The organism is Saccharothrix mutabilis subsp. mutabilis (genome assembly GCF_039521145.1).
In the GTDB taxonomy this organism is placed as follows: Bacteria; Actinomycetota; Actinomycetes; order Mycobacteriales; family Pseudonocardiaceae; genus Actinosynnema; species Actinosynnema mutabilis.
Genome location: NZ_BAAABU010000010.1, coordinates 1 through 57,671, shown reverse-complemented (window position 1 = coordinate 57,671; position 57,671 = coordinate 1). Strand labels below are relative to the sequence as shown.

Sequence of the window (57,671 nt, the reverse complement as noted above, 5' to 3'; positions counted from 1 at the left end):
GTCGGACGCCGCCCGCACCGCCTGGAGGTTGCGCGCCTCCACGCGGAAGTCCAGTTCCTCCAGCAGGGCGGCGGAGAACCCGGCGGCCAGGTCGCGCACGCCGATCGCGCGCCCCCACCGCGTCCGGTCGTGCAACGTGCCCGCGAGCCGGTTCACGATGTCCAGGTCGCCCTCGGCGATCCGCCGCACCCCGGGCCGCTGCACCTTGACCACGACCTCCTCGCCCGACTTCAGCCGCGCCCGGTGCACCTGCGCCACGGACGCCGCCGCGACGGGCGTCGGGTCGAACTCGGCGAACACCTCCTCGGGCGGCCCGACCTCGGCGACCAGAACCTGCCGCACGGCGGCCCACGGCGCGGCGGGTACCTTGTCCTGCAACAGGGTCAGCTCGTCGACGACGTCCGCCGGCAGCAGGTCGGGCCGGGTGGACAGCACCTGGCCGAGCTTCACGAACGTCACGCCGGCCTCCTCCAGCGCGAGCCGCAGCGACCGCGCGACCCGCGTGTCGGTCCGCTCCCGCCCGCGCAGGTAGGGGCCCAGGCCGTGGCGGAACGCGATGGCCGTGATGCGCGAGTACCGGCGCGCCCGGACCACGCGGGCGCGGGCGGCGCGCCACCACTCGGTGGGCGGCGGGATGGACCCGGTGGGCACGATGACCTCGGCGAAGGTGAGCAGCGCGATCATCAGCAGCAGCGCGATGCCGAACTGGACGGTGCCCAGCGCGCCGGTCGTCTCCGGACCGGGCATCCCGCTCAGGACGCTCGCGGTGATCGACAGGCCCATCACGCACGCGAACGTGGTGCGCACCAGCCCGACCCGCAGCCCGAGGATGCGGCGCGCGGCCAGCGCGATGCCGAGCACCATCGCGAGGAAGGTCAGCGGCACGCCGACGGTGTAGAGCAGGAAGTCGTCCATGAGTCCCCCAGAACCGGTTCGGCCGGAGGATAGATCGGTCCGCCTGAGAATCGACGCCGGTCACCGAAACCTCGGATGAATATGCGTCCCCAGGCGGGCACCGTCTTTGCTGAAGCCGTTAAGGTGCAGCAATTCAAGAATGTGAAGATTGTTGACGAATGTGATCCGGGTCTCTAATGTCTGGTGACAGATCGGATGAATCGATCGCCCAGACCCCGCTGGGGGCCCACGACTTCGGCGGCGGTGTCGTGGACCCCCAGCGGGTCCCAGCTCAGCGGCGTCGCGCCACCCAGTCGAGCGCGTCGGGCGGGAACAACGCGGGCACGTCCAGCGGGCCCGGGTCGAAACCCCACGGGCTCACGTACGCCAGGTCGTCGTCCACCGGCCCGCCGGGTCCGCTGGCCGGCGCCGGCCCGGCCACCCGCTCGAACCAGGACCACGGGCCGTCCAGCGCCGCCAGGTCGGCGTCGGTGAACTCGGGGTCGTACTCCACCCCGGCCGCCTCGTAGGCCTCCTTCTCGGCCCGCCCGGCGGAGACCACCGCGGCGGTCACGCGCGAGGGCGGCAGCGCGGCGCAGGTCGGCGCGTGCGGCGCGCCGCCGGAGTGGCCGACCACGGCGAAGCGGTCCAGGTCCAGGGCGTCGGCGACGGCCGCGACGTCCCGGGCGGCGGACGCGACGTCGCGGCCGGGGGTGCGGGTGGACCCGCCGTGACCGGGGCGGTCGTAGGACACCCAGCGCAGGCCCAGGCGGTCCGCGTCGGCGAACAGGGGCTCGGGCGGCGCGCCGGTGTTGGGAGTGCCGTGCAGCCAGAACGCCGGGAAACCGCCGGTTCCCGTGTCGTGCGCGTGGATCGTCCGACCGTCGATGCTTGCGGTTTGACCCGGCCACGCGGCCGAGCCCGGCCTCAGACGTCGAACAGCGGTCCCGTATGCGCCCGCATGACGCACGAGTTCTCGTAGGTGGCCGTGAACTGCCGCGACTCGCCGCGCCACATGCCGGTGAGGCGGACCGTGATCGGGTCGTACTGCATGGTGCAGGCGATGCCCGGCTCGGGCCGCAGGCCGTTGAGGTCACCGTCCACATCGGACAGCAACTGGCAGGCGGCCTCGGCGTCCGGGTGGCTGCCGCCGGCCGGTTCGCAGGTCAGGTTGGCCATCCGCACCTGGGCCACCGATCGGGTGGTGGTGACGTTGAGCGTGGTCTCCGGGGCCGCGGTGACCATCGGAGCGAAGGCGGCCATGGCCGCCAGGAGGGGAAGTGGTGCCATGTCACCACAGTGGCGCGCGGGGTACCACGTCCTCCAGCCATCTCACTACATCGTGTGACGAACCGGTTTCAAACCGTTGATCGCCGAGCGGTCACACCAGCCCCCGCCGGGCGGCGTTCAGGCCGGCCTGGAACCTGGTCGTGGCGTCCAGTTCCGCCGGCAGGGCCGCCATCCGCCGGGTCATCGTCCGCTGCGTCATGCCCAACGACCGCATGATGGCCGCGTCCTTCAGGCCCGCGGCGAGCAGGGCGCGGGCGTCCTCGCCGGCCGCCGCGTAGTCCGCGATCTGGGCCGGCCGGGCCGGGTCGTCCACGGACGGCAGGTGGTAGATCGTCCGGTAGACCACCCCGCGCCGCAGGGCCTGGAACTCCGCCGCGTTGTGCTCCGGCGCGCCGCCCAGGTAGGGCGGGCAGTCGATGAGCAGCACCTCCTCCCGCGCGGCGGACTGGAGCTGGGCGATGTGGTGGCGCACGGCCGGCCCGCCCTCGATCAGCTCGACCAGGTCGCCGGGCTCGCCGCCCGGGGCCCGCTCGTACTCGGTCGCCAGCCGCCGGGTCACCGCGCGCAGCCGGTCCAGCTCCCCGGCGCGGCGCAGCGCCAGGGCGTCCAGCGCGACCTGCGGAGGCGCGGCGACGTACCGGGCCGGGCGGCCGGCGAGCTTGGTGACCAGGCCGGCGGCGGCCAGGGACGCAGACCAGCGTCAAGTGCAAGCCGGTGAGCCTCCAGCCGACCGCTTCCGGCGGCTCCGGCGGCTACCGCTTCACCGCCTCCGGCCTGCCCGCCGGCCTGTCGATCAACGCGTCCACCGGGCTGATCAGCGGCACGTCGACGACCTGGGCGAACTACCACCCGACCGTGACCGTGACGGACAGCTCGGGCGCACGGGCCGAAGTGTCGTTCTACTGGTTCATCTTCCCGCACTAGACCGGCAAAGCCCGTGATCGTGCCCCACGGCACGGTCACGGGCCTTGCTGTGCGCGTGCCCCGGGCACCAGGGTGGGTGGATGGGGACCACGGGTGTGCGCCGCGTGGCGCTGGCGAGTTCCGCGGGCAACGCGGTGGAGCTGTACGACTTCCTCCTCTACGGCACGGCGACCGCGCTGGTGTTCGACAAGCTGTTCTTCCCGTCCTTCGACCCCCGCATCGCCACGCTGCTGGCGTTCGCGACCTTCGGCGCCGGGTTCCTCGCCCGGCCCCTCGGCGGCGTGGTGATCGGCCACTTCGGCGACCGCGTCGGCCGCCGCTCGATGCTCGTGCTGACGCTGACCGCGACCGGCGTGTGCACGGCCCTGATCGGCGTGCTGCCGACCTACTCGTCCATCGGCATCGCCGCGCCGATCCTGTTGGTGGCGCTGCGGATCGTGCAGGGCTTCTTCCTCGGCGGCGAGCAGGGCGGGGCGACCCTGATGGCCGTCGAGCACGCGCCGGCCGGGCGCACCGCGTGGTACGGCAGCTGGACGTTCCTCGGCTCGCCGGTCGGGTTGGTGCTGGCCAACGGGGCGATGGCGCTGGCGACGGCCGTGTCCGGGGACGCGTTCCTGTCGTGGGGGTGGCGGCTGCCGTTCCTGTTCAGCCTCGTGCTGGTCGGCGTGGGCCTGTACGTGCGGCTGTCGGTCGAGGAGAGCCCCGAGTTCCGGGCGGTGCGGTCGGAGGATCGAGCGCGGGTGCCGGTGGTGGACGTGCTGCGGCGCTCGTGGCGGAAGGTGGTGTTGGGCGCGGGGGTGAACCTCGGGTTCAACATGTTCATCTTCGTGCTCGCCGCGTTCGTGCTGTCCTACGGGACCCGGCAGCTGGGGATGCCGAAGTCGTTGCTGCTGAACGCTTCCCTGGTCGGCGCGGCGGCGCAGGCGGTGGCGCTGCTGGTGTTCGCGCGGCTGTCCGACCGGGTGGGGCGGTTGCCGGTGATGCTGGGCGGGGCGGCGTTCCTCGGGGTGTTCGCGCTGCCGCTGTTCTGGTTGCTGGAGACCCGGTCGCCGGCGGCGGTGTTCCTGGCCCTGGTGCTGGGTTTCGCGGGGTCGGCGGCGCTGTTCGGGCCGATGCCCGCGTACTACGCCGAGTTGTTCGGGACGCGCGTGCGGTACAGCGGGGTGTCGTTGAGCTACCAGCTCGGTGCGGTGCTGGGTGGCGGGCTGTCGCCGTTCGTGGCGCAGTGGTTGTTGGGCGTGACACCGACCCGGGACTCGTGGCCGGTGTCGCTGTACCTGATCGCGGGGGCGATGGTGAGCGCGTTGTGCCTGTTGGCGATCGGGGAGACCCTGCGGTCTAGAGCTTGACGACCGCGTTGGCGCGCGCCGACTCGAAGGCCGCTTCCACGACCTCCAGCCCGGCGACCGCGTCGGCGACGGGGACCGGGCTCCCGCCGGCGGCGATGCCGGCGTAGAAGTCCTGGTACGCGCCGCGCTCGGTCTGGACGGTGTCGCCGTTCAGCCGGCCCCGGGACTCTTCGGGATCGGCGCCCCAGCCCGTGCCACCGGGGACCGCGCCGGCTTTCAGGAGGTCTTCCTGCGGGTCCATGCCGTGCTTGACGTAGGCGGCCGTGGAGCCGAGGACGCGGAAGCGGGGGCCTACGTCGGCGGCGAGGGCGGACGCCCAGAGGTGGGAGACCGTGCCGTTGGCGTGGGTGAGGGCCAGGAAGGCGTCGTCGTGCGCTCGCGCCGCCGGGCGGAGGGTGCGCACTTCGGCGTAGACGTGCGTGGGCCGGCCGAACAGCGCGATCGCCTGGTCCACCAGGTGGGTGCCGAGGTCGTAGACGATGCTGCCCAGGTCGGCCGGGTCGCCGGACTCCTTCCAGGACCCCTTCACCTCCGGCCGCCACCGCTCGAAGCGGGACTCGAACCGGTGGACGTGGCCGAGCCGGTTCTCCGCGGTGAGCCGGGAAACGGTCCGGAAGTCGCCGTCCCAGCGCCGGTTGTGGAACGGCACCAGCCGCTTGTCCAGGTCTTCGGCGAGTGCCGCCAGTTCCCGGGCTTCGGCGGCGGTCGCCGCGAAGGGCTTGTCCACCACGACGTCCAGGCCGTGCTCCAGCGCGGCGCGGGCGTGCTCGCCGTGGTGCCGGTTGGGCGTGGTCACGACGACGAGGTCGAGTTCGCGCTCCCACAGCTCGTCGATCGTGCCGACGACCTCCACCCCGGGATAGCGCTGCTGGACCTGCCGCTGCCGCTCGGGGTTGCCGGTGACGACGGCGGCGAAGTCGAGCCCGTGCGTGGTGGCGAGGAAGGGCGCGTGGAACGCGGCCCCGCCGAGCCCGTACCCGATGAGAGCGGTGCGCATGGGTGCCAACCCTAGGCGTCCCACGACTTGGACGCTCTGTCGCGCCCGGTGACCCACCGCTACCTTTGCCCCCATGAGCCCGCTCGTGACCCGTCGGCACGTCGACTACGTGCGCGTCACCAGCATGGCCTGTCCGCAGGCCTGACCTCCGCTCGCCCGATCGAGCGGCGACACCCTCCGCACGGCCCGCGTGCCCGATCGAGCGGCGACACCCGCTTCACGGCCCGCGTGCCATCCACGCGCCGCCGACCCGCCGGCGCGCCTTCCCCTCGCCCCGGCTCGCTCCCGTCCCCTCACGCCCGACCCGCTTCGAGCCCCCCAGCGCGAACAGGAGTACGTGCATGTCCTGGTCCTTCGACACCAAGCAGGTCCACGCCGGAGCCTCGCCCGACCCCGCCACCGGCGCCCGTGCGACGCCGATCTACCAGACCACCTCCTACGTCTTCCGCGACACCGCGCACGGGGCCGCCCTGTTCAGCCTGGCCGAGCCCGGGAACATCTACACGCGCATCAACAACCCCACCCAGGACGTCCTGGAGCAGCGGGTCGCCGCGTTGGAAGGGGGTGTCGCCGCCGTGGCGTTCGCCTCCGGGCAGGCGGCGGAGACGGCGGCCATCCTGAACCTCGCCCGCGCGGGCGACCACCTGGTGTCCAGCGCTTCGCTCTACGGCGGCACCTACAACCTGTTCCACCACACCCTGCCCAAGTTCGGCATCGAAGTGTCCTTCGTGGACGACCCCGACGACCTCGACGCGTGGCGCGCCGCAGTGCGGCCCAACACCAAGCTGTTCTTCGCGGAGTCACTGGCCAACCCGCGCAGCAACGTGCTGGACATCGCGGCGGTCGCCGAGGTCGCGCACGACGCCGGGGTTCCGCTCGTCGTGGACAACACCGTCCCCACCCCGTACCTGCTCCGGCCGCTGGAGCACGGTGCGGACATCGTCGTGCACTCCGCCACCAAGTACCTCGGCGGCCACGGCACGGCCATCGCCGGTGTGGTCGTGGACGGCGGCAAGTTCGACTTCGGGGACGCCGACAGGTTTCCCGACTTCACCGAACCCGACCCCAGCTACCACGGGTTGCGGTATTGGCCCGTGCTGGGTCACGGGGCGTTCGCCGCGAAGCTGCGGGTGCAGGGCCTGCGGGACACCGGCGCGGCGATCGCCCCGTTGACCAGTTTCCTGATCCTGCAAGGGATCGAGACGCTCTCCCTCCGCATCGAGCGGCACGTCGCCAACGCGCGCGTGCTCGCCGAGTGGTTGGAGTCGCGGGACGAGGTGGAGAAGGTGCACTACGCCGGACTGCCGTCGTCGCCCTGGCACTCGCTGGCGCGGAAGTACCTCCCGCTGGGCGCGGGCGCGGTGGTGTCGTTCGAGCTGCGGGGCGGGGTCGAGGCGGGCCGGGCGTTCGTCGACGGGGTCGGCCTGTTCAGCCAACTGGCCAACATCGGCGACGTGCGCAGCCTCATCGTCCACCCCGCCAGCACCACGCACAGCCAGCTGACGCCGGCCGAGCAGGCGGTCACCGGCGTGACGCCCGGCCTGGTGCGGTTGTCGGTGGGCATCGAGGGCGTCGAAGACCTCAAGGCGGACCTGGAGGCGGGGTTCCGCGCCGCCAAGTCCGTGCAGTGAGGGCCGGGTCCACTCTCGGGGAGACCCCTCCCGTCGCCGGCGGGTGGCGGGAGGGGGACCCGAACGGGCGACGCCGGTGGTTCGCCGGGGAACTGCCCGGCCTGCCGCTGCGCATCGCCTACGAGACCTGGGGGACGCTGAACGCCGACCGTTCCAACGCGGTCCTCGTCCTGCACGCGCTCACCGGGGACAGCCACGTCGCCGGGCCGGCCGGTCCGGGGCACCCGACGCCGGGGTGGTGGGACGGCCTGGTCGGGCCCGGTCGGGCGCTGGACCCGGCGGAGTGGTTCGTCGTGGCCCCGAACGTGCTGGGCGGGTGCCAGGGGACCACCGGTCCGTGGTCGACGGCGCCGGACGGGCGGCCGTGGGGACGGCGGTTCCCGGACGTCACCGTGCGTGATCAGGTGGCGGCCGAGGTGCTGCTGGCGGACGCGTTGGGCATCTCGGCGTGGGCGGCGGTCCTGGGTGGCTCGATGGGCGGAATGCGTGCCCTCGAATGGGCGGCTTCTGTACCTGATCGAGTGAAGACTTTGTTGGTGGTGGCCGCGCCCGCCGCGTCGACCGCCGAGCACATCGCGTTGGCGTCGGCGCAACTGCGTGCGATCGACCTCGACCCGGTGGCCGGCATGGGCGTGGCCCGTCGGATCGCCCACCTGAGCTACCGGAGCGAGCCGGAACTCGCGGAGCGCTTCGGCCGGGCCGTCCAGCCCGACGGCCGGTACGCCGTGGAGTCGTACCTGGACCACCACGCGGACAAGCTCGCCCGCCGCTTCGACCCCGAGAGCTACGCGGTGCTGACCCGGGCCATGAACGGCCACGACGTCGGCGCGGGTCGCGGGGGCGTCCGGGCGGCCCTGTCCGGGGTGCGGGCGCGGACGATCGTGGCCGGCATCGACTCCGACCGGCTCTACCCGGTGCGCCAGCAGGCCGAGATCGCCGAGGGCGTTCCCGGGGCAGACCTGCGGGTGATCACCTCGCCGCACGGGCACGACGCGTTCCTGATCGAGGTCGACCAGGTCGGGGCGCTGGTGACGGAGCTGCTCAAGGACGGCTGAGGGGGCGCGGGGTGTGCCCGCGCCCCCGTCGCGACGTGCGTCAGAAGCCGGCCGTGATCCGGGTGAACTCCCAGTCCGGCTGCGCGACGCCCGAGCAGTTGGACGACACCTGGCCGTCGCAGCCGCCGCGGTCGCGGTTGACCGCCCAGAACGAGAACCGGCCCAGGCCGTTGGACTTGGCCCAGTCGCGCAGGGCGGTCCAGGTGGCCGTGGTGGTGACCTCGCGCTGGTCGGACAGGCCGTTCATGCCCGAGATGCCCGCGTGGCTGAACGCCACCGCGTCGGACCACCCGAAGGTGGACTTGAGCTTGTCCTTGAGCCCCACGGTCGCGTTGATCGTGTCCGTGCGGATGTCGGAGCTGCCGAAGTCGAACGGCATGATCGTGAAGACGTCGATGTTCGCGCCCAGCGCGTTCGCCCGCTCGATCAGCCGGTTGCCCCACGAGTTGGGGCCGGTCCGGGTGGTCGGGATGGTGACGATCGTCTGGATGCCCGGGTTGTTCTGCTTCACGATCTTGAGCGCCTCCAGGATCCGGTCCTGGACGGTCGCGTTCTCGAACTCGTCGGTGTTCTCGATGTCGATGTCGATCGCCTTCAGGGCGTAGGCGTCGATCACCTTCTGGTACGCGCCCGCAAGCGCTTGCGGGGTCGAGCAGTTCGGCCCGAGCTTGTTGCCGCTCCACCCGCCGAACGACGGCACGACGTCACCGCCGGCCGCCCGGATCTGGGCGATGGCGTTGGCGTCGATCCCGCCGGTGAGCGGGCGGTTGCCGTCCCAGGCGGGGTTGCAGCCGCCCTGCGCGAGCACGAACGCCATGGTGAACCACTTGACGCCGGTCGCGTTCATGACCGTTTGGGGCGCCGGCGGGTTGCCCCAGCCCAGGAACAGGTAGGGCGCGCCCCGACCGCCCGGCGCGGGGCCGGTCTGGGTCGTGGCGGACACCTGGTTGGACGGGCCGGACGCGTTGCCGGCGGCGTCGCGGGCCTTGACGGTGAACTGGTAGGTGGTGCCGGGGGCCAGGCCGGACACGGTCGCGGTGGTGCCGGTGACCGTGGTGACCGAGGTGCCGCGGTGGACGTCGTAGGCGGTGACGCCGACGTTGTCGCTCGAGGCGTTCCAGGCCAGCGACACCGAGCCGCTGGTGGTGCCGGTGACCCGGAGGTTGGCGGGTGCGGTCGGCGCGGTGGTGTCGCCGCCACCGCCGCCGGTGCAGGGGGCGCCGTTGACGGTGCAGTTGAGCGGCGCGCCGGAGCCGGTGCCGACGAAGCCGAAGCTGGCCGAGGCGTTGACGCCGACGTTGCCGTTGTACTCGCGGTTGGTGGCGACGTAGTGGTCGCCGGTCCGGGTGATCAGCGCGTCCCAGTAGGAGCCGAGGGACGTGCCGGCGGGGAGGTCGAACTCGACCTTCCAGGAGGTGATGGCGTTGGGGCCGCCGTTGGTGATGGTGAACTTGCCCTCGAAGCCGCTGCCCCAGTCCTGCGCCTTGGCGAAGGTGGCGGTGACCCCGGGTGCGGCCGACGCGGTCGGCCCGGCGATGGCGAGTGATCCGATGGCCAGGGCGCCGGCTGCCAGCACCGCGCCCACTCTTGTCTTCATGAGGAACTCCTCGGCGGATCGGCAGGGTAATCGCGCCCAACGGCGAGACTGGTCTAGACCACCGATATTGTCAATGCTCCTTCTCAAGGAGGCCTTGGACCTGGTTCGGGGTTGCACCGGTATAACCAGTGCCAGCGCGCAGTCTTCCTGCGGCGCTTCAAAGGACCTGCCGCACCGGCCTCGCCGCCGCCCCACTACCCGCCCCGCCGCCGCGCTGCACCCCGCCGCCGGCGCGCTGGCCTCGCCGCCGGCGCGCTGGCCTCGCCGCCGCCGCGCTGGCCCGCCGCCCGCGTGCTGGCCCGCCGCCCGCGTGCTGGCCCGCCGCCGCCACATCGCCGCCTGCCGTGTTACCGCCTCGCCGCGCTGCCGCCCCCGCGCTGCCGCCCCCGCCCTGGCCCGCCCCACGCGCTGGCCCGCCGCGCCGCCGCCTTGCCGCGCCGCCGCCTTGCCGCGCCGCCGCCTTGCCGCGCCGCCGCCTTGCCGCGCCGCCGCCTTGCCGCGCCGCCGCCTTGCCGCGCTAAGCCGCCGCGCCTGGCCCGCTGTGTTCGCCTGCCGCGCTAGCCTGCCGCCCTGCCGCGTTCTTGTCGGTCGCCTTCCCGCCGCCGCACCTTGCTCGCCACGATTGTCGGTCCCCTCTGGGACAATGGAGACGGGGGCCGGAGGCCGACGCCTGAGCCATCACCGCGAGCGAGTCGAGCGCACCTGAACCCGGCCCAACCGCCGAACCGTCGCCGCGAAAACCATCACCGCCGCCGAACCAAGACCGCCGAACAAGACCCCGAACCAAACCGCCGCACCAAAGCCGCCGCGCCAACAGCACCATCAGCACCGCACCAACAGCACCGCACCGAAAACCGCCGCACCGAAAACCGCCGCACCATCAGCACCGCACCGAAAACCGCCGCACCATCAGCACCGAACCGGCACCGCGGGCTCACTCGTCCAGCGCCGCCTCGATCCACGACGCCACGGCCAGGTCCCGCACCTCGCACTCCAACGCCAACTTGACCGTCCACCGCAGCGCCTGCAACACCACCGTCGCCAGTTCCTGCGGCTGCCCGTTGGCCAGTGCGATCTCGATCTGCTCCGCCGCCGCCTCCTGGTCCCCGTGCACCTCCGCCAGCAACGTCCGGATCGCCGTCCGCACCGGCGGGTCGGCGTCGTCGATCGGGACCTCCTGGCCGTCTTCGTCGAAGACCTGCATCTTGACCGGGGTCGCGCCGCCCGAGCCGAGGGCCGCGACCATGTCGCTGCACTCCGAGAACAGCAGGAGCACCAGCTCCCGGATCTCCTCGTTCCCCTCCGGGGAGCCGCTGAGGTAGCCGGTCACGAGGTCGACCGCGACGGCGTCCTCCCCGACCTTGGCGGCGGCCAAGGCCTGGCCGGCGACGGCGGTGAGCCGTGCCCAGCGGTCCGGATCCTGCTGCGGGTGCATTCAGCCATCTTCCAACACGGAGTAGGGGTGCACAGCTCTGTCGTATTGCCTACCCGGTGGTGATCGGGTGCCGCAACGGCTTGCCGTGCCGGCCTCGGGGTGCTACCCCGGTATGACACACCCCGGTGTCATGTGCCGCCCGCCCCCGGCCACCTAGCATCGGGGCGTGATCCGCACCTTCCTGCGGGTGGTCCTGCTGCCCGACCGCACGCGGGTCTTCGGCGCGGGCGACTCGCGGTTCAAGCTCTTCGGCCAGGCCGCGGTCCTGGTCTACGGTCTGGTCCTCGCCATCGGCATCTCCTCGGCGTACGTGCAGCGCGAGTCGCCCGACGGCTGGTGGCCGCTGCTGTTCGCGATCGTCCTCGGCACGTACGCCCTCGTGCTGTTCTCCCCGCTGGGCGCCTGGCGGCTGGCCACGGCGGGTCTGTTCGCGATGCGGCTGCTCAACACCCACGAGCCGGCGATCCTGGGTGACTGGCAGTGGTGCTGGTACCTCCCCGTGCTGGTCGGAGTGGGTCTGCGGTACGGCGGACGGGTCGTGTTCGTGGTCGCGGTGATTACCACGGGTGCTGTGTACCTCGTGGGCGCGATGGGAAACCTCGACCACTTCCCGCCCACCCTCCTGTTCCTCGGCCTCGCCCTCCTGGTCTCCTACGCCTTCGGCTCGCGCGGACGGGCCGAGCGGCGGTTCCACGAGGAACGCGACGCCAAGGCCGCGCTGGTCGAACGGGCCCGCATCGCTCGGGAGATGCACGACGTCGTCGCCCACCACATGTCGATGGTGGCCGTCCGCTGCGAGACCGCGCCCTACCGGATCACGGGCCTGCCCGAAGCCGGGCTCAAGGAGTTCGCCGAGCTGGGCGACGCCGCCCGCGCGGCGATCGCGGACATGCAGAACCTGCTCGGCGTGCTGCGGTCGGCCGACCAGCAGGCCGACCGCGCGCCCCAGCCGGGCCTGGCTGACATCAGGGCGCTCGTCCCGCAGGCCTCCGTGGCCGACGCCGACGTGCCGCCCGCCGTCGGGCTGACCGCCTACCGGGTGGTCCAGGAGGCGCTGACCAACGCGCGCCGCCACGCTCCGGGGTCGAGCGTCTCCGTCGTGGTGTCGGTGGTCGACCAGGCGCTGGAGGTGTTCGTCCGCAACACCGCGGGCGGCCCGTCGCGGGGCGGGGGCGGTGGGCACGGGCTGGTCGGCATGCGGGAACGTGTGGCCGTGCACGGCGGCTCGGTGACCGCGGAGCCCACCCCGGACGGGGGCTTCGCGGTGCGGGCGCGGATTCCGTTGGGGGAGCGTTGATCAAGGTTCTGGTGGTGGACGACCAGGAGATGGTGCGGGAGGGGTTCTCCGCGCTGCTGGACGCCCAGCCCGACATCGAGGTGGTCGGGTCGGCGGGCGACGGCGCGGCGGGCGTCGCGGAGGTGCGCAGGCTGCGGCCGGACGTCGTGCTCATGGACGTCCGGATGCCCGGCACCGACGGCCTCACCGCGACCCGGCTGCTGGCCGACGACCCGGTGAAGGTGCTGGTCCTGACCACGTTCGACCTGGACGACTACGTCTACGAGGCGTTGCGGGCGGGCGCCAGCGGGTTCCTGCTCAAGCACGCGCCCGCCCGCGAACTGCTGGAGGCGGTCCGGGTGGTGGCGCGCGGTGACGCGCTGCTCGCGCCCTCGGTGACCAAGCGGCTGATCGAGGACTTCGTCAAGGCGCGGCTCGCCCGGCCGGTGAAGCCCGCGTCGCTGTCCGCGCTGACCGAGCGGGAGACCGAGGTGCTGCGGCTGATCGCCACCGGCCTGTCCAACACCGAGATCGCCGCGCACCTGGTGCTCGCCGAGCAGACGGTGAAGACGCACGTCAGCCGCGTGCTGATGAAGCTGGGCCTGCGCGACCGGGCGCAGGCGGTGATCGCGGCCTACGAGTCCGGCCTGGTGGTACCGGGGTAGCGCCGGGAGATCGCTACCGCGGGGTGACGATCCGGCCGGCGTGGTCTCCCTACCTTTCCGGCCATGTCGAAGAAGATCGCCCTGGTGGCCGCGCTGTTGGTGCTGGTCACGCCCGGCGGCGACCCGCCCGCCGTGGAGCGGGTCGCCGTGCACGGGGACCTGGCGCACGCGCGGCACGTCGCGGTGGTCGTGCCCGGGTCCGATGTGGACGGTGACCGGTTCGACGCCACGGTGGGCCGCATGGCCCGCGCGCTGCACGCGGAGGTCGGGCGGGACGACGTGGCGGTGGTCGCGTGGCTGGGCTACCGGACGCCGTCGGGGCTGGGGGTGGACGCGGCGTCCGGCCGGCTGGCCCGCGCGGGCGCCGCGTCCCTGGCCGGGTACGTCTCGGGCCTGCCCGGACGGGTGCACCTGATGTGCCACAGCTACGGCTCGGTGGTGTGCGCGACGTCCGGGGTCCGGGTGGACGACATGGTCTTCCTCGGCAGCCCCGGTGTCCGCGTCCGCGGGGCCGCTGAGCTGGACGCGCGGGTGTGGGCGGCGCGTGGCGCGGACGACTGGACGCGGTGGGTGCCCAAGGTCCGGTTCGCCGACCTGGGCCACGGCACCGACCCGATGGACCCCGCCTTCGGCGCGACGACCTTCGACACCGGCGGCGCGCGGGAGCACGACGAGTACTTCACGCCGGGCACGGAGTCGTTGCGGGCGTTGGCCCGGATCGCGGTGGGTGAGCGGCCGTGACCGCGCGGGACCCGGTGATCGACTCGGTGCGGGCGCTGGCCATCGCCGGGGTGGTGCTCGGGCACTGGCTGGTGACGTCCGTGGTGCTGGTGGACGGCGCGCTGGTGGTGGACAGCCCGTTGCGGTGGGTGCCCGAACTGGCGTGGGTGAGCTGGATCCTCCAGACGCTGGGGCTGTTCTTCTTCACCGGCGGGTTCGCGGCGGTCCGGTCGCGCACGCCGTGGCCGCGCCAGGCGCGTCGGCTGGTCGTGCCGGTGGCGGTGTTGCTGGGGGCCTGGGCGGCTGTCCTGTTCGGACTGTCGATGCGCGGGCTGCCGCAGCAGACCGTGCTGACCGTCGGGTACCTGGTGGTGACGCCGCTGTGGTTCCTCGCGGTGTACGTGGTGCTGCTCGCCCTCACGCCGTGGATGCGCCGGCTGGGCTGGTGGGGCGTGGTGGTGCCGGCGGTGGTCGTGGTGTTCGACCTCGGCTGGGTGAACGTTCTGGCCGTGTGGTGGGTGCCGTGGCAGGTCGGCGTCCTGGTGGCCGGGCACGGGCAGCGGCGCTCGTGGGGTGCGGCGCTGCTCGGGTCCGGCGTGCTGGGGATGGTCCTGTTGCTGCACAACGGGTATCCGGCGAGCGCGGTGGGCGTGCCGGGGGCCGGGCGGTCGAACCTGTTCCCGCCCTCGCCGGTCGCGTTGGCGTTGGCGCTCGCGCAGATCGGCCTGGTGGTGCTGCTCCGGCCGTCGTTCCGGTCGAGGTGGCTCAACGCGCGGGCACTGCCGATCTTCCTGACCCACCAGAGCGCGTTGCTGGTCGTGACGCTGGTCGGGGCCGCGTTCGGGCCGCTGCGCGGGCTGGTGACGCTGCCGTCAGACGGGCTCTGGGTGCTGGAGCGCCTCACGTGGCTGCCGCTGTTCTGGGGCGTGACCCTGGTCCTGCTTCGGTACCGCCGCCAACAGCGCGACGGCGATCGTCGCGCCGTGCAGCACGACCATCGCCCCGGTCGGTTCCAGGACCAGCAGCGGCGGGACGCACGCCAGCGCGGTGAGCAGCCAGGGTCGGCGACCGTGGCACGTGCCGGCGCGGGCGGTGTGCAGGAGGTACCAGCCGAGCAGGAGGTGGATGAGATTCTGCAACGGGTCCACCCGGAACACCACCAGCGTGCCCGCCGCGCCCGCGAACCCGGTCACGACGAACCCGAGGACGCCCAGGACGCAGTAGCCGACGCCGAGCGTGACGGCGAGGCGGGCGCGGTGGGTCTCGCGGGTGTGGCAGGCGATCACGGCGGCGGCGCGCTCGAACCGGTGGAACAGCAGCAGGACCGGCAGCAGCAGGAGCACCAGGACGGTCAGCCAGCGGGGGACCGCCGCGGGCGCGTCGAGCAGGCCGAGCAGGGCGACGACGGCGGCGAGCGCCGTGAGGTAGCCGAGGTAGACGGTCATCGGGGCGCGGCGGGCGTAGTCCACGACGTGCCACGGGGCGCGGCCGGCCAGCCACGCCGACACGCGGTCGCGCGCGAGCAGCACCACGGCGATCTGCCCGAGGCCGAGCACCAGCAGGCACACCGTGGGCGGGCTGAGGTTGGACGCCTGCTCGCCCGGGACGGCCATCATCGTGCGCGGATAGCCGCCGAAGGTGATCAGCGCGAGCAGCGCCGGCACGACCATGAGGGCGCACGTGGACAGGACACGCCGTGACAGGCGCACGGTGCCGTAGTGGAACCCGAGCTGTTGGAGGAACAGCGCGCCGAGGACGAGGTTCAGGTAACCGCCGGTGCGCCACTGGAAGCCGACGCGCAGGGCGTCGGCCATGATCATCAGGACGACCAGGACGACCGGGGTGACCAGGCGGGCGTTGCGGTGCAGCCACGCCATGACCGGGGTCGCGGCGACGGTGACCAGGTAGAGGCCGAGGAACCACAGCGGGTGCGCGATGAGGCGGCCGAAGGTCTCGACGCGGTCCTTCGGGACGTCGAGGAGTTCGAGGGGCAGCGGCAGGACCAGCCAGGCCAGGACGAACGCCAGCACGGGGCGCAGGAGCCACGTGATGCGCCCGGCGAGGTAGCGCCCGTACCCGCCGCCCTCCCGTTGGACGGCCAGCCAGCCGGCGAGGTTCGCGTGGCCGCCTGCGAAGTAGAACAGCGGGACGGTCTGCAGGACCCAGGTCAGCAGCCACAGCCAGTTCGCGCTGACCCCGGCCCACTGGGTGACGGTGAGCAGCGACTGGCCGACGACGACCAGGCCCAGGCTGGCCAGGCGCAGGAAGGTGGAGAACCGGTCCTCGGTGGCGGCTTCGAGCGGTGGCGCGGGTTCCCGCCGGCCGGGCAGCCGGTGGGGCCGCTGGTGCGGCAGTCGGCGGGGCCTGTGGTGGGGCAGCCGGTGGGGCCGCTGGTGGGGCCGCTGGTGCGGCAGCCGGCGGGGCAGTCGGGCGACGAGCAGGAGGACGACGACGGCGCTGCCGAAGCCCCAGGCGAGGACGGGTTCGTGGCCGGGTGGTCCCCAGCGCTGCCGCCAGGAGTTGAACTCCAGGCCGGCGGCGTAGAGGCCGGCGACGACGTGGCAGCGGGTGGCGTTGTCGCGGGGGTTCAGCTCGCACTGGGCGTGCATGTCGGCGGAGAGGCGCGCGTCGAGCGCTTTGCGGGCGTCGGGGCCGAGGGGTTGTCCCTTGTGCTCGGCGTAGCGGAGGAGGTCGTAGCCGAGGTCGTGGGCGCGGCAGCCGAGCCCGAAGTCCCACTCGGTGTCGCCGGCGGGGCCCGAGCATCCCCCGGACGGGTCGATGGCTCGTGACGTTCCGTCGAGGGCGGTGACCGTGATGGGTGAACGTCCGGTCACCTGGTTGAAGTCGGCGGGGAAGGTGGAGAGCGGGGTGGTGGCGTTGGGGGCGGTCATGGCCTCGACCGCTCTCGCGGCCGTGGCGACGTCGCCGGTGAGGGGTCGGGTGTTGGCCGCGCCGGCGGGCCGGGACGCGATCACGCCGCAGACGAAGACGGCCAGGGCGACCAGGACGAAGCGGAACCACGCGGGCAGCCCGAGCAACCACCGCACTCCCGGCCACCCACCGGGGTGGTGCACCCTGCCGTCGCTCATTGGCAGACCAGGTTACGGATGGGCGAACCCGCCGGCCAACCGGCCTGCCCCAGGGCGTGGTGGGGGATTTCCCCACCGTGAGTGGTGGGGGTAGGCCCCTGTGGCGGGCTGGCGGGCTGGCGGGCTGGCGGGCTGGCGGGCTGGTGGGCTGGTGGGCTGGCGGGTCTCTCGGGTCGGGCGGGTGTGGCGGGTCGGGTGCGTCGGTGGATCGGCGGATTCAGCGCGGGCCTGCGCATCCAGCCCGAGCGCGGCTCAGACCGCCGTCGTGACCGCGAGCACCCCGGCCGTCGTCAGCGACGCCAAAGCCATCCGGCTCAACAACGCCGCCATCTGCTCCCGATCCAGGTGCGCGGAGTGCGGCGTCGAGTTGATCAACCCGAAGACCGCGTGCGCCGCCGCCCGAGCGGTCGGCTCGTCGACCGGCACGGTCTCCCGCAGCGTCGAGACCCACACCTCGACGTACCGCCGCTGCAACGCCCGCACCCGCCGCCGGTCCGGGTCCGTCAGGTTCGCCAGGTTGCGCATCTGCACGGTGATCAACGCCGGGTCGTCCAGCGCGAAGTCCACGTGCCACCGCACCAGCGCCTGGAGCGCCGAAGTCGCGTCCGCCGACTCCTCCACCCGCGCCAGGCCGCCCTCCAGCAGCCGCTCGGAGATGGACGTCAGCATCTCCCCGAGCATGGCGTCCTTGCTCTTGAAATGCCGGTACAGCGCGGGCCCCGAGATGCCCACCGCCGCGCCGATGTCGTCGATGCCCACCCCGTGGAAGCCGTGCCGCGCGAACAACTCCGCGGCGGCGTCCAGGATCTGGTCCCGGCGGGTTCGCTTCACTCCATCGGCTGAAGGCACGGAACCCATCCTAAACAACCAGGCCACGAACCGTAAACGAGCGTTAACCCACTGGTCGCCGGCAGATCACCAACCGCCCGAAGTTACCTGCCGTTAACTCTTGACCAGCCCTTCTTAAAACGCGCTACTCCCTGGTAACTCTTGTTGTGCTCCGCATCACAACCCTGCGTTCCCCTGCCCAGGAGGCTTCCGATGCGCTCCGTCAAAACCCTGCTCACCGCCGCCCTCGCGGCAGCGGCGGCGTTGTTCTCCGCCATACCCGCGCACGCCCAGGCCGTGAACTACGTCGCCCTCGGCGACTCCTACTCCTCGGGAACGGGCACCGGCTCGTACTACGGCGACAGCGGCAGCTGCAAGCGCAGCCCGTACGCCTATCCCGCCCTCTGGGCCGCCTCGCACGCGCCGGCGAGCTTCTCCTTCGTCGCGTGTTCCGGCGCCCGCACCGGCGACGTCCTCAACAACCAGATCTCGGCCCTGAACTCGTCGACCACCCTGGCCACCATCTCCATCGGCGGCAACGACGCGGGCTTCACCGACGTCATCACCACCTGCACGTTCGGCTCCGACTCGACCTGCATCAACCGGGTCAACCAGGCCAAGGCCTACGCCACCGGCACCCTCCCCGGCCTGCTGGACAACGTCTACGGCCAGATCCGCGCCCGCGCCCCGTACGCCCGCGTCGTCGTCCTGGGCTACCCGCGCCTCTACAAGGTCCCCGGCTCCTGCTCCGTGGGCCTGAGCGACACCAAGCGCTCGGCCATCAACTCCGCCGCCGACACCCTGCACACCGTCATCTCCGGCCGCGCCGCCGCCCGCTCGTTCACCTACCGCGACCTGCGCACGGCGTTCACCGGGCACGAGATCTGCTCCTCGGACTGGTGGCTGAACAGCCTGAGCTGGCCGGTCGAGGAGTCCTACCACCCCAACCGCAACGGCCAGCGCCTCGGCTACCTGCCGCAGCTCACCGCCGTGACCGGCTGAGTCCACATGCTGGAGGGGGTCGTCCCGCCGGGGCGGCCCCCTTCGCACGTCCGCAGTGGTGGACGCCGGGGTTAACAGGCGCTAACATCTTCTCAGGTTAACGACTGCTAACCGCGAGGAGCCCATGGACGCCCCCGTCCTGCGCAGCGCCGCCGACAAGTCGAGCGAGGCGTTCCGGCGCTACACCGACGAGCACACCGCCCTGGTCCACGACCTGCGCGCGAAGCTCGCCGACGCCGCCCGCGGCGGCCCGGAGAAGGCCCGCACCCGGCACGTCGAGCGCGGCAAGCTGCTGCCCCGCGACCGCGTGGACACGCTGCTCGACCCCGGTTCGCCGTTCCTGGAGCTGTCCCCGCTGGCCGCCGACGGCCTGTACGGCGGCGACGCGCCGGCGGCGGGCATCATCACCGGTGTCGGGCGGGTGTCCGGCCGCGAGGTCGTCGTGGTCGCCAACGACGCCACCGTCAAGGGCGGCACGTACTACCCGATGACGGTCAAGAAGCACCTCCGCGCGCAGGAGGTGGCTCTCCAGAACCGCCTGCCGTGCGTCTACCTGGTCGACTCCGGCGGCGCGTTCCTGCCCCGCCAGGACGAGGTGTTCCCCGACCGCGAGCACTTCGGCCGGATCTTCTTCAACCAGGCCACCATGTCCAGCCGGGGCATCCCGCAGATCGCCGCCGTGCTCGGGTCGTGCACCGCCGGCGGCGCGTACGTCCCGGCGATGAGCGACGAAGCGGTCATCGTCCGCGACCAGGGCACGATCTTCCTCGGCGGCCCGCCGCTGGTGAAGGCCGCGACCGGCGAGGTCGTCACGGCCGAGGAGCTGGGCGGCGGCGAGCTGCACTCGCGCACCTCCGGCGTCACCGACCACCTGGCCAACGACGACGCCCACGCGCTGCGGATCGTCCGCTCGATCGTCTCGACGCTGGGGCCGCGCGCCGAGCGGCCGTGGAAGGTCGAGCCGAGCGTCGAGCCGGCGGTCAACCCCGACGAGCTGTACGGCGTGGTCCCCACCGACACCCGCACCCCCTACGACGTGCGCGAGGTCATCGCGCGGGTCGTCGACGGCAGCCGGTTCCAGGAGTTCAAGAAGGACTACGGCCCGACGCTGGTCACCGGGTTCGCCCGCATCCACGGCCACCCGGTGGGGATCGTCGCCAACAACGGCATCCTGTTCGGCGAGTCGGCGCAGAAGGGCGCGCACTTCATCCAGCTGTGCGACCAGCGCTCGGTGCCGCTGGTGTTCCTCCAGAACATCTCCGGGTTCATGGTCGGCCGCGAGTACGAGGCGGGCGGCATCGCCAAGCACGGCGCCAAGATGGTGACGGCCGTGGCGTGCGCGCGGGTGCCGAAGTTCACCGTCGTCATCGGCGGCTCGTTCGGCGCGGGCAACTACTCGATGTGCGGGCGGGCGTACTCGCCGCGGTTCCTGTGGATGTGGCCCAACGCCCGCATCTCCGTGATGGGCGGCGAGCAGGCGGCGTCGGTGCTGGCGACCGTGCGGCGCGACCAGCTCGGGGACTCGTGGTCGGCGGAGGACGAAGAGGCCTTCAAGGCCCCGATCCGGCAGCAGTACGAGGACCAGGGCAACCCGTACTACTCCACGGCGCGGCTGTGGGACGACGGCGTGATCGACCCGAAGGACACCCGCACGGTGCTCGGGCTCGCGCTGTCCGTGGCGGCCAACGCGCCGCTGGAACCCGTTTCCTACGGCGTTTTCCGGATGTGAGGGGCATGTTCGACAGCGTCCTGGTGGCCAACCGCGGCGAGATCGCGGTCCGCGTGATCCGCGCGCTGCGGCGGTTCGGCATCCGGTCCGTCGCCGTCTACAGCGACGCCGACGCCGACGCGCTGCACGTGCGGCTGGCCGACGTGGCGGTGCGCATCGGCCCCGCCGCCGCCCGCGAGAGCTACCTGTCCATCGACAGGATCATCGACGCGGCGCGGGAGACCGGCGCGCAGGCCGTGCACCCCGGCTACGGCTTCCTGGCCGAGAACACGGACTTCGCGCGGGCCTGCGAGAAGGCCGGGCTGGTGTTCATCGGGCCGCCCGCCGAGGCGATCGACGCGATGGGCGACAAGATCCGCGCCAAGCTGACCGTGCGCGCGGCCGGCGTGCCCGTGGTGCCGGGGCGCACCGAGCCCGGCATGACCGACGACGACCTGGTCGACGCCGCGCTGGAGATCGGATTCCCGGTGCTGCTCAAGCCCTCGGCCGGCGGCGGCGGCAAGGGCATGCGGCTGGTGCACGCCGAGGACGGGCTGCGCGACGCCATCGAGTCGGCCCGGCGCGAGGCGCGCGGGTCGTTCGGCGACGACACCCTGCTCATCGAGCGGTTCATCACCAACCCGCGGCACATCGAGATCCAGGTGCTGGCCGACGCGCACGGCGGGGTCGTGCACCTGGGCGAACGCGAGTGCAGCCTCCAGCGGCGGCACCAGAAGATCATCGAGGAAGCGCCGTCGCCGCTGCTGACCCCGGAGGTCCGGGAGGCGATGGGGCAGGCGGCCGTGGACGCGGCCAAGTCCGTGGGGTACGTGGGCGCGGGGACCGTCGAGTTCATCGTCGACGGCACCTCGGGCGACTACTTCTTCATGGAGATGAACACGCGGCTCCAGGTCGAGCACCCCGTCACCGAGCTGGCGACCGGGATCGACCTGGTCGAGTGGCAGCTGCGGGTGGCGGCCGGCGAGCGGTTGGCGCTGGGTTCCGTGGCGTTGACGCGGCACGCCGTGGAGGCGCGCGTGTACGCGGAGGACCCGGCGCGCGGGTTCCTGCCGACCGGCGGCACGGTGCTGGCGTTGCGCGAGCCGTCGGACGTGCGGGTGGACTCCGCGCTGTACGAGGGGCTGACCGTCGGCAGCGACTACGACCCCATGCTGGCCAAGGTGATCGCGTCCGGCGAGACGCGCGAGGAAGCGTTGCGGCGCTTGGACTCCGCGCTGGGCCGCATGGTCGTGTTGGGCGTCACGACGAACATCCCGTTCCTGCGGGCGCTGCTGCGCGACCCGGACGTGCGGGCCGGCGCGCTGGACACCGGCCTGGTGGAGCGCAAGCTGGACTCGTTGGTGCACAGCGAGGTCCCGGCCGAGGTGTACGCCGCCGCCGCGTTGGAACGGCAGCTCGCCCCGCACGGCGACGACCCGTGGGACCAGCCGGGCGGCTGGCGGATCGGGGAGCACGCGTGGACCACGTGGCGCGTGGACGACGTGGACGTGCGCGTGCGCGGTGCGGAGGTCGTCGTGGGCGACGGGGAGGTGCTGCGGCTGTCGGCGTCCGTTGTGGACGGTGACCTGGTCGTCGGAACCCGCCGGTACGCGATGGCCCGCGCCGGGAACGTGCTGTGGCTCGGCGCGGACGGCCACTCGTGGGCGTTGACCGAGCACGAGCAGTCCGAGATCGCCTCCGCGCAGGACGCGGGCAGCGGCGGTCCGGTCACCAGCCCGATGCCCGGGACCGTGCTCGTGGTGCGTGCGTCGCAGGGCGACCACGTGACCGCGGGACAGGCGTTGTTCGTGGTCGAGGCCATGAAGATGGAGCACACCGTCACCGCACCCGTGGACGGCGTGCTCGCCGAAGTGAACGTCCGGGCGGGCCAACAGGTCGCGCTGGACGAGACCCTTGCCGTCGTCGTGCCGCACCAGGAGTGAGAGCGATGTTGGACTTCCGCCTTGACGAGGAGTACGAGGCCCTGCGCAAGACCGTCGAGGAGTTCGCGCGCGACGAGGTCGCACCGGTCATCGGCGAGTTCTACGAGCGCGAGGAGTTCCCCTACGAGATCGTCGCCAAGATGGGGCGGATGGGGCTGTTCGGCCTGCCGTTCCCGGAGGAGCACGGCGGCATGGGCGGCGACTACTTCGCGCTGTGCCTGGCGCTGGAGGAGTTGGCGCGGGTCGACTCGTCGGTGGCGATCACGCTGGAGGCGGGCGTCTCGCTGGGCGCGATGCCGTTGTACCGCTTCGGTTCCGACGCGCAGAAGACCGAGTGGCTGCCCAGGCTGACCTCCGGGCAGGCGCTGGGCGCGTTCGGCCTGACCGAGCCCGGCGGCGGCTCCGACGCGGGCGCGCTGCGCACCACCGCCCGGCTGGACGGCGACGAGTGGGTGATCAACGGCACCAAGGCGTTCATCACCAACTCGGGCACGGACATCACCGGCCTGGTGACGGTCGCGGCGGTGACCGGGCGGCGGGAGAACGGCAAGCCGGAGATCTCGGCGATCCTCGTGCCGGCCGGGACGCCCGGGTTCTCGGTGTCGCGCAAGTACTCCAAGGTCGGGTGGAACGCCTCCGACACGCGCGAGCTGTCGTTCCAGGACTGCCGGGTGCCGGCCGCGAACCTGGTGGGCGAGCGGGGTCGGGGTTACGCGCAGTTCCTCCAGACGCTGGACGAGGGCCGGGTCGCGATCGCGGCGCTGGGCGTCGGTCTGGCCCAGGGGTGCGTGGACGAGTGCCTGCGGTACGTGCGGGAGCGCGAGGCGTTCGGCCGCAAGATCGGCGAGTACCAGGCGATCCAGTTCAAGATCGCCGAGATGGAGGCCCGCACCCACACCGCGCGCCTGGCGTACTACCAGGCGGCGGCGAAGATGCTGCGCGGTGAGCCGTTCAAGCGGGAGGCGGCGATCGCGAAGCTGGTGTCCTCGGAGGCGGCGATGGACAACGCCCGCGAGGCCACCCAGATCTTCGGCGGGTACGGGTTCATGAACGAGTACCCGGTGGGGCGGTTCTACCGGGACGCGAAGATCCTGGAGATCGGCGAGGGCACCAGCGAGGTGCAGAAGATGCTGATCGCCCGCGAGCTAGGGCTGCACTAGCTCGGCGAAGTAGTCCGCGGCGCTCTTGGTGCCGGCGTTCTCGGTGTTGGTGAGCGGGGCCGCTTGGCCCGCCCAAAGGCTGACGTAGTCGGCCAGGCCCCGCTCGGCCGCCGCCGTGCGCAGTGGCTGCATGAGGGCGTTCTGGAACGGGTAGGGCGCGACTTCGGCGTTGCCGAGTTCGGCGATGAGCGCGTTGTGGATGCCCCGGGCGGTGCGGCCCGAGAAGACCTTGGTGAGCACGGTGACCCTGGCGGCGTCGGTGTGCAGCATGCGCTTGTGCACCGCGCCGGCGTTGGACTCGCGGGTGGCCAGGAACCCGGTGCCGACCTGGACCCCGTGCGCGCCCAGGGCCAGTGCCGCCCGGACGCCACGCCGGTCCGCGATGCCGCCGGCGGCGACGACCGGGATCGTGGTGCGGTCGACCACCTGGGGCACCAGGGAGAAGGTGCCGACGAGGGAGTGCTCGACCGGCCTGAGGAACGCGCCGCGGTGCCCGCCGGCGTCGCTGCCCGAGGCGACGACCACGTCCAGGCCGGCGGCTTCGAGCGCTTCGGCTTCGTCCACGGTGGTGGCGGTGCCGATGGTGAGGATGTTCTTCTCCTTGGCGGTGTCCAGCACTTCGCGGGGTGGGATGCCCATGACGAAGCTGATGATCGGTGGGGCGGCGTCGAGGAGTGCCTCGACCTGGTCGGGGAAGCTCGGGAAGCGGAGCTGGTCGTCGCCGGGCGGGTCGCCGAGGCCGAGCCGCCGGTAGAACGGGACCAGCCGCTCCCGGTGCGGCGCGAGGTCCGCGGGCCGGCCCTCGGTCGGCTGGGGCACCCAGAGGTTGACGGCGAACGGCTTGGCGGTGGCCGCGCGGAGGTCGGTGACCAGGGCCGTGATGGCGTCGGGGGCCAGGTGGTGCGCCCCGAACGAACCGAGCCCGCCCGCGTTGGAGACGGCGGCGGCCAACGCCACCGACGACAGCCCGCCTCCGAGGGGTCCCTGCACGACCGGGTGCTCGATGCCGAGCAGCGTGGTCAGTCTTCGTTCGTCCGCGCCCGCTGATGAGGTCATGGGCGCAAGGTAGACGACCGGTCAACTACCGCGCAATAGTTGACCGGTCGTCTAGTGTGGGCGCGTGGGTCGGAGCAGTGATGCGCGGGAGAAGTTGGTGGAGGCCGCCTGCGAGTTGATGCGCGGGCGCGGGTACGGGGCCATCGGCGTCGCCGAGATCTGCGAGCGGGCCGGGGTGCGGAAGGGGAGTTTCTACTACTTCTTCGAGTCCAAGCAGGCGCTGACCGTGGAGGCGCTGCGGCAGGCCTGGCAGGGCGAGAGCGCCGGGTGGCGGGCCGTCCTGGAGAGCGAAGATCACCCGTTCCGGCGACTTGAAGCACTCCTCCGGGCACAGGCGCAGAGCCAGCACGACAGCAAGCGCGACGTGGGCACCGTGCGCGGCTGCCTCTACGGCAACCTGACCCTGGAGGTCGGGCGGCACGACGAAGCGGTGCACGCCTGCCTCAAGGAGATCTTCGACGAGCAGGTGGTCATGGTGCACAAGGTGCTGCTGGAGGCCTACACCGACGGCCACCTGCCCGCGACCCGGGCCTCCCGCGACCACGCCCGCGCGGTGCTCGCCCAACTGGAGGGCATGGTGCTCTTCGCGAAACTGGACAACGACCCGCACCACCTGGACACCCTGTGGCCGCAGGTGGAGGGCCTCCTCGGCATCGCCTGACCGGTCAGTCGGGGAACCTGCCGTGCCGGCCCTCACCCGCCAGGAAGCGCGACAAGCCCCGCTCGACCTCGCGCAGCGACACCAGCCCGTGCGCCATCTCGTTGGCCAGCGCGTCCGCCTCCGCCAACCCGTCCTGCTCCAGCACCGACAACCGGTCCTCCCGCAGGCACAGCTGCGGGAACGCCGCGATCTGCCGCGCCAGCTCCTCCGCCGCCGCCCGGGACGTCCCCGCGGGCACCACCCGGTTCGCCAGGCCGATCGCCAACGCCTCCGCCGCGTCCACCGGCCGCCCGGTCAGCACCAGGTCCATCGCCCGCGACAGCCCGATCAGCCTGGGCAGCCGCACCGTCCCCCCGTCGATCAGCGGCATGCCCCACCGCCGGCAGAACACGCCGAACACCGCGTCCTCGTCGGCCACCCGCAGGTCGCACCACAGCGCCAGCTCCAGCCCGCCCGCCACCGCCGGACCGGACACCGCCGCGATCACCGGCTTGGACAGCCGCAGCCGCGTCGGGCCCATCGGACCGGTGGGCGACTCCGGGTCGTTGCCGCGCGCCGTGCCCACGGCCTTCAGGTCCGCGCCCGAGCAGAACACCCCGCCCTCGCCGTGCAGCACGGCCACCGCCAACTCCGGGTCCTCGTCGAACTCGCGGAACACCTCGGTGAGCGTGTGCGCCGTCGGGCCGTCCACCGCGTTGCGCACCTCGGGCCGGTTCAGCAGGACCGTGCACACCGGGCCGGACCGTTCCACGCGTACCGAACTCACACAGCCCAAGGTACTACCGGGCGGTAATGTCGTCGCCGGCGGAATTTGGGGGTGCTGATCATGCCCGAGCGGCCTAACGTCGAGCGCGTGAGCGATCACAGCCAGGCGGTGGCCGCGCTGCGCGGCCAGTACCGGGCGATCCCCGCGGGTGCTCCCGTGCGGCTCGCCAAACCGACGTCGAACCTGTTCCGGTTCCGCGCCGACGTCCCCGGCGGGCTCGACGTGGCCCGCTTCAACCGGGTGCTGTCGGTGGACCCCGACGCGCTGACCGCGCAGGTCCAGGGCATGACGACCTACGAGGACCTGGTCGACGCCACCCTCCCGCACGGCCTCATGCCCCTGGTCGTGCCCCAGCTCAAGACCATCACCCTGGGCGGCGCGGTCGCCGGGCTCGGCATCGAGTCCAGCTCGTTCCGCAACGGCCTGCCGCACGAGTCCGTGCGCGAGCTGGAGGTGATGACCGGCGACGGCGAGGTCGTCGTGGTCGGCCCCGAGGACGATCTCTTCCGCGGGTTCCCGAACTCCTACGGCACCCTGGGCTACGCCCTCCGGCTGGAGATCGAGCTCGAACGCGTTCACCCCTTCGTGAAGCTCCGGCACGTCCCGTTCGGCAGCGCGCAGGAGTGCGCCGAGGTCATCGAAGCCGTCTGCGCGGAACGGGCGTACCAGGGCGAACCGGTCGACTTCGTCGACGGCACGGTGTTCTCCGCGACCGAGCAGTACCTGACGCTGGGCAGCTGGGCCGACCGCGCCCCGCACCGCTCGGACTACACCGGCAACCACATCTACTACCGCTCGATCCAGGCCCGCCGCACCGACCACCTGACCGTGCGGGACTACCTGTGGCGCTGGGACACCGACTGGTTCTGGTGCTCGCGCGCCTTCGGCGTCCAGCACCCGGTGGTGCGCCGCCTGGTGCCCAAGCGGTACCTGCGCTCGGACGTCTACCGCCGGATCGTCGCCTGGGACCGCCGCCGCGGCTTCTCCGCCAAGCTCAGCAAGGCGGTGCAGGAGCCGGTGATCCAGGACGTCGAGATCCCGGTCGACCGGCTCGCCGAGTTCCTCGACTTCTTCCACCGCGAGATCGGCATCGAGCCGGTCTGGCTGTGCCCGGTGCGCCTGCGCGACCGCACCGGCTGGCCGCTGTACCCGATGGACCCGGACGTGCTGTACGTCAACGTCGGCTTCTGGTCCACCGTGGACCTGCGGCCGGACGAGGAGCTGGGCAGCCGCAACCGGTTGATCGAGGACAAGGTCACCGAGCTGGGCGGGCACAAGTCGTTGTACTCGGACTCCTACTACGACGAGCAGGAGTTCTGGGACAACTACAACGGTCCCACCTACCGGGAGCTCAAGAAGCGGTACGACGCCGCGGGCCGGCTCCCGGATCTGTACACCAAGTGCGTTCTCCGCGGGTGAAGGAGGGTCCATGCGGTTGGCCGAGGTGTTCCAACGCGCGGTCGGGGGTGACCGGACCGTGCGGTTCAGCGCGTACGACGGCAGCACGGCCGGGCCGGACGACGCGGGCGTGCGCATCGAGGTGCGCTCGCCGGAAGCCTTGTCGTACCTGGCCTCCGCGCCCGGTGAACTGGGCCTCGCCCGCGCCTACGTCACCGGGCACCTGGAGATCATCGGTGACGTCTACGGCGCGCTGGCCAGTCTGTCGGAGATCTCCCTGCGGGAGGTCCCCTGGCCCGAAAGGGTTTCCCTGCTGAGCACGCTCGGGCGCGAGCGGCTGAGGTCGAAGGTCGAGATCCCGCCGCAGGAGCGCAGGCTGCGCGGGCTGCGGCACTCCAAGGCCCGCGACCGCGAGGCCATCGCGCACCACTACGACGTGTCGAACACGTTCTACGAGTGGATCCTGGGCCCGTCCATGGCCTACACGTGCGCGGTGTACCCGACGGCGGAGTCCACGCTGGAGGAGGCCCAGTTCGCCAAGCACGACCTGGTGGCGCGCAAGCTCGGGCTCAAGCCCGGGATGCGGCTGCTGGACGTCGGCTGCGGCTGGGGCGGCATGGTCATGCACGCCGCGCGCGAGTACGGCGTGCGGGCGCTGGGCGTGACGTTGTCGCGCAACCAGGCGGAATGGGCGCAGAAGGCGATCGTCGAGGCCGGGCTGTCGGACCTGGCGGAGGTGCGCTACCTGGACTACCGGGACGTCCGCGAGACCGGGTTCGACGCCGTCAGCTCGATCGGCCTGACCGAGCACATCGGGAAGGCCAAGCTGCCCGCCTACTTCCGCCACCTGTACCGCAAGCTCAAGCCCGGCGGCCGGATGCTCAACCACTGCATCACCCGGCCGGACAACCGGCAGCGGGCGCGCACGGGCGGGTTCATCAACCGGTACGTGTTCCCCGACGGCGAGCTGGTCGGCCCCGGCCACATCGTGTCGCTGATGCACGACACCGGGTTCGAGGTGCGGCACGAGGAGAACCTGCGCGAGCACTACGCGATGACGCTGGCGGCGTGGTGCGACAACCTGGACCGGCACTGGGACGAGGCCGTGGACGAGGTCGGGCTGGGGCGGGCGCGGGTGTGGCGGCTGTACCTGGCGGCGTCGCGCCTCGGGTTCGACCGCAACAACATCCAGCTGCACCAGGTGCTGGGCGTGAAACTGGACGGGACGAAGTCCGGGATGCCACTGCGCCCGACCTGGCTCGGCTGAGCCCGGAACACCGAGCGCGGACGACGTCGAACCCGCAGGGCTCATCAACGGCCCCGCGGGCTCGACGGAGTGCGGCGTGCCCCCTCACGTGAGCTGGTCGGCGATCTGCTTCGCCTGGTTGGCCGGGATCGCGAACCCGATGCCGACGCTGCCCGCCTGACCGGACTCCGAGGCAGGCGAGTAGATCGCCGAGTTGATCCCGACCACCTGGCCGGCGGCGTTGACCAGCGGACCGCCGGAATTGCCCGGGTTGATCGACGCGTCGGTCTGGATGGCCTGGTAGGACACGTTCGAGCGGCGGGTCGTGCCGGGCACGGTGACCGTCCGGTCGAGGGCGCTGACGATGCCGGACGTCACGGTGCCCTGGAGGCCCTCCGGCGACCCGATCGCCACGACCTGGTCGCCCACCTTGACGTTGTCCGAGTCGGCGAACGCGGCCGGCGTGAGCCCGGAGACGCCGACCGCCTGCACCACGGCGAGGTCGCTCGACGGGTCGGTGCCGACGACCTTCGCGTCCACGGTCCGCCCGTCGTCGAGCGTCACCGTGACCTTCTGCGCGCCGGACACGACGTGGTTGTTGGTCAGGATGCGACCATCCGCGCTCAGGACGACACCGGACCCGAGCCCCTCGCCCTGCGCGCCCACGACGTTCACCTGGACCACGCTCGGCAGCACCTTCGCGGCGATGGCGGAAACGTCCGATGCAGCCCCCGAGGTCTGGAGCGCGACCGGGCTGCTGGAGGTGCCCGCGGTCGCGCCGGGCGCGTTCAGCGCACCGACCACCCCGCCGGTGACCCCGCCGAACACCGCGGCGACGAGCGCGGCCGACGTGACGACGGTCCCGGTGCGCCGCCAGAACGGCTTGACCTCGGCCGCGGGGGTGGGGACCGGCTCGAACAAAGATCCGCTCATGGCGGGGAACCCCTGTGTCATGCACCCAGGGTCGCGCCGCCGGCTATGAGGAAGCTGAGCGTCCGCCTAGGACTTGCCAAGAACCGCCGCGACCTCGTCCGCGCTCCACAGCGCCGTCCCGAACAGCGGCCCCTGCGCCCCTTTCACGCCCAGCTCCCGCAGCCGCTCGGCCTCGGACTCCGTCCGCACCCCCGCCGCGTGCAGGGGGATGCCGAGCGTCCCGGCCCACGTGAGCAGCGCCACGGCCGCGCTCTCGTCCAGCCGGTTCGCGCCCTCGGCGAGCCCGTGCACCGGCGAGCCCTGGAACTTCACCCCGTGCAGCGGGACCAGCCGCAGCCGGTCCACCGGGATGTTGCCGCCGCCCACCTGGTCCAGCACGAACCGCACCCCGTGCTCGGCGAGGATCGCCAGCTCCTCGGCCTGGTCGCCGGTGATCAGCGCGGGCAGCTGCTCGCCCAGCTCGAAGCGCAGCCGCGACGCGGGCAGGCCGCTGTCCCGCAGCAGCCGCAGCACCTCGGCCACCAGCTCCGGCTCCTGGCACTGCCGCGCGGTCAGGTCCATGGTCAGCACGGGCGCGGCCGAGCCGAACCGCCGGTACCACGCCCCCGCGTGCCGGCACGCCTGCTCCAGCGCCCACCAGCCCAGCCGCGCCGCCATCCCGGTGCACGCCGACAGCGACGCCAGCGACGCCGGGTCCAGGTAGCCCTCGGTGGGGTGGTCCCAGCCCAGCCGGGCCTCCACGGCGAGCAGGGACCCGTCCGCGAGCGACCGCACCGGCTCGTAGTCCACCCGGAAGTCGCCCTGCTCCAGCCCGCCCGACACGGACGCGGCCAGCATCAGCCGCCGCCGTTCGCGGTCGTCGCGCGCCCTGTCGTACAGCGCCCACTGCGCCTTGCCGTCGTCCTTGGCCCACCGCAGGGTCACGTCCGCGCACCGCATCAGCTCGGCCGCGTCCGCGCCGCGCGCCGCCCGCACGACGATGCCCACGCTGGCCGTGACGCCGATCCCGCTGTCGCCCACCCACACCGGCTCGGCGAGCAGCTCCACGGCCTCCTCGGCCAGCGTCACCACGGTCGGGATGTCCACCGGGTCGTCGAGCAGCACGCCGAACTCGTCCGGCCCGATCCGGGCGAGCCGCCCGACCCCGCCGAACACCTCGCGCAGGTGCGCGGCGACGACCGTGAGCACGCGGTTGCCCACGTCGTGCCCAAAAGCGTCGTTGACCACCCGGAACCCGTCGATGTCGAACACCACCAGGGCGAGGGTCTCCGGCCCCTTCGAGCCGACCGCGCCCTCCAGCCAGCCCAGGAACTGCATGCGGTTGGCCAGGCCGGTCTGGACGTCGTGCAGGCTCTGCCGCAGCAGCTGTGACTGGAGCGCCCGCACCTCGTCCAGGTTCTCCACCATCACCACGTGGTACGCGGGCGCGCCGGCGTCGTCGCGCACCAGCGACACCGCGATCAGCACGTCGATGACCTCGCCGTCGGCGCGCACCATCCGCTTCTCGGCCCGCACGTGGTCCCGGACGCCGGACGCGAGGACGGCGGCGACCTCGTCCACCGAGTCCCGGTCGTCGGGGTGCACGAGGTCGCGGGCGTTGCGCCCGGCCAACTGGTCGGGCCGGCAGTCCAGCAGCGCGAGCAGGGCGTCGTTGAAGTCCAGGATCTCCGAGTCGAGCCCGGTCACCGCGATGCCGACGGCGGAGGTGCGGAACACGGCCCGGAACTTGGCCTCGCTGGCCCGCAACGCCGCCTCGGTGTCGCGGATGGTCCGCACGGCCTGGGACCGGTTGTGCTCCTGCTGGTCCACGGTCCGTTCGCGCAGCGCCTCGCTGAACCCGGCGGCGATCCCGCCGAGCACGGCCATCAGCCGGTTCGTGTGCTTGGCCGGCAGCCCGAACGCGTCGAGCAGGCGCTCGCCGACGAACGCCAGCGTCCGTTCCAGGTCGGAGGGGGAGGCGAACCCGTGGGCGACCAGCGCCCGTCCGACGTCCCGCACGGGGAGTTCCCGCACCACGGCCGCGAGCAACCGGTCGGTCAGCCCGGCCAGGGCGCCGCTGACCTCGGGCAGGTCCGACCCGAGCGCGGCGGCCCAGTCCCGGACGAACCCGTCCCGGGCGCCGGTGAACGGCCCGCGCGCCGCGCCTGCGTGGTCGACCATCATCCTTCAGCTTCTGGAACACCCGATCCGGTGGTTGCCCACTCGGTTGTCAGCCTGTCGGGCGATCAGATCACCGTGATGGGTCGAGTTGCGCAATTCCTGAGGGAATCTCACTCGAATGGAGCACTTCCGGGAGGGTCGATCGGGCGGTGGGACCGGGCTGGCGAAGGGCCCGGTCCCACCGGGTCACGCACGCTCGGGCGGGCTGATCTCCGATCGCGGGATGGCGGAGGCCGTGGTGCCCCACTTGGTGAGGACGCGCTGGTAGGTGCCGTCCGCGATGAGCTTGTTCACCGCCGCCTGGAACGCCGGCGTCAACGGCGACCCCTTCTTGAAGGCGAAGCCCACGTCCAGGCGCTTGAACTCGTTCAGGAACTTCAGGTTCGGCTGGTTGGCCGCCGCGTGGCGCAGGCCGTTGATCGTGCTCATGATGACGTCGAAGTGGCGTTGTCGGAGGCCCGGGAAGATCGCCGCGTTCTCCGAGAACGTCAGCACCTCGTAGGCGGGTTCGCCGTTGGCGGGGCAGACCTGCTTTTCGCGTTCCAGGGTCGCCTCGAACGTCGTCCCCGCGCCCACGGCGATCTTCAGCCCGCACAGCTGGTGCAGGGTCTCGACCTTCTCCAACCGGGTGTCGTCCGCGCGCACGGCGAAGCCCTGGCCGTCGTTGACGTAGGTGACGAAGTCGACCGTCGTGAGACGGGCTTCGGTGACGCCGAAGTTGCCGGTGCCCACCTCGTACTTGCCCGAGGCCAGCGCCGGGAGGATGGCCTCGAAACCGGCGACCTCGCGCTCCACCCGCACGCCCAGGACCCGGCCCACCGCCTCGGCGATGTCGATGTCCTGCCCGAGCACGGTCCGGTTGTCCTCGGCGTAGTACGACGACGGCGGCCGGCCGCCCACGGACGAGCCGAACCCGACCACCCCGGACCGGCGGGTCGCCTCGGGCAGCAGCGCGGCGATGCTCTCGTCCCTGCCCAGCGACGACAGCACGTCCGCGGTCGGCTTGGTCCCGGGACTGGCCCGGGGCGCGCCGCAGCCGGCGACCACCAGGGCCAGCAGGGAGGTCAGGAGCAGAAGGGTTCTCGTGCGCATCGCCGGTCAGCCGTCCACCGCGAGGGCGTCGCGCTCGACCACGGCGGTCCGGGTGCCCGCCCGGTCGCGCTTGGCGACCTCTTCCCGGACGATCGGGATGACATGGCGGCCGAAGTCGATGGCGTCGTTCAGGGTGTCGTAGCCGCGTGCCGAGAAGATGTCCACGCCCAGGTCGTAGTAGTCCAGAAGCGCCTGGGCGACCGTTTCGGGCGTGCCCACCAGGGCGTTGGAGTTGCCCGCGCCGCCGGTGGCCTCCGCCGTGGCTGTCCACAGTGCACGGTCGAACCGCTCGCCGCGGGCCGCGATCTCCAACAGGCGCTGGGAACCGGTGTTCTGCGGGTTGGTCAGCGAGTGCCGCCGGGTCAGGGACTTGCCGCCCGCGGTGCGCCGCTTGATCGCGTCCACCGTGCGGTGCGCCTTCTCCCAGGCCAACTCCTCGGTCGCACCGAGGATCGGGCGGAAGGCGACCTGGATGCGCGGCGTGTCCGTGCGACCCGCGGCGCGGGCGGCCTGCCGGACGGACTCGATCTGGGCGGCGGTGTCGGCCAACGGCTCGCCCCACAGGCAGAAGATGTCCGCCACCGCGCCACCGGCCTTGTAGGCGGCGGGGGAGGAACCGCCGAAGGAGACGTCCGGCCTGGGCTGCCGCACCGGGAAGACGTCGCTGACGAAGTCCGCGAACCGGTAGTGCGCGCCCTCGTGGTCGAACGGCTCGGTGGAGGTCCAGGCCTTCTTGACGATCCGGATGTACTCCTCGGTGCGCGAGTACCGCTCGTCCTTGGTCAGGTAGTCGCCTTCGCGCTGCTGCTCGCGGTCGGTGCCGCCGGTGATGAAGTGCACGGTCAGCCGGCCGTCGGAGATGCGGTCCAGCGTGGCGAACGTCTTCGCGGCGAACGTCGGGTAGGAGACGTTGGGCCGGTGCGCCAACAGGATCTGGAGCTGGTCCAGCTCCGTGGCGACGTAGGCGGCGGCCTGCGCCGGGTCGGGCGAACCCGAGCCGTAGGCGAACAGCACGCGGTCCCAGCCGTGCTCCTCGTGCGCGCGGGCCAGCCGCAGGGTGTAGTCCTTGTCGAACGAGGCGCCGCCGCGGGCGTGCGTCTCGGAACCGTCGTTGGTGCCGCCGATCCCCAGGAACTCAACAGGCACGGCAAAACCTTCCACTTCAAGTGGCACAGGGGAAACCCGGTCAACGGGTGAGTGCGGAGAAGACGCAGGACGCCGACGCGGCGGGGCGTTGAGGGAGACGCGCGCGGGCCGGCCCGGTGCTCGTCTAGCGCGGACAGGAGGACGACCACACCCGACCGAAGTCGATGTGGCCGCGAATGACCAGCCGCAGGAAGTCCACGAACCCAGTGCAGCAGCGGGCGGGCACAACGTCAACGGCGGTCCGACCGGCGTCCAGATCCCGGAATCCCTTGACGCGCCAACCGCCGGCGCGCCTACGATCACGGTGCGGCGTTGAGGGACGCGGCACTGTGACACGTGTTCCCTCCTGTGCTGGAGCAGCCGATGAGCGCTTCGACCGTCGCCCCGCCGACCCCGTCCCGCACCGCCGCCGAGATCGTGCCGCTGCGCCGGCTGTGGCGGTGGGCGTCCGCCGCGCTGGTGCCGGCCGCCGTGCTGGCCTTCGCTTGGTCGGCGGTGACGAACGAGCAGTTCCAGTGGGTCGTGGTGGCCCAGTACTTCACCGCCGAGGCCGTGCTGCGCGGGCTCGGCCTGACCCTCTGGCTCACCGCGCTGACCGTGGTGTTGGGCTTCGCCATCGGCGGCGTGCTGGCCGTGCTGCGGTTGTCCGGCAACCCGGTGCTGGTCGCCGTGAGCTGGGGTTACGTGTGGCTGTTCCGGTCGGTGCCGTTGTTGGTGCAACTGCTGTTCTGGTTCAACATCGGCGCGCTGTACCCGGCGCTGTCCGGCGTGCCGCGCGCGGAGGCCGAGGAGTCGGCGCGGTCGTTGCTCGCCCGGGTCGGGCTGGCCGGTCGTGAGGACGCCTACCCGCGGCAGCTTTCCGGCGGGCAGCGACAGCGGGTGGCCATCGCGCGGGCGCTGGCCATGCGGCCCGGGGTGGTGCTGTTCGACGAGCCGACCTCCGCGCTGGACCCCGAACTGGTCGGCGAGGTGCTGGCGGTGGTGTTCCTGGACGACGGGCTGGTGGTCGAGTCCGGGCCGCCCGAGGACGTGCTGGACCGCCCCGCCCACCGGCGCACCCGCGAGTTCCTGGCGCTGGTGCGATGAGCGTCGTCGTGTTCGTGGGGGCCGGACCGCGCACGTCCGGGCTGCTGGAACGGTTGGGGGCCAACGCTCCGGAGCTGTTCGACGGGCCGTTGGAGGTGCACCTGGTGGACCCGTTCCCGGCCGGCTCGGGGCGGGTGTGGCGGCACGAGCAGTCGCCGTTGCTGCGGATGAACTCGATGGCCGAGGACGTCACCATGTTCACCGACGCGTCGGTGGTGTGCGACGGCCCCGTGCGGCCCGGCCCGTCGCTGGCCGAGTGGGACCCGTCGACCGCCGACCTCGACGGCGACGTGCTGGCCGAGCTGGCGGCGATGGGACCCACGTCGTTCCCCAGCCGGCGGGTGCAGAGCGCCTACCTGAAGTGGTTCCACGACCGGGCGGTGGAGTCCCTGCCGGCGGGCAGCGCGGTGCACGTCCACCCGACCCGGGCCGTCCGGGTGACCGGGTGCCCGCAGACGCGCCAACGCGTGTGGCTCGCCGGGCGGGCGGAGCCGGTGGTGGCCGACGTGGTGGTGTTCGCGCTGGGGCACCTGGACACCGCCTTGTCGCCGGAGCACGCGGCGTTGCGCGACTACGCCGAGGACCACGGCCTGGTGTTCGTGCCGCCCGCGTACACCGCCGACGCGGACCTGTCCGTGCTGCCCGCCGGCGCGGACGTCGTCGTGCGGGGCATGGGGTTGGCGTTCATCGACCTGGTGGTGCTGCTGGCGGAGGGGCGCGGCGGCACGTTCGTCCGGGTGGACGACGTGCTGCACTACGTGCCGTCCGGCCGCGAGCCGCGGTTGCACGTGGGTTCGCGGCGCGGGGTGCCCTACCACTCGAAGACCGGCTACCGGTTGCGGGGCGACGCGCCCGAGGGGCCGCGGTTCTTCGTGGCGTCGGACCTGCTGGCGCGGCCGGGCGAGATCGACTTCCGGTTGCACGTGTGGCAGTTGATCGCCAAGGAGGTCGCGTACGGGTACTACCGGGAGCTGTTCACCGGCCACCCGTCGCGGGTCCGGCTGAGCTGGGCGGAGTTCGCCGACCGGTACGCCGGGCTGGACTGGTACAGCCGCGACATGCGCGCGCTGGAGGCGGAGGCCGTGCCCGCCTACTCCGACCGGCTGGACTTCGAGCAGCTCGACCGGCCCATCGACGGGTTGGCGTTCGACTCGTCCGACGGGTTCCAGGAGTTCCTGCGGTCCTACATCGCGGCCGACGTGGCCCGCCGGTCGGATTCCGCGTTCAGCGCCGACCTCGGTGCGTTCATGGCCCTGCTGACCGCGTACGGGCAGTTGTCGGCGCTGGCGGCGTCGGGGCGGCTGACCGGCGAGGACGGGTGGTGGCACGGGTTCTTCAGCTACTTCGTCTCCGGCCCGCCGCCGGACCGGTTGGAGGAGCTGCTGGCGCTGTCCCGGGCCGGTGTCGTGCGGTTCCTCGGGGCGGACACGTGGGTGGAGCCGGTGGACGGGGTGTTCCTGGCGGGCAGCGTCAGCGTGCCGGGGACGGTCGTGCGGGCCACGGGCCTGGTCGAGGCGCGGCTGCCGACGCACACGTTGTCCGGCACGGCCGAGCCGTTGCTGTGCTCGATGCTGGCGTCCGGGGACGTCCAGGAGCGGTCGGGGCTGGTGGCCGTGGACCCGGTGGACAGCCGCGTCCTGGACGCCTCGGGCACGCCCCACACACGCCGCTTCGCCGTGGGGCCGTACACGACCAACAAGGCGCAGGCGGCGTTCGCGCGTCCCAACACCAACAACCCGGCGTTCCGGCAGAACGACGCCGTGGCGAGGGCGGTGCTGGCGTTCCTCGCGGCGGAGGCGGTGGACGAGTCGGTGGCCTAGAACCGCCGGCGCAGGACCGGCGCGCGGTGCGCGGGTCCGTCACCGCCCCGCGCCCACCGGCGAGAGGAACCACCCGGCCTCACCCAGCCGCTCACGCAACGAGGTGATCAACACGGTCTGGTCCGCCGCCAACTCCGACTCGTCGACGAACAACCCGCGCCCCGGCACCTGCGCCCCCAACTCCGCAAGCAACGGCTTGAGATGCACCTCGACCGCCAACGCATGCTTGTCCGCAGCCGCGACCAACAACGGCACAGCCGTCTTGCCGCGCAACCACCCACCGGGCGCTTGGTCCAACACGGCAACAGCCCGGTGCAGGTCGCCTTGTAGGTGGCGGCGAAGCCGCAAGCGGGCAGCCCACCGGAGGGGACACAACCCAAGCCGGGCTTCTTGCTTGTGTCATCTCCGTATGGCCCGCCCGAAGGGCTACCACATTTTCCCGGGGTTGGGCCAAAAAGTTTTGCGAGGGACGAGCAAAAGTTTTTCGACCAGCCCCGGGAAAATGTGGTCGGCTTTGCCGGGTCATGCGGAGATGACACAAGCAAGAAGCCCCCGCTTTGGCAGTTGTGTCCATCTTCGGTGGCTCGCCCGCCGGCGAGGCTCTTTTACTCTTTGAACTCACGCTGTCGCTCTCAAGCCCTCGCTTCGCGGGTCCTCACAGGACGCGCTCCGCGCTAACTTAGGGTGAACGCGCTTCGCGCTTGAGAGCGCTTCGCGCGACGCGCGAAGCGCTCTTAAGCTTAAAAGCGGCCGGGAGGCCTCCAGTGGGGGGAAGGGCCTGCGTGTTCCCCACCGCATGACCTGGCGGAGCCGACCACAGATTTCCCCGGGTGCCGCTAAAACTTTTGCTCGTTCCTCGCAAAACTTTCGGCGTCACCCGGGGAAATCTGTGGTAGCCCTTCGGGCAGGTCATACGGTGGGGAACACGAAGGCCCCTTGTGGCTGGGAGCCCAAACCGAAAGCACGCCGCTGCGCGGCGAAGCGCGCTGCGCGCGGAAGGTGTGGCGGTGCAGAGGTGTGGCGGTGCGCCGGTTGCGTTGCGGGCGGGTCAGCCGGCGGCTTTGAGTGCGTTTTCCACCTCGACCACCGGCCATCGGATCGGGTCGTCGCCCAACGCCGCCAGCTCGGCCACCTGGAGCCTGCACCACGGTGACACCGACACCTCGTTCGTCCGGACCGCGTACACGAAGTCCAACCAGTCCACCCACTCGAAATCGCCCACCTCCAACGGGTCCGGGGTGGGTCGGGCGTCGGTGACCACCCGGTACACCGGTGTCACCGCCTCCTCCAGCACCGCTCCCTCCCGCACCGCGCGGTACCTCGACGCGGGCAGGACCAGTTCCGGTACCGGGGTCGCCAGGCCCAGTTCCGCGCGCAGGGTGCGCACCACCGCGTCCGGGACGGGTTCGCCGGGGGCGGGGTGGCCGTGGCACGTGTTGGTCCAGACGCCCCGCCAGGTGCGCTTCGCGTGACCGCGCATGGTCAGCAGCAGTCGCCCGCCGGGGGTGAAGACGTAGCAGGAGAACGCCAAGCGCTCCATGGTTCCTCCATCAGAATGGTCAGCCCGCGAGCACGAAGGCTGCCGCGATCACCGTGCCCCACCCGGTGGAGGCCACCTGGAGCGGGACGAACTTGGCCCTGGGGCGCAGGAACGCCAGGGCGTCCTCCAAGGGCTTGCCGCGCACGCCTCGCCAGGTGCCCGACACGTGGAACAGGGCGAACGCGATGGCCGCGACCATCGGCACCGCGCCCCAGGTGAAGCCGCCCAGCGACAGGACCGCGACGCACACCGTGGTGCCGCCGACCGCGATCAGGCCCGTGGCCACGGCCATCGCCCGGGTCAGGCCCAGCGCCCGGACGCAGGTGTTGATGTCGAAGGCCGCGTCCTCCGGCCAGTCCTCGGCCGTGTTGACCATGACGATGCCGACCTGGTTCAGGCCGAAGCCCGCGATCACGGCCAGCAGCGGCCACGAGAGGTCGCCGGGGATGGACCGCACGACGATCAGCATCGGCAGCCACAGCAGCACCGCGGCCAGGCCGGGGATCTGCCACACGCCCGAGTTCTTCAGGTGGATCGGCGGGATCGAGTACTGGGCGCCGATGTAGAGGGTGAAGGCGACCAGCGGCAGCAGGTCCCAGTTGCCGGTGCGGAACGTGTGGTAGGTCGCCAGGGCCAGGACGGCGACGCCGGTCACCGCGATCTGCACCCGCACGTTGCGCAGGCCCAAGCCGTACACGGCCTCCGACAGGCGCGTCTTGTAGACGGCGTCCACGTCGCGGTCCGCGTACGCGTTGGTCATGTCGATGAAGTGCATGACCGACAGGGCCATCACGATGACCAGCGCGAAGTCCAGGGTGGCCAGCGTGCTCGCCGAGTCCACGGACAGCAGGGTGGGGATCGAGTAGATCGCCAGCATCACGGCCAGGTACTCGACGCGGCGGATGCGGATCGAGTACAGCAGCCGGCGGCCGGCCGACAGCGGGGTGGTGGGTGCGGCGGGTGCGCGCACCTCTTCGACGGACATGGGGTCTACCTCCGGGGGGTGTTGTCGGTGCTCTACCGGCCGGCGAGCACGAAAGCGGCGGCGATGACGGTCGCCCAGCCGGTGGTCGCCACCTGGATCGGGACCAGCTTGGCCCGGGGCCGCAGCCGGGCCAGGCCGTCCACTTCGGACACCCGGCGGACCAGGCGGGCGGTGCCGAGCACGTGGGACGCGGCGAAGCCCAGCGCGGCGGCCGGCGCGAGCAGGCCGAGCGACGGGCCGCCCTCGGCCAGCAGGCCCAGCAGGGCCACCGCGCCGCCGCCGCCGACCATGCCCGTCGCGAACACCATCGCGCGGGGCAGGCCCAGGGCGATGACGGACGTGCGGATGCCGTGCGCGCGGTCCTCGGGCAGGTCCTCGGCCGTGTTCACGACGATGATGCCGATCAACGCGGCGCCGACGCCGGCGACGGTGGCCACCAGCGGCCAGTCGAAGTCGCCGCCCAGCGCGCGCACCACGATCGCCATCGGGATCCAGATGATGATGACGACCGCGATGAGCGGCTGGAGGACGCCGCGGGTCTTGAAGTGCAGCGGCGGCACCGAGTACTGGGCGACCAGGACGGTCTCCGCCGCGATCAGCGGCAGCAGGTCCCAGTGCCCGGTGCGCGCCGAGAGGGCGACGGCCAGCGCCGCCCCGACCACGACCGTGACGCCGATCTGCCACCGGACGTTGCGCACGCCCAGCCCGTGGACCGCCTCGGACAGGCGCGACTTGTAGGTCGCGTCCACCTCGCGGTCGGCGAGCGTGTTCACCATGTCGGCCACGTGCACGACGGCCAGCACGGTGAGCAGGGTCAGCGCGAAGGTGCCGGACAGCAGATCGGCGGCCGTGTCGACCGACAGCAGCGCCGGGACGAGCATCACCGACAGCCACACCGGGAAGAACTCGACGCGGCGGATGCGCAGCGACCAGTCCAGCTTGCGCAGCGGGGTGGGCCGGGGCCGCCGGACGGCTTCGGTGACGGGTAAGCGCGGGCTCTCGGTCGTGGTCATGGCCTGCTCCTAGAGGATCTGGATGCGCTGGAGGTGCCGGGAGGAGTTGCCGCGGAACGCGTTGCGGCCGTGCAGGAGCGCCTGGTTGTCCACCGCGACGATGTCGCCGTCCCGCCACTGGTGGTGGTAGCAGACCTCCGGGTGGTGCATGCGGTCGCGCAGGTCGGTCATGAACGCCTGGGCGTCCACTTCGGACTTGCCCTCGATCTCCACCCACACCGGGTTGCGGTAGCGCTCGGGGTCGAGCGGCTCGCCGTAGCGCAGGACCGTCTCGCCGGTCTCGGAGTGCTCGGCCAGCAGCGGCGACACCGTCTCGCCGCCGTAGTAGCCGAGCTTCTCCGTCCGGTAGGTGACCCGCGTGCCGGCCCACTCGCGCACCAGCTCGGCGGGCGTGCGCCGCAGCACCTCGACGCTGTCGGAGAACACCGTCTCGCCGCCACCACCGGCCACCGGGGCCTCGACGCACTGGAACAGGAAGTAGCGCGGGGCCCGCTTCGCGAACGCGCCGTCCCAGTGGAACGGCACGTCGGTGCGGCTGAACAGGTAGTTCTTCGGGTCCTCCTGGACCACCAGGTCCAGCACGGCCCCGAAGTCCCAGTGCAGCACCTCGCCCCACCGCGCGCAGTAGTCGACGAGGTCTTCCCTGTCCAGCAACGGGAACCCGCGCAGGACGACGACCTTGGACTCGACCGTCCAGCGCTCCAGCACCGACGGGTGGATGTCGCGCAGGTCCGCGGGGCCGTCGGCGGTCACCAGCCGGCCGAACGGCGACAACGGCGTCTCCTCGACGCGCAGCTCGGATGCCTTGGTCATGACGCGATCTCCTCCGGCGGGAACTCGGGGTTGACGTAGTGGCTCGGCCGGCCGTTGCGCCAGATCAGCGACGCGTTGTCGCGCTCCGCCTGGGCGCGCTTGACCAGGGTCATCGTGGTGCCGTCGTCCACGACGACGCCGTGCCACGGGGTGAGCCAGCTGTCCCTGGTGCGGATGAGGTGGAACCCGATCTTCTCGGCGTGCCGGGGCTGCGGGTGGATCGACAGCCGCATCGAGTCGGGGAACCGCGCGGCCACCAGGTCGCCCCAGGCGCGGCTGCGCTGGATCATCCGGTAGGCGAAGTCCTTGCAGTGCTCGCGCAGCTTGGTGCGGCTCATCTCCGGGTGCAGCGGCGACTGGTCCTCCAGCATGAACCGGTGCATTCCGTTGAACATCGACCGCGCCGCGAGGTCCATGCGCACCTCGGCGCGCAGGTCGTCCAGCGGCGTGGCGTGCCGTTCCAGCAGCAGGCGCCGCATCCGGTCGTAGTCGGTCAGGCCGAACGCGTCGTCCAGCGAGTACAGCGACACCGAACTCGCGCCGGTCTGGTCGATGATCCGCCGGAGTTCGTCGCGGTAGGCGGTGACGTCGTCGTCCGGGATGCCCAGGATGTCGGAGAAGACGTGGCCGTCCGAGCAGATCAGGATGCGCGCGCCCGGCGGGTGGTAGTGGCTCACCTGCTCGCAGAACGACTGGAGGAACTCCACGGAGATCCGCTCGCCGAGGTCGGGCAGCGAGCCGACGACCTTCTCCGGGTTGCGGGACTTGGCGGGGAACGCGGGCAGCACGAAGTGCACCGGCTCGCCGGCCAGCACGTAGCGCAGCACGCGGTTCTCGTGGGTGTGGTAGCACTGGTCGCACGGCTGCTCGCCGCACGGGTCGTCGGGGTGTTCGAGGCGGCGGAACCGGAAGGTCAGCGCGAGTATCCGGTGTGCCAGTCGACTCGCCTGCCTGCCGATTCCTTCGTACTCGACTGCGGTCATGTCGTGTCCGATCGCATTGTGGTTTCCTTGTCGGGCAACGGGTCGCCGCGCCCGAGCACGCGTTCGCGCCGCCTCACGCGAACACCTCCTCGGTCGGACCGATCGGCACCAGGTCCGTCCGCCTGCTGATCCCCAGCTTCCGGTAGGCCCTGGTCAGGTGCTGCTCGACGGTGCTGACCGTGATGAACAGCTTGTGCCCGATCTCGCGGTTGGTGTGACCGCGGGCAGCCAGGTTCACGACGCGCCGCTCGGCGTCGCTCAGGGCGGCGAGCCCGTCCTCCGCGCCTCCGTCGCGCTCGTCCAGCGCGTCGTGGAGCGGTTGCAACTTCTGCCGCAGCAGCCCGGCGGCGCAGCCCTCGGCGAGTTGGAGGGCACGCCGGCCCATCATCTTGGCGCGGCCGAACTCGCCGAGCGCCTGGCCGGTCTGGCTGAGGTCGGCGAACGCGTGCGCCAGTTCGTGCCGGTCGCCGCTGGCGTGCAGCAGGTCCATCGCCTCGCACAGCATCGCCTGGCGCTGCTTGGGCGCGCACGCGGACGCCAGCGCGCGCAGGCCCATGCCCCTGGCGCGCGGGCTGTCCGCGCCGGGCAGGGCGAGGTGCTCGGTGACCAGTTCCCGCGCCGCTTCCGGTCGGCCCGAGCGGACGTGCACGCGGGCGAGGTCCACCCGCCACGGCAGGTCGGCCGGGTCGTCGGCGGCCCAGCGCACGGCCAGTTCGCCGGCGGCCCGGAAGTCGGCGAGGGCGGCTTGCCGCCGGTCGGCGGCGTCGTAGTGGACGCCCCGGGCGCGCAGGTACCGCGGCCAGAACAGGCTTCGGCGCAGCGCCGGGGGCGTCGGGTGGCGCAGCGCCTCGTCGGCCTGGTCGAGCCGGCCGGTCAGGGTCGCCGCGAGGACGAGGTGGTGCAGCGGCGACCCGATCGCGACGCCCCAGGAGGCCGCGGACAGGGTCGTCAGCGCTTGGCGGGCGTGCCGGTGGGCCGCCGCGAGGTCGCCGCGCCGCAACGCGGTGTCGGCCCGGACGTCGGACAGCACGGCGCGCCAGCTCGCGAGGTCGCGCCGGTCGGCTTCCTCGTGCAGGCGCTCGCACCAGTCCTCGGCGCGGTCGAGCCGGTCGGCGGTGATCAGGGCGCGCAGGGCGGCCCAGACGGCGACCAGCACCGAGTCGCCGGGGCGGGCGCGCTGGAGCACCTCCTCGGCGCGGTCCAACGCGAACCGGTCGGCGGCCGGGTCCTCGGCGGGCGCGCGGTCGGTGCGGGTCCGGGGGCCGTCGGGGTCGCAGTGGCGGAGCCAGTCCGCGGTGGCGCGGTGGTCGGCGGCGACCTCGGGGTCGGGGTGTTCGGCCAGCTCGTCCAGGCCCGCCAGCACCTCCGCGGCGTCGTCCGGCCGGCCGTGCCAGGCCAGGGAGCGCGCCAGCAGCAGGGCGTCCCGCCCGTCGAGGAGGTCCGCGCGGGCCGCGTCGAGCAGGGACGGCAGGTGCCGCAGGACGCTGGACGGCTTGGACCGCCAGTGCAGCCGGACCAGCCCGGCCTCGACGGCCGCCCGCTCGCGCGGGTCGGCGGTGGACGCGAGGGCCAGTTCCAGGCAGTCCACGGCGTGCGCGGTGGCGTCCTCCACGGCGGCTTCGGCCGCCGCCGCGACGAGCACCGGCACGGCCCACGGCTCGACCGGCGCGCCCACGGCGACCAGGTGCTCGGCGACCTCGACGGCCGGCGCGGCGTCGTCGTGCAGGAGCAGGGCCGCTTCGTGCCGCAACGCTTCCAGCACGTCCGGCGGGCAGTCCTCCAGGACCGCGGCGCGCACGGCGGGGTGGTGGAACTCGTGGCCGTCGACCAGGCCGGCCTCGGCGAGCGCGGTCACGGCCTGGCGGGTGGCGGCCGGGGTGACGTCGGCGAGCGCGGCGCACAGCGCGGTGGACGCCCGCGGGCCGGCCACGGCCACCGCGCGCGCCACGTCGAGCAGCCGGGGGTCGCTGCGGTGCAGGCACGCCAGCGCCGCGTGCACGAACGCGTCCCCGACCGCCGGGAACTCCGTCGCGCCGCGGGAGTCGTCGGCCAGCGCGTGCACCAGCATCGGGTTGCCGCCGCTGAGCGCGTGCGCGGGTCCGGCGAGCCGCCGCGCCACCTCGGGCGCGAACCGCTCGGCGAGCAGCCGGCCGACCCCGTCGGGCGACAGCGGCAGCAGCCGCAGGTGCTTGCAGTGCGGCTGCCGGGTCAGCTCGGCGTGGAACGCGGCGCCGGCGGGCCGCGCGGTCACGCAGCCGCTCAGCACGAGCAGCACCCGGGCCGCGCGGATGCGCCGTTGCAGGTAGAGCAGGGCTTGCAGGGACAGGGGATCGGCGAACTGGACGTCGTCCACGACGACCACCAGCGGCCGTTGGGCGGCGAGGTCGAGCAGCAGCCGGCACACGCTCTCCAGCAGCCGCGCGTCGTCGTCGCGCAGCGTGGGCGCGTCGGTGTCCCCCGCCGGGAGGGCCGGCCGCAGGTCCGCCCCGTGGCACAGCTGGTTCACCACGCCCAGCGGGATGGCGCTCTCCGCGAGCGAGCAGGCCGCGGTCAGCACCAGCGCGCCCTCGGCGGCGGCGCGCTCGGCCAGGGCGTTGACCAGTTCGGTCTTGCCGCTGGCCACGCCGCCGTCGACGAGCGCGACCCGGCCGTGGCCCGCCGCCGCGGTCGCGTGGAGCGCGGTCAGCTCGGACAGCAGGTGTTCTCTCTCGATCAGTGGCACTCCGCTCACCCCCTGTGTTGGCGGCGCGACTGGTGTCACACGGCCTCGCGGTCGGTGGCACGGGCGTGGGCCCTGATCCGGTGGAGGATCTCGGGCATCGAGTCGTTGAGGTAGAAGTGGCCGCCGGGGTGGACGGCGAGGTCGAAGGACGCGTCGGTGTGCTCGCGCCAGCCCTCCGCCTCCTCAAGCGTCACCCTCGGGTCGGCGTCGCCGACCAGCGCGACGACCGGGCACGTCAGCCGCGGGCCGGGCCGGTACTCGTAGGTCTCGGCCGCGGTGTAGTCGGAGCGGATCGCGGGCAGCACCATGCGGACCACGTCCTCGTCGTCCAGCAGCGCGGAGTCGGTGCCCGCGAGCGCGCGGACGTCGGCGATCAGGCCGGCGTCGTCGCGCAGGTGGACGCGTTCCAGCCGCCGCCGGTGCGGAGCGCGCCGACCGGACGCGAACAACGCGGTGGGTGGGACGCCCAGCCCTTCCAGCCGGCGCGCGACCTCGAACCCGAGCGTCGCGCCCATGCTGTGGCCGAACAGGGCGACCGGCCGGTCCACCAGCGGCAGCACCGCGGCGACCAGGCGGTCGGCCAGCTCGTGGACGGAGGTGAGGCCGGGCTCGCGCTGCCGGTCCTGCCGGCCGGGGTACTGCACGGCGAGCACGTCGACCTCGGGCGAAAGCTCTTGCGCCACGCGGAAGAAGTAGCCGGCGGAGCCCCCGGCGTGCGGCAGGCACAGCAGGCGGGTCGCCGCGTCGTCGGACGGGTGGAAGCGGCGGATCCACAGCTCGGTCTCGGACATCTCGTCAACTCCGCGGTGTCGGATTGCGCCGCCTTCGGCGACGCGGCCTCGCGTGGTGGTCGGTGGCCGTTGCGGGGGCGCTGCCCACCGGCGGCATGCGGTGGGCGCGCCCGGGAGGTGCGGTCAGTAGCACGAGCCGCTCTGGCCCTCGCTCCAGCTGATCGTGGTCGGGCGGACGGCGGCGATGCCGGTGTTGGTCCAGCTGTCCAGCACGTCGACGGAGAGCGCGCCGGCCGCGGGCGCCTCGGCGCCCTCGAAGAAGAACGACCGGACAATCTCATTCGCGATGATCGGCATGGAAAGTCTCCTCGCGGGGAAGTTCGCTCGGTGTGGTGGGCGACGTTCGACACAAAAGGTGCTCGATCGGCGGGTTCCGCGACAAGGCCGCCCCTCACCCATCGCCCGCCGTTTCGTCACAGCGCACCCGTGAAATCCTCATACTCACCTCCAGCGATCACCCCGGTGACTTTCCGTGAATCCCCGGACGGCCTCCTACCGGACTCCCGCCGGACACCCGCGACACCTCCCCGTAACCCGTTCGGAGCACCATCGCAGCACGTGGCGTGCACGGCTCAGCCCTTATCGCGGAGCCCCTTCCCACCGGCCGCGTTAATTAACCCGAACGCCCTCCGGACCTCGCTCACCAGTTCACCGTGACCCGCTCACCGCGCCTATGTGAAACCGTCACACCCGACCGTGGGCGCACAATGGCTGACCAGGTGCCGGCCGGATTCACCGGAATGCCCGGCCCATGCCCCTAGGAATTCCCCCGACCTACCTAGGGGTGTCCCGGCAGTTGCCGGAAGTGGGAAGCTCCGATGTGCTTCTTACGCGGTTCCGGCTTATCTCGGGAGTGAGTCCATGAAGTTCTCCGTTCTCGGGAGCACCGAGGTCGTCGACGGCGGCGCCCAGCTCGAACTGGGCGGCGTGAAGCAGCGCGCGATCCTCGGTTACCTCCTGCTGCACGCGAACAAGGTCGTGCCGACCAGCCAGATCCTCCAGGCCATGTGGGAGGGCAACCCGCCCCCGACGGCCCGGAAGATGGTCCAGAACGCCGTGTCGGGCATCCGCCGGATGCTCGCCGCCAACACCGATCCGACCACCACCCCCCTCCTGCGCACCCACCGCCCCGGCTACCAGCTGCGGGTGGACGTCCAGGCGGTCGACCTGTTCGTGTTCCGCTCGCTGGTGCGCGACGGGCGCTCCGCGATCTCCGAGGGCGCGCACGCCCTCGGCGCCGAACGGCTGCGCGAGGCGCTGTCGCTGTGGCGCGGGCGGGCGCTGGCCGACCTCGTGGAGACCGGCATCTGCTGGTCCGAGCTGACCGCCCTGGAGGACGAGCGGCTCTCCGCGCTGGAGGACCGGCTCGACGCCGAGCTGGCGTGCGGCCGGCACCGCGAGATCACCCCCGAGCTGGAGGTGCTGACCGCGACCGAGCCCATGCGGGAACGGCTGTGCCTGCAGTTCATGCTGGCGCTGTACCGGTCCGGGCGGCAGGCGGACGCGCTGCGCGTCTACCGCCGCACCCGCGAGGCGCTCATCGACGGCCTCGGCCTCGAACCGGGGCGCGGCCTCCAGGAGCTCCAGCAACGGATCCTGGAGCACGACGCCACGATCCAGGTCCCCGCGCTGGTGGGCTGACCGCCCCGCTCACCCCGGCGATTACCCGACCGTGGAGCGGTCGCGCGCAGCATGGGCTGCGCGCGCGGTCCGCGCCGGCCAAGACTTCCCTAGCGAGGATGACATGACGGACAAGTGCCCCGTGCACGGGCATGAAATGCCGCTCGACGACGACTACTACTCCTCCCCGTACGCGCCCTACGCGCTGTACGCCGCGCTGCACCGGGAAGGTCCGATCCACCGGATCTGCCTGGACGACCACGACCCCGCGTGGATCGTCACCGGCTACGACGAGGTGCACGCCGGCCTGCGCGACAAGCGCCTGGCCCGGCCGCGCGAGTACGCCAACCCGGACACCTTCACCACCAAGCGGTTCCCGGAGGGCGAGGCGACCGGCACGATCGTCACCACCGACCCGCCGCAGCACACCCGCCTCAAGCGGATGGTGAACTTCACCTTCCTGCCCCGCAACGTCGACACGTTCCGCCCGCGGGTCGACGAGATCGTGGACGCGCGGCTGGACGCGATCGAGGCGGCCGGCGGCGGGGACCTGGTCAACGACTACGCCGCCGTCCTGCCGATCACGATCATCTGCGACGTGCTGGGCATCCCGGAGAACTACCGGGCCGAGCTGAAGCACTGGTGCGACCTCGCGTTCGGCGGCGACGAGCAGATCAACGCCACCACGCGCGAGAAGCTGTCGATGTTCGTCAACGACGTGCGCAAGCAGAAGGCGGAGAACCCGACCGACGACCTGCTGTCGTACTGGGTGCACGCCAAGAACGCCGACGGCGAGCCGGAGCTGACCGTCTTCGAGGTGATGAGCCTCGCCCTGCTCACGCTGCTGGGCGGCTACGACACCACCGCGGGCATGATCAGCCGGGGCGCGCTGGCCCTGCTGGACAACCCCGAGGCGCTGGAACGGCTGCGCGCCAACCCCGACGAGTTCGACGTGGCCGTCGAGGAGCTGCTGCGCATGCACGGCTCGGTGCACCACGGGTTCCGCCGGTTCGCCACCGAGGACCTGGAGATCGGCGGCACGAAGGTGGCCGCGGGCGACACGGTGTACCTGCACCTGACCGCCGCGGGCAACGACCCGGAGAAGTTCCCCGACCCGCAGCGGTTCGACCTGGACCGCGCCGACAAGTCGCACATGGCCTTCGGCGGCGGCGCGCACTTCTGCTCGGGCTCGGAGCTGGCGCGCATCGAGGTGACCGTGGCGCTGCGCAAGCTGTTCACCCGCTTCCCGAACATCAAGCTCGCCACGGACCCGAAGACGTTGCGCCTGCGCAACTCGCCGCTGCTGCCCGCGGTGATGCACCTCCCCGTCACCGTCTGACGTCCCCCGGCCCGCTTCGCCTTGTCGACAAGAGGTTGTTGAACAATGCCGCGCACCGACCTGCTCCGGCCCCTGCCCGAACTGCTCCGGTCCAACGCAGGCCGGTCCGGCTCCCGGACCGCCTACGCCGACGCCCGGCGCAGCGTGACCCACGCCGACCTGGACGTGCGGACCGCACGGCTCGCCGGTCACCTCGCCGATCTCGGCGTCTGGCCGTCGGACCGGGTCGTGGTCCTGCTGGACGGCGTGTCGGCCGTGGAGGCCGTCCTGGCGGTGGTGCGGGCGGGCGGCATCGCCGTGCCGCTGGACCCGGCGCTGGACGACGCCGAGCTGGCCCGCCTGGTCGAGGACGCCGGCGCGGACACGGTGATCACCGACGCGGCCGGCGCCGCGCGGGTGTCGCCGCTGAACCTGGTGGTGGACGGGGACTTCTCGGGCGCGCACTCGTTCGAGGACCTGGTGGCGACCGAGCCGTCCGCGCCGGCCCGCGACGACCTCACCCTGGACGACCTGGCGTTCCTGACCTACACGGCGGGGGCGACCGGGCCGCGCAAGGGCGTGCTGTCCACGCAGCGCAACGCGTTGTGGCCGGCGGCGACGGCGTACGCGGTGCAGCTCGGGCTGACGCCGGACGACCGGCTGTTCTGGCCGTTGCCGGTGCACGCCGGGTTCTCGTTCCTGGTGGCGGCGACGGCGATGGGCGCGTCGGTGCGGCTGGCGTCCGGCCTGGGGCCGGAGGAGCTGCGGCGCGCGTTGGCCGACGACCGCAGCACCGTGGTCGCCGGCACGCCGCTCAGCCACGCCGCCCTGCTGGACACCCCGCGCCCCGGCGCGGTGGGCGTGCGGCTGGGGCTCGTGGTCGGCGCGGTGGAGGCGGCGGCGCGCGAGGTGTTCGAGGAGGCGTTCGCCGCGCCCCTGCTGACCGTGTACGCGACCACCGAGACGTCCGGCCCGATCGCGGTGAGCTGGCCGGACGGCGACCCGCGCCGGCGGTGCCTGCCGCTGCCCGGGTTGAGCGTGCGGGTCGTGGACCCGGTGACCGGCGCGGACCTGGGGCCGGGCCAGGAGGGCGAGGTCTGGGTCTCCGGGCCGAACGTGATGTCCGGCGGCTACCACAACCTGGCCGCCGAGACGGCCGACGCGCTGCGCGGCGGCTGGTGGCGCACCGGCGACCTGGCGCGCCGCGACGAGTCCGGCTACCTCGCGGTGACCGGGCGGCTGGCGGACCTGGTGACCGCGGGCGACCTGCGGGTTCGGCTGGACAAGATCGACACCGTGCTGCGGGCGGTGCCCGGCGTGGTGGACGCGGCTGCCGCCGAGGGTCCCGTGGCCTACGTCGTCGGGTCCGCTGTGGACAGCGCGGCGGTGGTGGACGCCTGCCGCGCGGCCGGTGTGGCGCTGCCCGCCGAGGTGTACCGGGTGGCCGCGATCCCGCGCACCACCGCCGGCACGCCGGTCCGCCACCTGCTCACCGGGCTGCCCGCCCGTCTGTTGGGCGTGGCGACCGCCGAGTACGGCACCCTGCACACGGCCGACGGCCCGGTGCGCGCGGCGCCCGGCACGGCGCTGACCGGCGCCGTCGCGTTCGTCGGGCACGACGACACGCTGGCCCGCCACCTCGCCGAAGCCCACGACGTCCGCGAGTTCCGCCACGTCGCACCGGGCGCCGAGCCGGGCGATGCCGATGTCGTGGTCGCCGTGGACACCGACCTCGCACCGCTGGCCGACCACCCCGGCCGGCTCGTCGTGCTGTCGGGTGGGCACTCCCCCGAGGCCGACGACCTGGTCCTGCGCCGGCGCGACCGCGGTCTGCCCGGCCTGTCCCTGGCCTGGTCCGCGCCCGGCTTCACCCCGCTGCCGGTCGACCGCCGGGCCGCCGCGCTGGACGCGGCGCTGGCCGCCGACGAGCCGTGCGTGGTCGCGGCCCGGGTCGAGGACACCGCCGCCGACACCTGCGCCGTCCGCGCCGACCTCACCGCGCGCCTGCTCGCGACGCCCGAGGCCGAGCGCGCCGACGTGCTGCTCGACCTGGTGCGCGCGGAGACCGCCGAGGTGCTGGGCGACCAGGCCCCGCCGGTGCTGGACGCCGAGACCCCGTTCCGCCGCCTGGGCTTCGACTCGCTGACCGCCGTGCAGCTGCGCGGGCGGCTGAGCGCCGTGACCGGCCTCGACCTGCCCGCGACCCTCGTCTTCGACCACCCGACCCCGGACACCGTCGTCGACCACCTGCTCCGGGAGCTGGGCGCGGCCCCCGAGGACGCGCCGGCCGAGCCGGTCGCGGTCGCCGTGCGCGACGACGAGCCGATCGCCATCGTCGGCATGGGCTGCCGCTTCCCCGGCGGGGTCGCCTCCCCCGACGACCTGTGGCGGCTGGTCGCCGACGGCGTGGACGCGATCAGCGCCTTCCCCACCGACCGCGGCTGGGACCTCACCGCGCTGTTCGCAGGCGACGGTCCGGGCACGTCGGCGGCCGGCGCGGGCGGGTTCCTGCACGACGCGGCCGAGTTCGACGCGGAGTTCTTCGGCATCAGCCCGCGCGAGGCGCTCGCGATGGACCCCCAGCAGCGCGTGCTGATGGAGACCGCGTGGGAGGCGCTGGAGCGGGCGGGCATCGACCCGGGGTCGTTGCGCGGCAGCGACACCGCCGTGTTCGCGGGCGTGCCGGTGCAGGACTACGGGCGCGGCGGGCACAGCGAGGACGACGGCGTCGACGGGTTCCTGATCACCGGCATCGCGAGCAGCGTCGCGTCCGGCCGCATCGCCTACGCGCTGGGCCTGGAGGGTCCGGCGATGACCGTGGACACGGCGTGCTCGTCGTCGCTGGTCGCGCTGCACCTGGCGGTGCGGGCGCTGCGGTCCGGCGAGTGCGGGATGGCGCTGGCCGGCGGCGTGACCGTGATGTCGGGGCCCGAGACGTTCACCGAGTTCTCCCGGCAGGGCGGCCTGTCCGCCGACGGCCGGTGCAAGGCGTTCTCCGACGACGCCGACGGCACCGGCTGGTCCGAGGGCGCGGGGATGCTCGTGCTGGAACGGCTGTCCGACGCGCGCCGCAACGGCCACCCGGTCGTCGCCGTGCTGCGCGGGTCGGCCGTGAACCAGGACGGCGCGTCCAACGGCCTGACCGCGCCCAACGGCCCGTCGCAGCAACGGGTCATCCGCCAGGCACTGGCCGACGCGGGCCTGCGACCGTCCGATGTGGACGCGCTGGAGGCGCACGGCACCGGCACGGCGCTGGGCGACCCGATCGAGGCGCAGGCGGTCCTGGCCACCTACGGCCGCGACCGCGAGACCCCGCTGTGGCTGGGGTCGCTGAAGTCCAACATCGGCCACACGCAGGCGGCGGCCGGGGTCGGCGGCGTGATCAAGATGGTGATGGCGCTGCGCCACGGCGTCCTGCCCCGGACCCTGCACGTCGCCGAGCCGACGAAGAAGGTGGACTGGTCGGCGGGCGCGGTGGAGCTGCTGACCGACGCCGTGGAGTGGCCGACGACCGACCGTCCGCGCCGGGCCGCCGTGTCGTCGTTCGGCATGAGCGGCACCAACGCGCACGTGATCCTCGAAGAACCGCCCGCCACCAACGCCACCGCTGGTGAAGGGCCGGCGGTGGTGCCGTGGGTGCTGTCGGCGCGCAGCGAGGCGGCCGTCCGCGACCAGGCCCGCCGGCTCATCGACCACGTCGAAGCCCACCCGGACCTGGACATCGCCGACGTCGGCCGCTCCCTCGCCACCACCCGCGTCGCCTTCGACCACCGCGCCGCCGTGGTCGGCGCGGACCGCGACGAACTCGTGGCCGCCCTCATCGCGGTCGCCTCCGGCAGCGAGCCCGCCACCGTTGCCGAGAAGGGCAAGACGGCCTTCCTGTTCACCGGGCAGGGTTCGCAGCGCCTGGGCATGGGGGCCGAGCTGTCCGCCTTCCCGGTGTTCGCCGAGGCCTTCGCCGAAGCCCGCGCCGCCCTCGACCCGCACCTGCCCAAACCGCTCGCCGAGGTCCTGAACACCGAGGAACTGCACGACACCGGCTACACCCAGCCCGCGCTCTTCGCCTTCGAGACCGCCCTCCACCGCCTGGTCACCTCGTGGGGCGTGCGCCCGGACCACCTCGTCGGCCACTCCATCGGCGAACTGGCCGCCGCGCACGCCGCCGGCGTGTTCACCCTCGAAGACGCCGCCAAGCTGGTCGCCGCGCGCGGCCGGCTCATGCAGGCGCTGCCGCGGGGCGGCGCGATGGTCGCCGTCCAGGCCACCGAGGACCAGGTCGCGCCCTTCCTGTCCGACCGGGTCGCCGTCGCCGCCGTCAACACCCGCACCTCCCTGGTCCTGTCCGGCGACGAGACAGCTGTCCTCCAAGCGGCCGACGAGTTGGCGGCACAGGGCCACAAGACCAAGCGGCTCACGGTGTCGCACGCCTTCCACTCGCCGCTGATGGAACCGATGCTGGACGAGCTGCGGAAGGTCGCCGAGGGCATCACCCACCACGAGCCGCAGATCCCGCTGGTCTCGACCGTCACCGGCCGCCCGTACACCCCGACCGCCGACTACTGGCCGCGCCAGGTCCGCGAGGCCGTCCGGTTCGCCGACGCCGTCGACGCGCTCACCGGCGTGACCACCTACGTCGAGATCGGGCCGGACGCGGTGCTGTCGGCGCTGGCGCCGGACACCGCGATCCCGCTCACCCGGGCCAAGCGCGACGAGCGGCGCACCGCGGCGGAGGCGTTCGGCCGGCTGTTCGCCGCCGGGTCCACTGTGGACGGAACGGCGTTCTTCCCGCACGCGCGGGCCGTCGAGCTGCCCACCTACGCCTTCCAGCGCCGCTCCTACTGGCTGCGCCCGGCGGGCGGCGGGGACGTCGGCGCGGCCGGCCTCACCTCCGCCGCGCACCCGCTGCTCGGCGCGGTCCTGGGCGTGACCGACACCGACCGGCTGGTGCTCACCGGCCGCCTGTCGCCGCAGGCCCAGCCGTGGCTGGCGGACCACGCCGTGGCGGACTCCGTGCTGCTGCCGGGCACCGCGTTCCTCGAACTGGCCGCCCAGGCCGCGCGGCACACCGGGTGCGCGGTGGTCGAGGAGATGACCCTCCAGGCCCCGCTGGTCCTCGCGCGGCGCCCGGTCAACCTCCAGGTGTGGATCGGCCGGCCCGACGAGCACGGCCGGCGCGAGTTCGGCGTGTACTCCCAGCCCGCCGACCACGCCCCGGGCGAGGAGTGGACCTCCCACGCCTCCGGTGTGCTGACCCCCGACGAGACCCCGGTCCCGGCCCCGGTCGGGCAGTGGCCGCCGGCCGGCGCGGAACCCGTCGAGGTGGACGACTTCTACGGCTGGCTGCTGGCGCGCGGCTTCGGCTACGGCCCGGCGTTCCAGGGCGTGCAGGAGGTGTGGCGGCGCGGCGGCGAGCTGTTCGCGCGGGTCGCGCTGCGGCCGGAGGAGGAGGTCGGCGCGGTGCGCTTCGGCGTCCACCCCGCCCTGCTCGACGCGGCCCTGCACCCGATGGTCCTCGACCTCGACGGCGGCCCCGGCCGGGCGTGGCTGCCGTTCTCGTGGCGCGGGGTGCGGCTGCACCGGGCCGGCACGTCGGCCCTGCGCGTCCACCTCACCCCGGCGGGCGAGCACGCGTTCCGCGTGGCCACCTACGACGACGAGGGCAGCCCGGTGCTGTCGGCGAACGCGGTCACGGTGCGGCCGGTGGCCACGGCCGTGTCCGGGCCGGCGCCCGCGCTCTACCGGACCGAGTGGGTGCCGGTCGCGACCTCCGCCGCCGACACCGACGTCGAGGTCTTCCGCGTCCGGCCCGGTGACACCGCCGAGGCCGTGCGCGCCTCCCTGGCCGCCACGCTGGCCAAGCTCCAGGCCGCCGACGGCCGGCTCGCCGTCGTCACCACCGGCGACCTGGCCGGGCAGGCGACCCTGGGCCTGGTCCGGTCCGCGCAGACCGAGCAGCCGGACCGGTTCGTGCTCATCGAGACCGACGGCGCCGAGCAGTCCGACCGGGCGCTGGCCGCCGCGATCGGCACCGGGGAGCCGCAGCTGGCCGTCCGCGCTGGCGCGGTGACCGTGCCCCGGCTGGCCGCGTACGAGCCCGCCGCCTCCGACGCCCGCCTGTTCGACCCGGCCGGCGCGGTGCTGGTCACCGGCGGCACCGGCGGGTTGGGCGCCGAACTGGCCCGCTACCTGGTGTCCGCGCACGGAGCGCGCCACCTCGTCCTGACCTCGCGTCGGGGCCCGGACGCGCCCGGCGCGCTCGACCTGGCCGACGAACTGCGCGCCGCCGGCGCGGTCGTGGACGTCGTGGCCTGCGACGCCGCCGACCGGGACGCCCTGGCCGCCCTGCTGGACACCCTGCCGACCCTGGTGGGCGTGGTCCACGCGGCGGGCGTGCTGGACGACGGCGTGCTGGAAGCCCTCACCCCGCAACGCCTGGACACCGTCCTGCGCCCCAAGGTGGACGCGGCCCTCAACCTGCACGAGCTGGCCGGCGACGTCGAGCTGTTCGTCCTGTTCTCGTCCGTCGCGGGCATCGTCGGCACGGCCGGCCAGGCGAACTACGCGGCGGCCAACGCCTTCCTCGACGGCCTCGCCGCCCACCGCCACGCGCGCGGCCAGGCGGCCACCGCGCTGTCCTGGGGCCTGTGGGACCGGGACGGCGCGATGTCCCACAGCCTCGGCGAAGCCGACCTGGCGCGGCTCGCCCGCGGCGGCCTCCTCGCGCACAGCGTCGCCGACGGCCTGGCCCTGTTCGACGCCGCGTGCCGGTCCGGGCAGCCGCACCTGGTGCCCGTCACGATCGACGTGGCCGCCGTGCGCGCCGCGACCCACCCCGCGCCGCCGCTGCACGGCCTGGCCCGCGTCCCCCGCCGCCGCCAGGCCGCCGCCAAGCCGACCGGGTCGGCGCTGGCCCGCGAGCTGGCCGGCCGGGCCGCGGACGAGCAGCGCCGCGTCCTGCTGGACCTGGTGCGCGCGCAGGTCGCGACCGTCCTCGCGCACCCCGACCCGGCCTCGATCAGCGGCTCGAACGCGTTCAAGCAGCTCGGGTTCGACTCCCTGATGGCCGTCGAGCTGCGCAACCGGCTCAACAGCGCCACCGGCCTGCGCCTGCCCGCCACGCTCACGTTCGACCACCCCACCCCGGAGGCCATCGCCGAGCACCTGCTGGGCGAGTTCGGCGAACGGGTCGAGGCCAAGCCCGGCCCGGTGGCGGCGCGGGCCGTGGACGAGCCGATCGCGATCGTCGGCATGGCCTGCCGCTACCCCGGCGGCGTCGAGTCGCCCGACGACCTGTGGCGGATGCTCGCCACCGGCCGTGACGGCATCACCGGGTTCCCCACCGACCGCGGCTGGCGGCTGGACACCCTGTTCGACCCCGACCCGGACACCCCCGGCACCAGCTACGTCAGCGAGGGCGGGTTCCTGCTCGACGCGGCCCGGTTCGACGCGGACTTCTTCGGCATCAGCCCGCGCGAGGCGCTCGCGATGGACCCGCAGCAACGCGTGTTCCTGGAGGCCTGCTGGGAGGCCCTGGAGAACGCGGGCCTGCGGCCGGACGGCCTGCGCGGCTCGGCGACCGGCGTGTTCACCGGCCTGATGACGCACGACTACGCGGCCCGCTCCAGCGCGGTGCCCGAGGGCGTCGAGGGCTTCTGGGGCACCGGCACGGCGGGCAGCGTCGCCTCCGGCCGCGTCGCCTACGCGCTGGGGCTGGAAGGACCGGCGGTCACCGTGGACACCGCGTGCTCGTCGTCGCTGGTCGCGCTGCACCTGGCGGCGCAGGCGCTGCGGTCGGGCGAGTGCTCGCTGGCGCTGGCGGGCGGCGTCACCGTGATGGCCACGCCCGGCCTGTACGTGGAGTTCTCCAAGCAACGCGGGCTCGCGCCGGACGGGCGGTGCAAGGCGTTCTCGTCCACCGCGAACGGCACGGCGTGGGCCGAGGGCGTCGGCGTGCTGGTCGTGGAACGGCTGTCCGACGCCCGGCGCAACGGCCACCCCGTGCTGGCCGTGCTGCGCGGTTCGGCGGTCAACCAGGACGGCGCGTCCAACGGCCTGACCGCGCCCAACGGCCCGTCGCAGCAACGGGTCATCCGGCAGGCGCTGGCCAACGCGGGCCTTCAACCGTCCGATGTGGACGCCGTCGAGGCGCACGGCACCGGCACGGTGCTCGGCGACCCGATCGAGGCGCAGGCCATCCTGGCCACCTACGGGCAGGACCGGGCCGTGCCGCTCAAGCTCGGCTCGCTGAAGTCCAACATCGGCCACACCCAGGCCGCGGCGGGCGTCGGCGGCGTGATCAAGATGGTGCTCGCCATGCGGCACAACGTGCTGCCGAAGACGCTGCACGTCGAAGAGCCGTCGCCGAAGGTGGACTGGGCGGCCGGGTCTGTGGAGCTGCTGACCGAGGCCGCCGAGTGGCCGGTCAACGGGCACCCGCGGCGGGCCGGCGTGTCGTCGTTCGGCGTGTCCGGGACCAACGCGCACGTGATCATCGAGGAGCCGCCGGCGGCCCCGACCACGGGCGGCGAGACACCGCCGGTCGTGCCGTGGGTGCTGTCCGGGCGGACCGAGTCGGCGTTGCGCGACCAGGCCCGCCGCCTGCTCGACCACGTGACCGCGCACGACGCCCTGCCGCTCGCCGACGTCGGCCACTCGCTGGCCACGGCCCGGGTCGCGTTCGACCACCGGGCCGTCGTCCAGGGGACCTCGCGGGAGGACGTGCTGCGCGGGCTCGCCGCCGTGGCCTCCGGTGACGACGCTCCGGGTGCCGTCGTGGACGCGGTGCGCGGCGGTGGCCTGGCGTTCCTGTTCACGGGTCAGGGTTCGCAACGCCTGGGCATGGGCCGCGACCTGCACGCCTTTCCGGTCTTCGCCTCAGCCTTCGCCGAAGCCTGCGCGGCTCTCGACCCGCACCTGCCCAAGCCACTGGCCGACGTGCTCGACACCGACGAACTGCACC

43 protein-coding genes and 1 pseudogene (1 of these 44 running past the window's edge) are annotated in these 57,671 nt (G+C 72.9%); 20 read left to right on the top strand and 24 right to left on the bottom strand.

Annotated elements, in window-relative coordinates; genetic code table 11:
• The 4 genes from ABD126_RS22120 to ABD126_RS22105 all read right to left on the bottom strand — a co-directional run.
• On the bottom strand, positions 1-915 hold the 5' portion of the coding sequence (locus ABD126_RS22120) for an ABC1 kinase family protein (protein WP_343935779.1). 1,005 nt of this gene lie to the left of the window's left edge; only the first 915 of its 1,920 coding nucleotides appear in the window; it begins with the start codon at positions 913-915; its stop codon lies off the left edge, out of view.
• Between the two features lie 271 nt (positions 916-1,186).
• Positions 1,187-1,864, bottom strand: coding sequence for an alpha/beta fold hydrolase (locus ABD126_RS22115; protein ID WP_343935778.1), 678 nt, complete (start codon positions 1,862-1,864; stop codon positions 1,187-1,189).
• Positions 1,822-2,184, bottom strand: a complete 363-nt coding sequence (locus tag ABD126_RS22110) for an SSI family serine proteinase inhibitor (RefSeq protein WP_343935777.1) — start codon at positions 2,182-2,184, stop codon at positions 1,822-1,824. Before ABD126_RS22110 ends, ABD126_RS22115 begins: the two co-directional genes overlap by 43 nt.
• Before the next feature lie 91 nt (positions 2,185-2,275).
• Complete coding sequence (locus ABD126_RS22105) at positions 2,276-2,743, bottom strand: hypothetical protein (RefSeq protein WP_343935776.1); 468 nt, start codon at positions 2,741-2,743, stop codon at positions 2,276-2,278.
• A gap of 155 nt (positions 2,744-2,898) precedes the next feature.
• Between ABD126_RS22105 and ABD126_RS22100 the strand changes: the two genes are divergently transcribed.
• A complete protein-coding gene (locus tag ABD126_RS22100) occupies positions 2,899-3,108 on the top strand; it encodes an Ig domain-containing protein (RefSeq protein WP_343935775.1) in 210 nt (69 codons plus the stop codon).
• An 80-nt stretch (positions 3,109-3,188) separates the two neighbouring features.
• On the top strand, positions 3,189-4,457 hold the full coding sequence (locus ABD126_RS22095) for an MFS transporter (protein ID WP_343935774.1): 1,269 nt from the start codon (positions 3,189-3,191) through the stop codon (positions 4,455-4,457).
• Here ABD126_RS22095 and ABD126_RS22090 read toward each other — a convergent pair.
• Positions 4,447-5,454, bottom strand: a complete 1,008-nt coding sequence (locus tag ABD126_RS22090) for a Gfo/Idh/MocA family oxidoreductase (protein WP_343935773.1) — start codon at positions 5,452-5,454, stop codon at positions 4,447-4,449. The two genes, ABD126_RS22095 and ABD126_RS22090, sit on opposite strands and share 11 nt — an antisense overlap.
• A 233-nt stretch (positions 5,455-5,687) precedes the next feature.
• Here ABD126_RS22090 and ABD126_RS22085 point away from each other — a divergent pair, with 233 nt between their 5' ends.
• Both ABD126_RS22085 and metX read left to right on the top strand, forming a co-directional pair.
• Positions 5,688-7,085, top strand: coding sequence for a bifunctional o-acetylhomoserine/o-acetylserine sulfhydrylase (locus ABD126_RS22085; RefSeq protein WP_425542859.1), 1,398 nt, complete (start codon positions 5,688-5,690; stop codon positions 7,083-7,085).
• Positions 7,082-8,140 (top strand): homoserine O-acetyltransferase MetX, encoded by a 1,059-nt coding sequence (gene metX, locus ABD126_RS22080; protein WP_343935772.1) that lies wholly within the window; start codon positions 7,082-7,084, stop codon positions 8,138-8,140. Before ABD126_RS22085 ends, metX begins: the two co-directional genes overlap by 4 nt.
• A gap of 40 nt (positions 8,141-8,180) precedes the next feature.
• Here the strand turns inward: metX and ABD126_RS22075 are convergent, their stop codons facing one another.
• Both ABD126_RS22075 and ABD126_RS22070 read right to left on the bottom strand, forming a co-directional pair.
• Positions 8,181-9,737 (bottom strand): cellulose binding domain-containing protein, encoded by a 1,557-nt coding sequence (locus tag ABD126_RS22075; RefSeq protein ID WP_343935771.1) that lies wholly within the window; start codon positions 9,735-9,737, stop codon positions 8,181-8,183.
• A 934-nt stretch (positions 9,738-10,671) separates the two neighbouring features.
• A complete protein-coding gene (locus tag ABD126_RS22070; RefSeq protein ID WP_121225634.1) occupies positions 10,672-11,172 on the bottom strand; it encodes a hypothetical protein in 501 nt (166 codons plus the stop codon).
• Positions 11,173-11,338: 166 nt separating this feature from the next.
• On the opposite strand from ABD126_RS22070, the gene ABD126_RS22065 reads away from it, so the two are divergent.
• The 4 genes and pseudogenes from ABD126_RS22065 to ABD126_RS38825 form a co-directional block, all read left to right on the top strand.
• Positions 11,339-12,469, top strand: a complete 1,131-nt coding sequence (locus ABD126_RS22065; RefSeq protein WP_343935770.1) for a sensor histidine kinase — start codon at positions 11,339-11,341, stop codon at positions 12,467-12,469.
• On the top strand, positions 12,466-13,113 hold the full coding sequence (locus tag ABD126_RS22060) for a response regulator (protein WP_343935769.1): 648 nt from the start codon (positions 12,466-12,468) through the stop codon (positions 13,111-13,113). Before ABD126_RS22065 ends, ABD126_RS22060 begins: the two co-directional genes overlap by 4 nt.
• Positions 13,114-13,176: 63 nt before the next feature.
• Positions 13,177-13,854: an alpha/beta hydrolase gene (locus tag ABD126_RS22055; RefSeq protein ID WP_343935768.1), complete on the top strand. Its 678-nt coding sequence runs from the start codon at positions 13,177-13,179 to the stop codon at positions 13,852-13,854.
• A pseudogene (locus ABD126_RS38825) lies at positions 13,851-14,708 on the top strand (acyltransferase family protein); the annotation flags it as partial. The gene ABD126_RS22055 and the pseudogene ABD126_RS38825, both read left to right, overlap by 4 nt.
• Here the strand turns inward: ABD126_RS38825 and ABD126_RS22045 are convergent.
• The gene (locus tag ABD126_RS22045) at positions 14,706-16,922 is read right to left on the bottom strand and encodes an acyltransferase family protein (protein ID WP_343935766.1); all 2,217 of its coding nucleotides are present in this window, start codon (positions 16,920-16,922) and stop codon (positions 14,706-14,708) included. The pseudogene ABD126_RS38825 and the gene ABD126_RS22045 overlap by 3 nt on opposite strands.
• Positions 16,923-17,174: 252 nt before the next feature.
• Positions 17,175-17,780 (bottom strand): SACE_7040 family transcriptional regulator, encoded by a 606-nt coding sequence (locus ABD126_RS22040; RefSeq protein ID WP_425542857.1) that lies wholly within the window; start codon positions 17,778-17,780, stop codon positions 17,175-17,177.
• 183 nt (positions 17,781-17,963) lie between these two features.
• On the opposite strand from ABD126_RS22040, the gene ABD126_RS22035 reads away from it, so the two are divergent.
• The 4 genes from ABD126_RS22035 to ABD126_RS22020 all read left to right on the top strand — a co-directional run bounded on the left by ABD126_RS22035 (position 17,964) and on the right by ABD126_RS22020 (position 23,563).
• Positions 17,964-18,752, top strand: coding sequence for an SGNH/GDSL hydrolase family protein (locus ABD126_RS22035; RefSeq protein WP_343935764.1), 789 nt, complete (start codon positions 17,964-17,966; stop codon positions 18,750-18,752).
• A 124-nt stretch (positions 18,753-18,876) separates the two neighbouring features.
• The gene (locus ABD126_RS22030; protein ID WP_343935763.1) at positions 18,877-20,481 is read left to right on the top strand and encodes a carboxyl transferase domain-containing protein; all 1,605 of its coding nucleotides are present in this window, start codon (positions 18,877-18,879) and stop codon (positions 20,479-20,481) included.
• A 5-nt stretch (positions 20,482-20,486) separates the two neighbouring features.
• The gene (locus tag ABD126_RS22025) at positions 20,487-22,403 is read left to right on the top strand and encodes an acetyl/propionyl/methylcrotonyl-CoA carboxylase subunit alpha (RefSeq protein WP_343935762.1); all 1,917 of its coding nucleotides are present in this window, start codon (positions 20,487-20,489) and stop codon (positions 22,401-22,403) included.
• A 5-nt stretch (positions 22,404-22,408) separates the two neighbouring features.
• Entirely contained in the window at positions 22,409-23,563 is a 1,155-nt protein-coding gene (locus ABD126_RS22020) for an acyl-CoA dehydrogenase family protein (RefSeq protein WP_343935761.1), read from the top strand.
• Here ABD126_RS22020 and ABD126_RS22015 read toward each other — a convergent pair.
• Positions 23,549-24,619, bottom strand: coding sequence for an NAD(P)H-dependent flavin oxidoreductase (locus ABD126_RS22015; protein WP_343935760.1), 1,071 nt, complete (start codon positions 24,617-24,619; stop codon positions 23,549-23,551). The two genes, ABD126_RS22020 and ABD126_RS22015, sit on opposite strands and share 15 nt — an antisense overlap.
• A gap of 64 nt (positions 24,620-24,683) precedes the next feature.
• Between ABD126_RS22015 and ABD126_RS22010 the strand changes: the two genes are divergently transcribed.
• Positions 24,684-25,280: a TetR/AcrR family transcriptional regulator gene (locus ABD126_RS22010; protein WP_343935759.1), complete on the top strand. Its 597-nt coding sequence runs from the start codon at positions 24,684-24,686 to the stop codon at positions 25,278-25,280.
• 4 nt (positions 25,281-25,284) lie between these two features.
• Here the strand turns inward: ABD126_RS22010 and ABD126_RS22005 are convergent, their stop codons facing one another.
• A complete protein-coding gene (locus ABD126_RS22005) occupies positions 25,285-26,046 on the bottom strand; it encodes a crotonase/enoyl-CoA hydratase family protein (RefSeq protein WP_343935758.1) in 762 nt (253 codons plus the stop codon).
• Positions 26,047-26,106: 60 nt separating this feature from the next.
• Between ABD126_RS22005 and ABD126_RS22000 the strand changes: the two genes are divergently transcribed.
• A complete protein-coding gene (locus ABD126_RS22000) occupies positions 26,107-27,465 on the top strand; it encodes an FAD-binding oxidoreductase (RefSeq protein ID WP_343935757.1) in 1,359 nt (452 codons plus the stop codon).
• Between the two features lie 10 nt (positions 27,466-27,475).
• Positions 27,476-28,711: a class I SAM-dependent methyltransferase gene (locus tag ABD126_RS21995; protein WP_343935756.1), complete on the top strand. Its 1,236-nt coding sequence runs from the start codon at positions 27,476-27,478 to the stop codon at positions 28,709-28,711.
• A gap of 84 nt (positions 28,712-28,795) precedes the next feature.
• Here the strand turns inward: ABD126_RS21995 and ABD126_RS21990 are convergent, their stop codons facing one another.
• The 4 genes from ABD126_RS21990 to ABD126_RS21975 form a co-directional block, all read right to left on the bottom strand.
• Positions 28,796-29,623 carry a S1C family serine protease gene (locus tag ABD126_RS21990; protein WP_343935755.1) on the bottom strand — a complete coding sequence of 276 codons (828 nt, stop codon included), beginning with the start codon at positions 29,621-29,623 and terminating at the stop codon, positions 28,796-28,798.
• Positions 29,624-29,689: 66 nt separating this feature from the next.
• Positions 29,690-31,783: a putative bifunctional diguanylate cyclase/phosphodiesterase gene (locus ABD126_RS21985; RefSeq protein WP_343935754.1), complete on the bottom strand. Its 2,094-nt coding sequence runs from the start codon at positions 31,781-31,783 to the stop codon at positions 29,690-29,692.
• Positions 31,784-31,969: 186 nt separating this feature from the next.
• Positions 31,970-32,875: an ABC transporter substrate-binding protein gene (locus tag ABD126_RS21980; protein ID WP_343935753.1), complete on the bottom strand. Its 906-nt coding sequence runs from the start codon at positions 32,873-32,875 to the stop codon at positions 31,970-31,972.
• A gap of 6 nt (positions 32,876-32,881) precedes the next feature.
• Positions 32,882-34,021 carry an LLM class flavin-dependent oxidoreductase gene (locus ABD126_RS21975; RefSeq protein ID WP_343935752.1) on the bottom strand — a complete coding sequence of 380 codons (1,140 nt, stop codon included), beginning with the start codon at positions 34,019-34,021 and terminating at the stop codon, positions 32,882-32,884.
• Between the two features lie 363 nt (positions 34,022-34,384).
• On the opposite strand from ABD126_RS21975, the gene ABD126_RS21970 reads away from it, so the two are divergent.
• Positions 34,385-35,107, top strand: a complete 723-nt coding sequence (locus ABD126_RS21970) for an ABC transporter permease subunit (protein ID WP_343935751.1) — start codon at positions 34,385-34,387, stop codon at positions 35,105-35,107.
• Positions 35,104-36,927 (top strand): FAD/NAD(P)-binding protein, encoded by a 1,824-nt coding sequence (locus tag ABD126_RS21965; protein WP_343935750.1) that lies wholly within the window; start codon positions 35,104-35,106, stop codon positions 36,925-36,927. Before ABD126_RS21970 ends, ABD126_RS21965 begins: the two co-directional genes overlap by 4 nt.
• A gap of 39 nt (positions 36,928-36,966) precedes the next feature.
• Here the strand turns inward: ABD126_RS21965 and ABD126_RS21960 are convergent, their stop codons facing one another.
• The 9 genes from ABD126_RS21960 to ABD126_RS21920 all read right to left on the bottom strand — a co-directional run bounded on the left by ABD126_RS21960 (position 36,967) and on the right by ABD126_RS21920 (position 46,071).
• Entirely contained in the window at positions 36,967-37,227 is a 261-nt protein-coding gene (locus tag ABD126_RS21960; RefSeq protein ID WP_343935749.1) for an NADPH-dependent FMN reductase family protein, read from the bottom strand.
• 748 nt (positions 37,228-37,975) lie between these two features.
• On the bottom strand, positions 37,976-38,467 hold the full coding sequence (gene idi, locus ABD126_RS21955; protein WP_343935748.1) for an isopentenyl-diphosphate Delta-isomerase: 492 nt from the start codon (positions 38,465-38,467) through the stop codon (positions 37,976-37,978).
• A 19-nt stretch (positions 38,468-38,486) separates the two neighbouring features.
• Entirely contained in the window at positions 38,487-39,452 is a 966-nt protein-coding gene (locus tag ABD126_RS21950; protein WP_343935747.1) for a UbiA family prenyltransferase, read from the bottom strand.
• Between the two features lie 32 nt (positions 39,453-39,484).
• Positions 39,485-40,465, bottom strand: coding sequence for a UbiA family prenyltransferase (locus ABD126_RS21945; RefSeq protein WP_343935746.1), 981 nt, complete (start codon positions 40,463-40,465; stop codon positions 39,485-39,487).
• A gap of 9 nt (positions 40,466-40,474) precedes the next feature.
• Complete coding sequence (locus ABD126_RS21940) at positions 40,475-41,278, bottom strand: TauD/TfdA dioxygenase family protein (RefSeq protein ID WP_343935745.1); 804 nt, start codon at positions 41,276-41,278, stop codon at positions 40,475-40,477.
• Positions 41,275-42,261 (bottom strand): L-tyrosine/L-tryptophan isonitrile synthase family protein, encoded by a 987-nt coding sequence (locus ABD126_RS21935; protein WP_343935744.1) that lies wholly within the window; start codon positions 42,259-42,261, stop codon positions 41,275-41,277. Before ABD126_RS21935 ends, ABD126_RS21940 begins: the two co-directional genes overlap by 4 nt.
• 73 nt (positions 42,262-42,334) lie before the next feature.
• The gene (locus tag ABD126_RS21930) at positions 42,335-44,983 is read right to left on the bottom strand and encodes a helix-turn-helix transcriptional regulator (protein ID WP_343935743.1); all 2,649 of its coding nucleotides are present in this window, start codon (positions 44,981-44,983) and stop codon (positions 42,335-42,337) included.
• 35 nt (positions 44,984-45,018) lie between these two features.
• Complete coding sequence (locus ABD126_RS21925; protein WP_343935742.1) at positions 45,019-45,774, bottom strand: thioesterase II family protein; 756 nt, start codon at positions 45,772-45,774, stop codon at positions 45,019-45,021.
• Between the two features lie 123 nt (positions 45,775-45,897).
• The gene (locus ABD126_RS21920; protein ID WP_343935741.1) at positions 45,898-46,071 is read right to left on the bottom strand and encodes a hypothetical protein; all 174 of its coding nucleotides are present in this window, start codon (positions 46,069-46,071) and stop codon (positions 45,898-45,900) included.
• Positions 46,072-46,635: 564 nt separating this feature from the next.
• Here ABD126_RS21920 and ABD126_RS21915 point away from each other — a divergent pair.
• The 3 genes from ABD126_RS21915 to ABD126_RS21905 all read left to right on the top strand — a co-directional run.
• Entirely contained in the window at positions 46,636-47,415 is a 780-nt protein-coding gene (locus ABD126_RS21915) for an AfsR/SARP family transcriptional regulator (protein WP_343935740.1), read from the top strand.
• Positions 47,416-47,518: 103 nt separating this feature from the next.
• A complete protein-coding gene (locus ABD126_RS21910) occupies positions 47,519-48,733 on the top strand; it encodes a cytochrome P450 (protein WP_343935739.1) in 1,215 nt (404 codons plus the stop codon).
• 45 nt (positions 48,734-48,778) lie between these two features.
• Positions 48,779-57,671 (top strand): SDR family NAD(P)-dependent oxidoreductase (locus ABD126_RS21905; protein WP_343935738.1); only part of this gene is annotated, 8,893 nt, incomplete at its 3' end.

What these genes read in the sequence shown, in the direction of transcription:
- ABD126_RS22020 (WP_343935761.1), top strand. Translation starts at nt 22,409, where the DNA reads ATGTTGGACTTCCGCCTTGACGAGGAGTACGAGGCCCTGCGCAAGACC.
- ABD126_RS22000 (WP_343935757.1), top strand. Translation starts at nt 26,107, where the DNA reads ATGCCCGAGCGGCCTAACGTCGAGCGCGTGAGCGATCACAGCCAGGCG.
- ABD126_RS22015 (WP_343935760.1), bottom strand. Translation starts at nt 24,619, where the DNA reads ATGACCTCATCAGCGGGCGCGGACGAACGAAGACTGACCACGCTGCTC.
- ABD126_RS22040 (WP_425542857.1), bottom strand. Translation starts at nt 17,780, where the DNA reads ATGGGTTCCGTGCCTTCAGCCGATGGAGTGAAGCGAACCCGCCGGGAC.
- ABD126_RS22090 (WP_343935773.1), bottom strand. Translation starts at nt 5,454, where the DNA reads ATGCGCACCGCTCTCATCGGGTACGGGCTCGGCGGGGCCGCGTTCCAC.
- ABD126_RS21920 (WP_343935741.1), bottom strand. Translation starts at nt 46,071, where the DNA reads ATGCCGATCATCGCGAATGAGATTGTCCGGTCGTTCTTCTTCGAGGGC.
- ABD126_RS22035 (WP_343935764.1), top strand. Translation starts at nt 17,964, where the DNA reads ATGCGCTCCGTCAAAACCCTGCTCACCGCCGCCCTCGCGGCAGCGGCG.
- ABD126_RS22095 (WP_343935774.1), top strand. Translation starts at nt 3,189, where the DNA reads ATGGGGACCACGGGTGTGCGCCGCGTGGCGCTGGCGAGTTCCGCGGGC.
- ABD126_RS21950 (WP_343935747.1), bottom strand. Translation starts at nt 39,452, where the DNA reads ATGTCCGTCGAAGAGGTGCGCGCACCCGCCGCACCCACCACCCCGCTG.
- ABD126_RS21925 (WP_343935742.1), bottom strand. Translation starts at nt 45,774, where the DNA reads ATGTCCGAGACCGAGCTGTGGATCCGCCGCTTCCACCCGTCCGACGAC.
- ABD126_RS22055 (WP_343935768.1), top strand. Translation starts at nt 13,177, where the DNA reads ATGTCGAAGAAGATCGCCCTGGTGGCCGCGCTGTTGGTGCTGGTCACG.
- ABD126_RS21915 (WP_343935740.1), top strand. Translation starts at nt 46,636, where the DNA reads ATGAAGTTCTCCGTTCTCGGGAGCACCGAGGTCGTCGACGGCGGCGCC.
- ABD126_RS22075 (WP_343935771.1), bottom strand. Translation starts at nt 9,737, where the DNA reads ATGAAGACAAGAGTGGGCGCGGTGCTGGCAGCCGGCGCCCTGGCCATC.
- ABD126_RS21910 (WP_343935739.1), top strand. Translation starts at nt 47,519, where the DNA reads ATGACGGACAAGTGCCCCGTGCACGGGCATGAAATGCCGCTCGACGAC.
- ABD126_RS21945 (WP_343935746.1), bottom strand. Translation starts at nt 40,465, where the DNA reads ATGACCACGACCGAGAGCCCGCGCTTACCCGTCACCGAAGCCGTCCGG.
- ABD126_RS21985 (WP_343935754.1), bottom strand. Translation starts at nt 31,783, where the DNA reads ATGGTCGACCACGCAGGCGCGGCGCGCGGGCCGTTCACCGGCGCCCGG.
- idi (WP_343935748.1), bottom strand. Translation starts at nt 38,467, where the DNA reads ATGGAGCGCTTGGCGTTCTCCTGCTACGTCTTCACCCCCGGCGGGCGA.
- ABD126_RS22110 (WP_343935777.1), bottom strand. Translation starts at nt 2,184, where the DNA reads ATGGCACCACTTCCCCTCCTGGCGGCCATGGCCGCCTTCGCTCCGATG.
- ABD126_RS22025 (WP_343935762.1), top strand. Translation starts at nt 20,487, where the DNA reads ATGTTCGACAGCGTCCTGGTGGCCAACCGCGGCGAGATCGCGGTCCGC.
- ABD126_RS22070 (WP_121225634.1), bottom strand. Translation starts at nt 11,172, where the DNA reads ATGCACCCGCAGCAGGATCCGGACCGCTGGGCACGGCTCACCGCCGTC.
- ABD126_RS21940 (WP_343935745.1), bottom strand. Translation starts at nt 41,278, where the DNA reads ATGACCAAGGCATCCGAGCTGCGCGTCGAGGAGACGCCGTTGTCGCCG.
- ABD126_RS22030 (WP_343935763.1), top strand. Translation starts at nt 18,877, where the DNA reads ATGGACGCCCCCGTCCTGCGCAGCGCCGCCGACAAGTCGAGCGAGGCG.
- ABD126_RS21965 (WP_343935750.1), top strand. Translation starts at nt 35,104, where the DNA reads ATGAGCGTCGTCGTGTTCGTGGGGGCCGGACCGCGCACGTCCGGGCTG.
- ABD126_RS22045 (WP_343935766.1), bottom strand. Translation starts at nt 16,922, where the DNA reads ATGAGCGACGGCAGGGTGCACCACCCCGGTGGGTGGCCGGGAGTGCGG.
- ABD126_RS21980 (WP_343935753.1), bottom strand. Translation starts at nt 32,875, where the DNA reads ATGCGCACGAGAACCCTTCTGCTCCTGACCTCCCTGCTGGCCCTGGTG.
- ABD126_RS21995 (WP_343935756.1), top strand. Translation starts at nt 27,476, where the DNA reads ATGCGGTTGGCCGAGGTGTTCCAACGCGCGGTCGGGGGTGACCGGACC.
- ABD126_RS21935 (WP_343935744.1), bottom strand. Translation starts at nt 42,261, where the DNA reads ATGACCGCAGTCGAGTACGAAGGAATCGGCAGGCAGGCGAGTCGACTG.
- ABD126_RS21990 (WP_343935755.1), bottom strand. Translation starts at nt 29,623, where the DNA reads ATGAGCGGATCTTTGTTCGAGCCGGTCCCCACCCCCGCGGCCGAGGTC.
- ABD126_RS21970 (WP_343935751.1), top strand. Translation starts at nt 34,385, where the DNA reads ATGAGCGCTTCGACCGTCGCCCCGCCGACCCCGTCCCGCACCGCCGCC.